The organism is Streptomyces sp. NPDC051576, assembly GCF_040681835.1.
Lineage (GTDB): Bacteria > Actinomycetota > Actinomycetes > Streptomycetales > Streptomycetaceae > Streptomyces.
In genome coordinates this window covers 1-52,414 of the sequence record NZ_JBFAZO010000023.1, presented here as the reverse complement: position 1 = coordinate 52,414, position 52,414 = coordinate 1, and the positions used below count along the sequence as shown (strand labels likewise).

At 69.3% G+C, this 52,414-nt stretch carries 32 protein-coding genes and 1 pseudogene; 16 read left to right on the top strand and 17 right to left on the bottom strand.

The features are described 5' to 3' along the window. Positions 1-1,217: 1,217 nt before the first annotated feature. Positions 1,218-2,240 (top strand): S66 peptidase family protein, encoded by a 1,023-nt coding sequence (locus AB0M63_RS44505; protein ID WP_366023395.1) that lies wholly within the window; start codon positions 1,218-1,220, stop codon positions 2,238-2,240. 475 nt (positions 2,241-2,715) lie between these two features. Here AB0M63_RS44505 and AB0M63_RS44500 read toward each other — a convergent pair whose 3' ends face one another. The 5 genes from AB0M63_RS44500 to AB0M63_RS44480 all read right to left on the bottom strand — a co-directional run bounded on the left by AB0M63_RS44500 (position 2,716) and on the right by AB0M63_RS44480 (position 17,984). After that, positions 2,716-3,285 (bottom strand): transcriptional regulator, encoded by a 570-nt coding sequence (locus tag AB0M63_RS44500; protein WP_366023394.1) that lies wholly within the window; start codon positions 3,283-3,285, stop codon positions 2,716-2,718. 9 nt (positions 3,286-3,294) lie between these two features. Continuing rightward, the gene (locus AB0M63_RS44495; protein ID WP_366023393.1) at positions 3,295-4,869 is read right to left on the bottom strand and encodes a helix-turn-helix transcriptional regulator; all 1,575 of its coding nucleotides are present in this window, start codon (positions 4,867-4,869) and stop codon (positions 3,295-3,297) included. Then, a complete protein-coding gene (locus AB0M63_RS44490) occupies positions 4,866-5,177 on the bottom strand; it encodes a helix-turn-helix transcriptional regulator (protein ID WP_366023392.1) in 312 nt (103 codons plus the stop codon). Before AB0M63_RS44490 ends, AB0M63_RS44495 begins: the two co-directional genes overlap by 4 nt. 89 nt (positions 5,178-5,266) lie before the next feature. Beyond that, positions 5,267-17,647, bottom strand: coding sequence for a hypothetical protein (locus AB0M63_RS44485; RefSeq protein WP_366023391.1), 12,381 nt, complete (start codon positions 17,645-17,647; stop codon positions 5,267-5,269). 1 nt (position 17,648) lies between these two features. After that, positions 17,649-17,984, bottom strand: a complete 336-nt coding sequence (locus AB0M63_RS44480) for a hypothetical protein (RefSeq protein WP_366023390.1) — start codon at positions 17,982-17,984, stop codon at positions 17,649-17,651. A 26-nt stretch (positions 17,985-18,010) separates the two neighbouring features. Between AB0M63_RS44480 and AB0M63_RS44475 the strand changes: the two are divergent. The 4 genes and pseudogenes from AB0M63_RS44475 to AB0M63_RS44460 form a co-directional block, all read left to right on the top strand. Beyond that, positions 18,011-18,844: pseudogene (locus AB0M63_RS44475) on the top strand (3'-5' exonuclease); the annotation flags it as partial. Between the two features lie 345 nt (positions 18,845-19,189). Further along, positions 19,190-26,167, top strand: coding sequence for an RHS repeat-associated core domain-containing protein (locus tag AB0M63_RS44470; RefSeq protein WP_366023389.1), 6,978 nt, complete (start codon positions 19,190-19,192; stop codon positions 26,165-26,167). Continuing rightward, the gene (locus AB0M63_RS44465) at positions 26,155-26,928 is read left to right on the top strand and encodes a hypothetical protein (RefSeq protein ID WP_366023388.1); all 774 of its coding nucleotides are present in this window, start codon (positions 26,155-26,157) and stop codon (positions 26,926-26,928) included. Before AB0M63_RS44470 ends, AB0M63_RS44465 begins: the two co-directional genes overlap by 13 nt. Continuing rightward, the gene (locus AB0M63_RS44460) at positions 26,925-27,998 is read left to right on the top strand and encodes a Dyp-type peroxidase (protein WP_366023387.1); all 1,074 of its coding nucleotides are present in this window, start codon (positions 26,925-26,927) and stop codon (positions 27,996-27,998) included. Before AB0M63_RS44465 ends, AB0M63_RS44460 begins: the two co-directional genes overlap by 4 nt. Before the next feature lie 171 nt (positions 27,999-28,169). Here AB0M63_RS44460 and AB0M63_RS44455 read toward each other — a convergent pair whose 3' ends face one another. The 5 genes from AB0M63_RS44455 to AB0M63_RS44435 form a co-directional block, all read right to left on the bottom strand. Further along, a complete protein-coding gene (locus AB0M63_RS44455) occupies positions 28,170-28,772 on the bottom strand; it encodes an SMI1/KNR4 family protein (RefSeq protein WP_366023386.1) in 603 nt (200 codons plus the stop codon). 77 nt (positions 28,773-28,849) lie between these two features. Next, positions 28,850-29,296, bottom strand: a complete 447-nt coding sequence (locus AB0M63_RS44450) for a hypothetical protein (RefSeq protein WP_366023385.1) — start codon at positions 29,294-29,296, stop codon at positions 28,850-28,852. Positions 29,297-29,394: 98 nt separating this feature from the next. Next, positions 29,395-29,919: an SMI1/KNR4 family protein gene (locus AB0M63_RS44445; RefSeq protein ID WP_366023384.1), complete on the bottom strand. Its 525-nt coding sequence runs from the start codon at positions 29,917-29,919 to the stop codon at positions 29,395-29,397. After that, complete coding sequence (locus tag AB0M63_RS44440) at positions 29,897-30,505, bottom strand: DNA/RNA non-specific endonuclease (RefSeq protein ID WP_366023383.1); 609 nt, start codon at positions 30,503-30,505, stop codon at positions 29,897-29,899. The genes AB0M63_RS44445 and AB0M63_RS44440 overlap by 23 nt, the downstream gene beginning before the upstream one ends. Then, positions 30,471-32,831, bottom strand: a complete 2,361-nt coding sequence (locus AB0M63_RS44435; RefSeq protein ID WP_366023382.1) for an RHS repeat-associated core domain-containing protein — start codon at positions 32,829-32,831, stop codon at positions 30,471-30,473. Before AB0M63_RS44435 ends, AB0M63_RS44440 begins: the two co-directional genes overlap by 35 nt. A gap of 1,629 nt (positions 32,832-34,460) precedes the next feature. Here AB0M63_RS44435 and AB0M63_RS44430 point away from each other — a divergent pair. Next, complete coding sequence (locus AB0M63_RS44430; protein ID WP_366023381.1) at positions 34,461-34,859, top strand: hypothetical protein; 399 nt, start codon at positions 34,461-34,463, stop codon at positions 34,857-34,859. Between the two features lie 612 nt (positions 34,860-35,471). On the opposite strand, the gene AB0M63_RS44425 is transcribed toward AB0M63_RS44430, so the two are convergent. Next, entirely contained in the window at positions 35,472-36,395 is a 924-nt protein-coding gene (locus AB0M63_RS44425; protein WP_366023380.1) for an alpha/beta hydrolase, read from the bottom strand. 69 nt (positions 36,396-36,464) lie between these two features. On the opposite strand from AB0M63_RS44425, the gene AB0M63_RS44420 reads away from it, so the two are divergent. The 4 genes from AB0M63_RS44420 (at position 36,465) to AB0M63_RS44405 (ending at position 42,159) form a co-directional block, all read left to right on the top strand. Beyond that, positions 36,465-36,941 (top strand): MarR family transcriptional regulator, encoded by a 477-nt coding sequence (locus tag AB0M63_RS44420; RefSeq protein WP_366023379.1) that lies wholly within the window; start codon positions 36,465-36,467, stop codon positions 36,939-36,941. Between the two features lie 602 nt (positions 36,942-37,543). After that, positions 37,544-38,581 carry a LacI family DNA-binding transcriptional regulator gene (locus tag AB0M63_RS44415; protein WP_366023378.1) on the top strand — a complete coding sequence of 346 codons (1,038 nt, stop codon included), beginning with the start codon at positions 37,544-37,546 and terminating at the stop codon, positions 38,579-38,581. 160 nt (positions 38,582-38,741) lie between these two features. Beyond that, entirely contained in the window at positions 38,742-39,425 is a 684-nt protein-coding gene (locus tag AB0M63_RS44410; protein ID WP_366023377.1) for a hypothetical protein, read from the top strand. 172 nt (positions 39,426-39,597) lie between these two features. Further along, a complete protein-coding gene (locus tag AB0M63_RS44405; protein WP_366023376.1) occupies positions 39,598-42,159 on the top strand; it encodes a GH32 C-terminal domain-containing protein in 2,562 nt (853 codons plus the stop codon). 55 nt (positions 42,160-42,214) lie between these two features. Here the strand turns inward: AB0M63_RS44405 and AB0M63_RS44400 are convergent, their stop codons facing one another. The 3 genes from AB0M63_RS44400 to AB0M63_RS44390 form a co-directional block, all read right to left on the bottom strand. After that, the gene (locus AB0M63_RS44400) at positions 42,215-42,496 is read right to left on the bottom strand and encodes a hypothetical protein (RefSeq protein WP_366023375.1); all 282 of its coding nucleotides are present in this window, start codon (positions 42,494-42,496) and stop codon (positions 42,215-42,217) included. A gap of 51 nt (positions 42,497-42,547) precedes the next feature. Further along, positions 42,548-42,892: a hypothetical protein gene (locus AB0M63_RS44395; RefSeq protein WP_366023374.1), complete on the bottom strand. Its 345-nt coding sequence runs from the start codon at positions 42,890-42,892 to the stop codon at positions 42,548-42,550. Positions 42,893-43,211: 319 nt separating this feature from the next. After that, positions 43,212-44,270 carry a LacI family DNA-binding transcriptional regulator gene (locus tag AB0M63_RS44390; RefSeq protein ID WP_366023373.1) on the bottom strand — a complete coding sequence of 353 codons (1,059 nt, stop codon included), beginning with the start codon at positions 44,268-44,270 and terminating at the stop codon, positions 43,212-43,214. 150 nt (positions 44,271-44,420) lie between these two features. Here AB0M63_RS44390 and AB0M63_RS44385 point away from each other — a divergent pair, with 150 nt between their 5' ends. From AB0M63_RS44385 to AB0M63_RS44370, 4 genes are all read left to right on the top strand, one after another. Beyond that, entirely contained in the window at positions 44,421-45,545 is a 1,125-nt protein-coding gene (locus AB0M63_RS44385) for a substrate-binding domain-containing protein (RefSeq protein ID WP_355924030.1), read from the top strand. Between the two features lie 105 nt (positions 45,546-45,650). Continuing rightward, positions 45,651-46,685: an ABC transporter permease gene (locus AB0M63_RS44380; RefSeq protein ID WP_366023372.1), complete on the top strand. Its 1,035-nt coding sequence runs from the start codon at positions 45,651-45,653 to the stop codon at positions 46,683-46,685. Then, a complete protein-coding gene (locus tag AB0M63_RS44375; protein WP_366023371.1) occupies positions 46,682-47,464 on the top strand; it encodes an ATP-binding cassette domain-containing protein in 783 nt (260 codons plus the stop codon). Before AB0M63_RS44380 ends, AB0M63_RS44375 begins: the two co-directional genes overlap by 4 nt. Positions 47,465-47,480: 16 nt before the next feature. After that, on the top strand, positions 47,481-48,500 hold the full coding sequence (locus AB0M63_RS44370) for an aldose 1-epimerase (RefSeq protein ID WP_366023370.1): 1,020 nt from the start codon (positions 47,481-47,483) through the stop codon (positions 48,498-48,500). 90 nt (positions 48,501-48,590) lie between these two features. Here AB0M63_RS44370 and AB0M63_RS44365 read toward each other — a convergent pair whose 3' ends face one another. Continuing rightward, positions 48,591-48,932 (bottom strand): hypothetical protein, encoded by a 342-nt coding sequence (locus AB0M63_RS44365; protein ID WP_366023369.1) that lies wholly within the window; start codon positions 48,930-48,932, stop codon positions 48,591-48,593. Between the two features lie 276 nt (positions 48,933-49,208). Between AB0M63_RS44365 and AB0M63_RS44360 the strand changes: the two genes are divergently transcribed. Continuing rightward, entirely contained in the window at positions 49,209-49,526 is a 318-nt protein-coding gene (locus tag AB0M63_RS44360; protein ID WP_366023368.1) for a Smr/MutS family protein, read from the top strand. Between the two features lie 31 nt (positions 49,527-49,557). Here the strand turns inward: AB0M63_RS44360 and AB0M63_RS44355 are convergent, their stop codons facing one another. Together AB0M63_RS44355 and AB0M63_RS44350 are read right to left on the bottom strand one after the other, a co-directional pair. Further along, a complete protein-coding gene (locus AB0M63_RS44355) occupies positions 49,558-50,337 on the bottom strand; it encodes a hypothetical protein (RefSeq protein ID WP_366023367.1) in 780 nt (259 codons plus the stop codon). Between the two features lie 351 nt (positions 50,338-50,688). Continuing rightward, positions 50,689-51,360 (bottom strand): TetR/AcrR family transcriptional regulator, encoded by a 672-nt coding sequence (locus AB0M63_RS44350; protein WP_366023366.1) that lies wholly within the window; start codon positions 51,358-51,360, stop codon positions 50,689-50,691. Between the two features lie 134 nt (positions 51,361-51,494). Between AB0M63_RS44350 and AB0M63_RS44345 the strand changes: the two genes are divergently transcribed. Next, positions 51,495-52,262 carry an SDR family oxidoreductase gene (locus AB0M63_RS44345; RefSeq protein ID WP_366023365.1) on the top strand — a complete coding sequence of 256 codons (768 nt, stop codon included), beginning with the start codon at positions 51,495-51,497 and terminating at the stop codon, positions 52,260-52,262. The last annotated feature ends 152 nt before the right edge of the window (positions 52,263-52,414 follow it).

The following is a 52,414-nucleotide window of genomic DNA, read 5'->3' as shown; positions in this document are numbered from 1 at the left end:
GCGCGCGGCCACGCTCCGCGGGCACGACGCGCCGGCCCTACGGGCCGGAAGACCCCGAGCCGCTACGCGGCTCCAACTTCCTTGCTCCGCAAGGAAGTTGATGCGGCGTCACTCCGTGACGCCGACGGAATTCGCTCCGCGAATTCCTGAAAGCCGCAGCAACAAGGGGTCATCCTTCCGGTCTGACTCTTCATCAGATTCTGAATTGCAGATTCGCTTGTTCTGCTCCATTGGGATTTGACTGTCCGTCATAAAACGGATCTTGTTCGATCCGAAAAATATCTCCAATTCTTGTAACGTGTCTTATGCCGAGTGCGGTGTATAGGAAATATTTCAACTCCCTTGAATCTCCGGCCCGCGGATTACTCCCCCACGGCAAAGCCTCGCCCATCAGTCACTCGGAGCAAACGGACGGGGCGTCACACTGTCCCGAACCTTCCGATGCCGAGCTTCCAACTGGCGGGGCGCGCTCACGCGTCGATCACCCGGAGCTCGTATGCCGGCAGAGGTGTTGCCCTGCCCTGCTACTGCGGTTCCATGGGCAGAGTCCGTCGGCCGGCCGCAAGCAGCCGGGCCACCCTCAGTGGTGAGCAGAGCATGGCGGCGGACGACATCGGCACGGCCCAATAGGAGGCGCACGAGCGGGTGTTGGGTTCCGTCTCGCTCAGATGTGGCATGCCGAGGTAGGTGCTGTCGCTCCGCGGATTCCGAGAAACCGCAGCACCAGTAATGTGCTGCCATCGGCGGTGGAGCGAGGATGCGCCGGCAGTCGTTGAGCTCGTCGTTCATTGCCGTGTTCAGCCGGTGCTCAAGGTCGCTGACTCACTGGTGGGCCCACTGTCGGAGTTCTGAGATCGTGTCTGGAGACAGGCCGTAGGTCTCGAACTCCTCGTCGTCGATTCGCTGAGTGGTGCCAAGGGGGTCTCGCAGGTCGTCGAGGCGGAGCTGGCCACGGCCCCCAGCATTTCGATTATCGGGTGCCGATCGCGAGGACGTCCGTCAGAAGGCGGCGATGTCCGCACGTTGTCCTTCTGGCTAGGGCGGCGCTATTGGGCCCCACCCGGGCGACTCCAACTGGCTCCGGTTTGGGGATGATTCGCAAAGATCAGGCGTCGTGAAGTGGCTCTGGAGGGCGGCTTGCTCTGGGCCCAGGGGCTTCGTGGATAGCCGCCGGTAAATGTGTCGCGTGTTATTGGGGGTGTCGGGATACTGCCTCGGTGACCTTTGCTGCACTGCCTCGACTGCTTCGACCTCGTGCCCTGGGGCTCGGAGATCTCGTCGTGATCGCATCGCTGTCCGGGCCGCTCCATGCCGCTTACGAGCGTGACCTCGAGGAGGCGGTGGTTGTGCTTGAGCGGATGGGATTTCGTGTGCGTCGGGCACCGCTCCTTGAGGCAGGGCGGCGCCGTTGGTGGAGCGCGGCTCGGCCGGCGGAGATCGCCGAAGAGCTCAACGCTCTTCTGCGGGATCCCGAAGTGCGTGCCATCGTCGCGCATGACGGCGGCCAGACGGCGCTGGGCTACCTCGATCTGATCGACGTCGAGGCGATCGTGGCCGACCCCAAGCCGATCCTCGGCTACAGCGACATTTCGCTGCTGCACCTGGTGCTCTACGCGCGCACGGGTCTGGTGGGTTTCCATGCGGACCTGGCCACCTCTGGGCTCGGCGGGCACTGGCAGCGTGTGACCGCAGCACGCAGGGCGGAACTTGAAAAGCTCTACTCGACGCTGCTGACCGGTACGGAGCCGATCGGCGCGCTGCCCGCTACCTCGATGTGGGAGTGCTGGCGTGCCGGTCGCGCCGAAGGCCGCCTGATCGGCGGGGTGATCAACCGCATCGTGCTGGCGCAGGCGACGCCCTTCGCGCTGCCGCTCGACTGGTTCGACGGCGCGGTGCTGTTCTGGGAGGAGGCGGGCGGCCAGGCGTCGTATGTGTGGAGCTATCTCCAGGTGCTGCGGCACGCCGGCATTCTCGATCGGATCTCCGGCATGGTCGTGGGCATTCCGGAGGCGATCGACGGACTCGACTCGCCCGACGTGTCTCCGACCTTGCGCGAGATCGTCCTCGACGTCCTTGGTGACCGTGACATCCCCGTCCTGGGCAACGTCGAGTTCGGACACGCCGGCCCGAATCTGCCGATGCCGGTCGGGATCCGTGTTGCTCTCGACGCGCAGCAGCGGGCGCTGTCGCTGCTGGAACCGGCGGTACGGCCGCGGGCGATGACGAGGCCGGCTGGCTGAGCAACACGGATCAGTGAGCCGACAGCCTCGGAAGAACGCGCCACGAGAGGGCTGATGCGCTGTCAGGGCCGGTCGAGGTCGTAGGTGCGCGGGCCTGACCGGGCGATGTGGAGTGGCAGGTCGACTGTGCTGTGGGCCGGCCTGGCGGGTTTTTCAAGAGTGTCGGGGATTCGTCCTGCAGAGCGCTTGTGCGGTGCCTCGGCGATGGTGGGCGTGGCGCCGGGAGACGGTTGCTGGATCTTGGTCCTGGTATTTCCGTGGGCGAGGGGCGAATGGCAGTCTGGGCCCGTTTTCTGGTCCGCGGGGGGGGGCTTGGCGGGCTGTGGTTTTGCTTCGCGGCGGCGTCGTTCGATGGTCGGCTTCTGTGGTTGAGCTCCTGGCCGTCTCACTACTCGTTCGCCGGCCTCGTTCAGGGTGTTCCTCGTTTTGTGTCTGACAGGTTCGGGCTGGGGTCGGCGGAGGTGCTTCGGTTGTCTCAGGCGGCGAATCCGATGGAGCCGACGTATTCGTATTTGCCCCATTGGGAGCCGAGGTTGACGATTTGGTCGATCCAGGCGTTGTCGAGTGCCTGGGTGTTCTGCTGGGCCCAGGCGTCGATGATGGCGTCCCAGTTGCGGATGTTGAGTCTGCGGTATTCGAGGACGCGTTGGTGTGGGGTGGGTACGTGGGTCTGGTCGAGGGGGTGGATTTCGACGCGGGTGCCGCCGTTGGCGTTGAGTCGTCCGAGGAGGTAGCGGGCGACGTTGTGGCGGCGCAGGGTGCGGTAGGCGGTGTCGATTTTGGTGAGGTTGGCTTTGTTGGGGGTTTGTTTTCCGGTGAGCCAGGCTTTGAGGGTGCGGGGGGTGACGGTGATGCCGGCCTCTGTCATGGCGTTGCGGCCGGTGTCTGAGCGGGTGAGGTAGCGCAGGCGGGCGGCGAGGCCGCGGCGTGAGGTGACCGGGGAGGCGATGCCTGCGGCGAGGGAGTCCAGGATGCGGGCTGCGGCCTGGCTGCCGCGTTCGCCCTGGGCGCCGTAGTGTCCGAAGTCGTGTGTCCTGTCGGGCATGTGGGGTGTTTACCGTTCGCCGGTGTCGGGGGTGTAGACGTCTTTGATTTTCACCTGGGAGACGCCGCGTCCTTCGGTGAATACTTGTCGCCAGTTGCCGGCGAGGTGGAGTTCGTCCGTGCCCATGACGCGCATGACGGTGAGTCCGGCGGTGTGTGCTTTGTGCGCTTTCAGCCACAGGTTGACGAATGCCTGTGAGCGGATGATGTGCATCCAGTCGGGGCGGTAGAGCGCCCTGTTGAAGTTCGATTCTCCCATGGTGGACACGAACTTAGAATACATGGATTTCACGTATTCCAGGGTGACTTCGTCGTTTTCGGTGATGGCTTTTTCGCGGGCATCGCGGAGGATCTGGCGGAATTTTTCGAAGAGTTGTTCCGTCGATCCGGATGTCCATGATTCGTGGATGACCGGGGGGTCGCACAGCGGGCCGTGGTTTTCTCCTGCGAGGCGCTGGAGGAGGCGGAGGGTGGGTTCGGTCACCCATACCGGGCCTGGTTCGTCGCGGTCGCCGAGGGGGTTGGGCAGGTGGGTGTGGTGGTCCCAGTCGGGCGGGGTGATGAGATGGATTCCCGAGCGGCGGCGGGAATGGATATTTCCGGTGGAGTATTCCAGGGCGCCGAGCGGGAGATGGGTTTTCAGTGCGGACAGGTAGGCGCCGTTGATGTCGAGGGCGGTCACCTCGGCCGGGCCGGGGGGTGTGCCGGGGCGGGTCCAGTGCGGGCGGGCTTCCCATACCCCGTCCGCGCCGTGGGCGGACTTCTTGCGCAGGACGTCGGGCAGCGGGGGGTGGCCGACGATGTCGTAGCGCGCGCCGATGCGGCAGGTGTCCAGCAGGGCCATGGCGTCCGGGATCGCGCGCTTCACCAGCGCTGCGGCGGCCGCGTCGACGTCTCCGGCGTGCTCGGCGAGCGCGGCCGTGACGGCGGAGGCGATCAGGTCCGGGGTGCGGGCCGCGGATCCGCCGTTGCGGGGGCGGTTGCGGGTGCCCGGCGGACGGCGGGGGGCGGGGGGCGGGTCCTGTTCCGGTCCGGGAGCGGTGGTGCTGGTGGTGGGGGTGAGGGGGGCGGAGGTCTGGGGGGCCGGCTGTTGGGGGGGGTGGGGCTGGGTGCAGTCGGCGGGGTTCAGGTGCTGGGGGTAGCCCTCCACGTGGTGGGTGGCCGGGGCCCCGCACAGGACGCAGGGTGCGGGTGCGGGCAAGCGGTCGGGATCCTGGTCCTGGTCCTGGTCCTGGTGCGGGCCGGGGTTGCGGCCTGTGGTGTGGTCGGGGGCCGGGGTCTGTGCCTGGGTGTGGCCGGCGGGCTCGGTCCGGGAGGCGGTGGGGGTGGGTGCTGCGGTCTGGGTCCGGAGTTTGTCCTGAGCGCTCTGGAGGAAGTAGGCGTATCTCTCGCGGACCGCCCCGCCGGGGTCGCGTCCCTGTTCCCAGCCGGCCATCGTGGAAGGGCTGACGCCCAGGGCCTGGGCCACCTGGGCGCGTGAGAGGTCCAGTGCCTCGCGCAGGGCGCGCCGCTGCTCGGCGGGGGGCAGGGCGGGCTGGCGGCGGGCGTCGGCCAGGAGCGCGTCGATGGCGTCGAAGTCGGTCATCGCAGGGGTCCCTGGGCGGGGGCGGGAGCGGTGGGCTCGGCGGCGGTACGCGTAGTGCTGCGCCGCTGCGGGGCCAGTGCGTCGCAGGCCCGGGTGGGGCCCGCGAGCAGGTCGAGAACGTCGACACCGTAGTGCGCTGCGAGGGCCTCGCAGTCGTTCAGGCTCCATGCTGCGCTGCCGGACTGGCGGCGGCTGATCTGGGTCTGGCTCACTCCCAGCGCGGCGGCGAGGTCCGTCTGCGACTCCCCCGTGATCCGCATCAGCGCGGCGGCGGCCGCGCGCACACTCTCCCCGAGCGTCATCCTCATGCAGCCACCCTACGCGATCATGCGTTTTGAGCGTGGATATTGCTGATGCCGCATGAGTTTCTTCAGACGGGTGAGTGCTGGGGGCGCCCTCACGGCTCAAAGCGGCGTACCGTCCCGTCGCCGGTGACCAGTGTCAGGACGATTCCGAGGTCGCGGGCCGCGGTGGCCGCGGTGATCTCGGTGAGAAGCTCCTCGCGGTCCGCCCAGCGGCGCAGCAGCCGGTAGCGCTGCGCGAGCGTCAGGGTGAGGTCGCCGAGCGGGAGCGCGCCGGTCAGTGCTGCGAACGCTGCCTGGTCGGGTGTCGGGGTCACGCCCACCGCGGCGAGGTCGTCGAGCGGCACCGTCGTGTGCGCCGGACCCGCCCAGTCGGCGGCGGCCAGGCGGGGCACCCGCGCCGCGGCGTCCGGCGCCGCGAGCCGGAACTCGGTCCAGCCGTGCAGCGCGCCGGAGGGGTCCGGTCCCCCGAGGAGAGCGCCGAGTCCCGGCCGGCCGAGCGGGTCGGACCCCTTCTTCCTCAGGGCGTCGACCAGCCCGGCCGGCAACCAGTCGCCGCCGTGCGCGGGCCGACGCAGCGTCATGGACAAGGGCTCGGACGGGTTCTGGGTGTCTGCGGGCTGCGGGTCAGGGGCCTTCGTGGGGCTCGACTTGACCTGGTCCGGGGCGACTTGGACACCGAGACGGGCGGTGAAGAGTGCGGCGACGTTGTCCAGCCAGCCGGCCGCGACCGCCGGGTCGATGCCCGGCCGTACCGACTTGCTCATGTAGCGGCCGGACTTGTCGTTCACGGTCCACGACCGCAGGCTCTCGTTCCAGCGGAACTCGCCCGACACACGGCTCGCGCCGGGCCGCGTACGACCGCCCTCCTCGAACACGGCGGCGATGCCGGTGTGTCCGAGGCCGTCGATCTCCGCCCGCAGCGACTGCGCCGTCACACCGGGGCGTCGGGTACGGACGCCGGCGAGCAGCGCGTCGAACCGGTCCTGCGCCATCACCTGCGACGGGGCCTCGCTGCCGAGCAGGACCCGGCCGTCGTCGGTCACCGTGTACAGCCACACCGCGTCGTGGTTGCCGGTGATCAGCAGGTCGGGGTCCGTCTCTTCGAGGGGGATCCACAGCGGGTTCGCCCGTACGTCGCCGTCGTCGTCGCGTTCCTCGTCCTTCACCCGCTTCGGCATCACGGGGTCGCCGAAACCGGCGGTGAGGTCAACGCCCGGACCGGGCTGCGGCGCCGTCGGCAGCAACGTCTCGTAGTGGTCGATGCCGTTGTAACCGACGTACACGGTGGGCCCGCCCGCGTCTTCGGAGAGGCGGTGCAGCAAGGATCCGCCGTGGCCGTCGGGCTGGACGACGACGAGGTCGATGCCCAGCGAATGGGCGAGCAGCAGGGGCACCTCGTCGTAGAAGGGTGTGTGCCACAGTTCGGCCGAGCGGATCGCGCGCTCGACCAGCCCACGCTCCCCCAGGGTGACCGTCTGCGCCGGGGTGGCGGGCACGACGGCCGGCAGGTGGCTGCGGATCTCCCGCCACAGCGCCCGCGACGCCGCCGTGGCGGGACCGTGCAGGGTACGCAGGACCAGGTGGCGCACGTTGTCCCCGTGCACCCGGTCGGTCAGCGCGCGCCGTCGGGCATCCGCTCCGGGCCCCGTGACGCCCTCCAGTCCCTCGGCCTTCAACTGGGCCTGGATGCCCGCCTGTTGCCCGGGCGTCAGCGGAGGGTACCTCCGCAGGCCCAGCGCGGCGAGCAGGGGCTGCAGGCTGTGCAGGTCCGGGTACCGGTCGTGGACGATCGTGTCCAACGGGTCCCGCGCGGCGTGCTGGTGGGCGGCAGCGGACGTCCCGTACCAGTCGGCGGTGTCGTTGCGCAGGTCGGCGACGGACATCGTGTGTACGGTCCTGCCGCGCACGGTGTGGCCGGGGTGCTGGGCGCCGAGGCCGCCGAGGACGGCGGAGAACAGGCAGTTGCCGTCGGGGCGCACGTTCTGGAGGGTCATCTGCCGTCCGTCCACGAGGACAGTCCGGGCAGGCGGCGGCTGCTTGTCGCCGACGGTCTTGACCTGTGCGTCGGAGTCGGGCTTGTCCTTGGACTGCGTGGCCTTGGACTTCGTGTCCTTGCCCTGCGTGTCCTTGGCCTTCGTGTCCTTGGACTTCGTGTCCTGGTCGCTCTTGGCTCCCTTGCCCTCGCTGCCCTTGCCCTTCTCCTTGCCCTTGTCCTGCGGCGGTTCGGTGCCCCGAACCGGCGGCGCCGGCACCGGTGTTGTGGAACGGGGACGGGCCGACAGGTAGCTGTCACCGCGCCGGTAGACGGTCACCTGCCGGAGCGGTCCGGCCGCCCGGTCGGTGGAGCCCGGGAAGAACCGGTAGCCGCCGTCCTCCCCCACGACCGTGATGTCCACCCCGAGGGAACGCGCCGTCAGGTCCGCGGCGAGGTCCGCCGTCGCGTCGTCCCAACGACGGGCGCGCCGCACGTGCAGCCGTACGAGACTCTGCCGCTGGGCCGGGGTGAGAGCGGTGAGGAGGGCGTCGGGCAGCCGGCCGCCGTTCTCCTCGATGGTGCCGGACAGGGCGGGATCGCGCCGGAAGTGCTCGCCGAGCCGGCTGGTCAGTTCGGACGTACGGAACACGGCTCGCGGGTCGAGCGCCACGTCCGCGGGCATGTCGACGCTCCGGGCCACGCGGCCGGCCAGTGCGGCACGGCGGACCTCGGACACGGCCGTCGGGCCGCCGCGGTCCGCGACACCGAGGACCGCCGTGAAGAACCCGTTGCCGTCACCGTCGGGTTCGTGCAGGTCGTAGACCCAGCTTTGGCCGTCGGGATCGGTGGCGGTCAGGGTGCGGTGGTCCTGGGCCGCGTCGAAGCGGCGCAGCGACGGGTCCGGGGTGCCGGCCGTCTCCCACGGGGGGCGGCTGAACGCGGGACGCAGCTCGGCGCCGCCCGCCGCCTCGTCCTGCTTCCCACCGTCCTTCCTGTCGCCGTCCTTGTCGCCGTCCCTGTCGCTGGCCTTGTTGCCGTCCTTGTCGCTGGCCTTGTTGCCGTCGTTCTTCTCCGCCTCTTTGTCGGTGCTCTTGTCGGTGGTCTTCTTGTCGGTCGTCTCGATGGCAGCCTTGCTCTCCGTCACCGGTGCCTTCGCGGTGCCCGGTGCCGGTGGTGCCCGGAAGACGACCTCGTCCGGTTCCGGGGTCGTGCCGAGCTGGGCGCGTCCGGCCGGTGTGGCCGCGAGCTGGTGCCAGCGGGTCAGGCGGTCGGCGGTTTCCCGGACGCGTGCGTACTCGTCGGCGAGCGCCTCGGCGAAGGCGCGTCGTTCACCCAACTCCGCTGTGAAGGCGTCCAGTTGGTCGCGGGCCGTGTCGCGGGCCGTGCGGGCCGCGGTGATCTCGTCGTCGGCCGCCCGCAGCAGGGCTCTCACGCGGTCGTGTGCGGCGTCGCGTTCCGCGTCGTGCAGTTCCGCCCAGCCGTCGTGGGCGGGTTCCGCGCCGTCGTTCTCCGCTTCCAGGCGGGCGAGTTCGCCCCGTGCGGCGATCACCTGGGGCAGGGTCTCGGGGTCGCGGGCGGTGAGGGTGGTGAGCAGGGTCTCGGCGTCCGTGAGCGCGCTCTCGCGGCGCGGGCCCTCCTCACGGCGCAGCTCCCAGTACTTCTTGTCGGCACCCGTCCACTCCTTGTCGGCCCTGGTGACCGCGTCCCACGCCTTGCCGGCCACCGGCGGGAACCCGTCGTCCGCCACGAGGCCCAGTTCGCGTGCGACGTCCTCGCGGACCCAGGCCAGGACGGTGGTCTCGGTCTCGCGTGCCTGCGGGGCGCGCTGCGGGTTGCCGAAGGGGCTGCGCATCGCCCGCACCGGCGCGGAGTCCTTGACGTGGTGGTGGACCGCGGCGACGCTCAGCCAGGTCGTGGGGATGGCGAAGAGGAACGTACGGGTGGTGTTCGGTTTGACGTTCACCGAGGCGAGGCGGTCGCCGGCCGAGGCGAGGGTGTCGGACTCGGTCGAGGCGTCGCCCGGTCCCGAGGCGCCCATCTGGTTGGTGCCGGTGGCCGCCGTCGACGTGGCGGGGCCGCCGCCGATGGATGACTCGCTCTGCCCGACGCGCCCTGCGGTGGCGCCGCCGCCCTCGACGTGGCGCTTGGGTGCTTCGTGCTTCATGCCGTCGGTGACGGCGAGCAGCCGGGCCTGGCGGAACTGCGGCCGGGAGTACAGCCGCAGGTCGGCGTCCGTGCCGCCGAAGAAGCCGCGTTCGCTCAGGCCCGCCACCTCGTAGCCGCCGGGGTCGAGGGTGCGTTCGTAGAAGGCGCTGAGGGCGCCGTTGCCGGTGCCGTCCTCCAGGTTCTGGGCGGGCCCGGTGCCGGCGCGGGTGAGCGGGGTGTCCTGGGCGCGGGCGACCAGGTCGTCGTCGACCGGGCCGGTGAGCGGGAAGGAGGTGTCGTAGGCGGAGGCCAGGACAAGGGAGTTGGCGGTGTGGAGGTGGTCGACGCCGACGATCCGGCGGACCTTGAAACCGTCCGGCGGCATGGTGAACGGCTTCATGCTGTCGTCGGGGTGGAGCGTGTCGAGCCAGCCGCCGGGGCCGGTCGTGGCGGGCGGCGCGACACGGCGGGAGGGGCCTGGCGTGTCGAGGGGGGCGGGGGCGAGCGGGTCGTCGCGTTCGGCGGCGGGGTCGACGGGGTCGGGGCGCATGAGGCTGAGCGGGTAGTGCTCGACGAGTTCTCCGACGTCGCCCTCGGAGCTGATGCGCAGCAGGCGCCGGCCCGAGATTCCGCGCCAGGTGCGGTGCGCGGCCCGCTGGACCCAGGCGGAGGCGCCGGTGCCGGGCTTCGCCTCGCGGGTGTCGGTGACCTCCAGGGTGAGCCGCATCCGGTAGCGGGTGACGTACTCGGCGTGGCCCTGGGTCGTCGTCGCGGTGGCGATCCGCACGCTGCCCTCGGACCGGTTCTGGGCGGCGGTCTGCTGGGTGGAGCCGACCTCCGCGTACGTCGGTCCGGCCATCCGTACGGTGTCGTTGCCGGTGTGCGCGCCCTGCGTGACGGTGGTGCCGACGCTGGCGCCGGAGGCTCGGCCGCGGCCCTCCTGCACAATCTCCACGGCGTGCCGGTGCTCCTCGAACTCCACGCTGTGTCCCAGGCCGCCGAAGCCGCTGCCGTCCGGTGCGGGCCTGCCGGCGGGCACCTTGACCGGGATCAGCTCCGCGCGCGCCCGCACCTTGCGGCTGCCGATCCACACATTGGCGGTGGACGAGCCCCAACGGCCCACGCGGGCGGGCACGGAGGAGTTGCCGCCGGTCATCTCCTTGCCGAGGGCGCGCACGACGCGTTCCGACATCAGCCGGTGCACCATGTCCCGGTCGCCGGCCGGCAGTCCGAGCGGCCTCAGCTGCCGGTCGAAGTCGCCCAGTACGGTCGCGGTGTCGAGCGCGGTGAGCGGGAAGCTGCCGAACGGGTGGTCCAGGAGCCAGGGCTGGGGCGACCAGGGGCGGCGGGTGTAGAGGGGGACGTCGCCCCAGCGGTCGTGGAGCAGTCCCATCCGGTAGGCGCTCTTCTCCGGAACGTGGCCGACCCAGCCGTCGTTGACCAGAACCCGCCGCCCGGACGCGCCGGCGAGCCGGCGGGGCAACCGCCGTACGCCTGTGGCGCGTTCACCGACGAGGGTGGAGGTGGCGGCGATCTCGTGGTCGACGTCACCGGTGACGAGGACCTGCCGGCCCTGGTCCTTGCGGTTGATCTCGGCGAGCGCGGTCCGGGAGACGGCCCGGAAGCGGGATTTGTCGAGGCGGTAGGGGCTGGCGACGAGACCGTAGTTGCCGGTGGTGCCGGTGCCGGTGTCGTGCGAGTGGAGGTAGACGAGCTGGCCGCCGAAGAACAGCGTGCTGGTGCTGGTGTGGCGTCCGGAGGCCTGGGTGGCGCCGCCGACGGTCGTCTCCGCCTCGATCGGGATGGCGCCCGTCACGGCGGTCAGGCTCCCGGGGCGCAGGCGGGTGCGGTGGGCGAGGACCGAGGAGCGGTCCAGGTAGGGGGCCTTCGCCCACAGCCCGGAGGCACGCCAGCCGGTCGGGGCGGACGACTGGTCGAAGTTCGCGGTCAGGAACTGGCTCTGGAACACGCGCAGCGCCGCGTCGTGGACGGGCGCGCCCTGGTGGGTCAGCATCCAGGAGTTGCCCGACGACTCCTTGAGGACGTCCTCGGCGGCCCGGGCGAGGGCGGGGTCGGCGACGACCGCGAGGGTCAGGTGGGGGTGGCGCCGGTACTCCTCGCCACCCCGGCGGCCGGCCCGCTCGAACAGGCCGCGGGTGGCGAGCGCCAGGTCCCGTGCGGCCGGCCCGGTGGTCTTAAGGGGCACACCGTGCAGGGGGTGGTGCGGGCGTGCGGTGTCGCGGACGGGCGTGTGCTCGACGGGCACGCCGAGCAGCACGCGTCCGACGGCGGGCCCCTTGGCACCCGGCCCGGAGCGGGCCGGGCCCGGCGCGGGCACGCCGGCCGGGCCGATGAGGTTCTTCTCCCGCTCGGTGAAGACGAACGGCCGCGTGCCCAGCAGGTTGAGGAAGAGGACACCGCGCAGCAGGCCGCGGAAGCGGCGGAAGCCGCCGCGCCGTGCGGTGAGGGTGACCTCGTAGCTGTAGAGGTGGGTGCCCTTGGTGCCGATCGACATGGCCTCGTGCGTGGCGGCGGCCCCGTAGCCGCTCTCCGAGTCGCTGCGGCCGCCCCAGCGCGCGCCGAGGGAACCGGTGCCCGCGTGCAGCGGGCCGCCCGCCTCGTCGGTCGCCGCGTCCCGCAGCGACACCAGCCCCTCCGCGCCGATGTGCGCGCCGCGCGCGCTGTTCTGCCGCCCGCCGAGGTTCTCGCTGCCCGGTGCGCTGAACCGCAGCCGCAGGTCCTTCTGCGTGCCCTCGAAACGCCGGCCGGACAGGGCGGCGTCCACCCACACGTACCGGTGCGCCCGGGTGGTACGGCGGGAGTCGACCAGGGAGATCCGCAGCCCCGTGGTCATCATCGTCTCCAGGTTGCCCGCCATGCTGTGGAAGGCGAGGGTGCCCAGCACCTCCAGGGTGTTGGAGAGGGCCATCTGGAAGTGGTCGGCGCCGCGCCAGCGGGGATTGGCGGGGTCGAGTTCGGACAGCGGCGCGACGAGGTCCGGGTAGGCGCGCGCGACCTCTTGAAGGACCTGGTCGCTGAAGTGGTCGAGGAACGTGCGGTCCTGGCCGTCGATGTCCCGTACGTAGGAGCCGTCGGCGAACGTGAACTCCTCGACCCTGCTCATGCCGAGGGTGGGCGGCGCGTCTGGGGTGAGGTACGGCGGCACCCTGGGCGGGGTACCGGGCGCGGGGCTCGCCTCACCGGCGAGACGGCGGGCCTCGGTGCGGGTGAGCCGTTCCACCGCCCACGTCTGGAACGTACGGGTCCGCGGCGCCTGGCTCCACGTCCGCGGGGGGTTCTTGCGCAGCTTGCCGGGCGTCGCGCTCGTATCGTCGCGCCTGCGGTCGGGCAGCGCTGCCTTGGTGTCGGGCGGTGCGGTGACCGTGACGGTCTTCTGCACCAGATAGAGGCCCGTCGGGTCGCCCTTCGCCTGCCCGGCCGACTTCACCGCGCCGGTTCCGCCGGTGGTGGAGGCGCGGTTGCGGGAGGCGCCGTAGCGGAAGTTGAGACCGGCGAGCAGCCGCAGGTCGAACATGCCCTGGTCGATGCCGAGAAGCTGGAATGCGGGCCCGAGGGCACCACCGACGTCGACGCCCGAGGACCTGCCGGTGGTCCGCTCGTTGCGGACCGTCGTCTGGGAGATGTCCCGCAGTTCGGCGGCGGTGGTCTCGCTGATGAGGACGGCCTCGCCGGGCGTCACCCGGACCGAGAACACACCGAGCGGCTCGCGCCCCGAATCGTCCTTGAACAGCGGCGGCGACGTGACCGTCCCGGCCGCCATGACCCGGCTCATGCGGTGGAACCCGTCCGTGGAGAAGAACGAGCTGATCTGCTTGCCGGCCATGCTGTTCGTGTCCGTGGCGACCTGCTGGAGCGCCCAGTCCCGGATGTGCGCGACCGGGCCGAAACTCTCCGTGTTCATCATGCGGTAGTGGGAGCCCCGGCCGAGCCGCATCCGCGGCGGCAGCCGGTCGGCGGGCGGCTCGGGCCGGGTCAGGCTGTCGGCGATGCGCACGAACAGCCCGTCCCTGACGGCGAATCCGAAGGCGACCTGACCACGCGCGCCGGACCTGGGCCCGATCGCCTTGCCCGTCCCATCCACGGGGCGTCCGGCCGGATCGGTGACCTTGAACTCGTACCAGACGTCGTCGAGATGGGCGTGCGAACCGTCGGTCGTGCGGGTCTCGTTCTGGTTCACCACGAGGTTCTGCAGGTTGTACTCGACCCGCTTGGTCCAGGAGAACTGCGCGAACACCCGCCCCCAGGGCGCGAACAGCGTCTTCACCGGTCCCAGCGGCGCGGTCGGCGCCAGCGACGCCGACGTGCTGTTCACCGCGACCCGGCCGGTGAGAGCGGTGTTGCGCTGCATCGTGTCGATCTTCACAGGATTGGCGTAGCCGAAGGTGAACCTCTCCCACTGCCCGTACGGCCGGGCCGTCACCGTCAGAACCCGCGACCTGCCGTCCACCGTGCGGTAGTTGAACTGCTGCCCGTCGCCGAAGAACCCGTTCGGATGGTGGACGAGGGCATGCCGTACGTCGTCGAGGAGCCCGTCACCGGTGCGGATGCCGCCGGCGCGCGCGGGACGGGGCCGGACGCCGGGCGGCTGCCGGAGGCTGAGACCGAGCCGCTCCACGACGGCGTCGACGCCGCGCAGGACGCGGTCCCCCTGGCCCAGGACATAGGAACGGCGCAGCAGGTTGCGCGGCAACCCGCGCAGCAACGCGCCGATGCCACCCATGTAGAGGGGCAGTCTGGCCCCGTCGGTGAACGACGCGGGCCCGCCGCCGCTGTACGGCGCCGGAGGCAGGTCGAGATCGACACGGGGCGGCCGGCGGGAGTCCAGGTCGTGCACCACCCAGGCCGGCCCCGGCGCGGCGGGCTTCTTCACCGGCACGGCGGTGAACTCGGCCTCGGCATCCTCGTCGATGGGTGCGAGCAAGGGGGTACGACGGTTCGGCGGTGCGCCCTTGCGGGGCGGGCGCTGCCGACGGGGCTTCTCCGGGGGATCGTCCGGGTCGCGGGGAGGGACCGAAGCCGGCTTGTCCTCCCCGGACTTGACCAGTCCGTCGAACGGCACCTCCGTGAAAGTGGTCGCCGAACCGGTCGTCGTGGACGTGATGGACGTGGTGGACGTGGTCGTCGAACCGGTCGTCGTGGACGTGGTGGACGTCGTCTGGACTTGGGGTGTCTGGCCGCTCCAGGTGACCACGGGCTGCGCAACATCCAAGGACTCCTCGGACACCTCGGGCTTGGGGGCACCGCCGCGCAGCCGCTGCGGCAGCCCGAGGCCCCGGCGGAGACCGTCGGCGAGCACGGTCGCCTCCGCACGCGTCCCGCCCGCGGCCAGCAGATCGGCGACCAGGCGTACCGCGCCTCGGTACGACTCGATCGCATGCCGCGAGTCCGCGAGCACGGGGTGCAGTTCCAGCGGCAGCACCAGCGCGGTGCCGGTGTCCCAGAACCCGCGTGCACTGTCCGGAGTCGACTCGGGCAGGCTCAGCGCGAAGTCCGAGAACGCGTCGTCCCACAGGCGCCTGCTGGCCGCGGCGGCCGCGGTGTCGAGGTGTCCGGGCCACGGACCGGGCCGCAGCATCAGCGCCTTGGCCTGCTGCAAGGGCGTGAGTCCGCCCTCCAGCAGGGACAGGAGGCCGCTCCCCAGGATGGCCTGGGTCTGCTGCTCGACGGTGAGGGCCGCTCCGGTGGAGGACAGGGCGGCAACGTCCACCTCGACATCGCCGGTCGGGAGGCCGGCGGCGGAGAAGTCGTGCGGCAGGTCCGCCTCGGTCAACTGCGAGGCGATCCAGTGCCGTTGGGCGTCGGAGCGTTGCACCACGGGGATGATGGCGGAGGCCGGTTCCGACGGGCCGGGGCCAGGGTCCAGGGCGGGGTCGGCGTGGGGACGCGGAACCTCGCCCAGTGCGCGCAGCCGCGTCTGCGTCCGCGAGAGGTCAGTCTGGGCCTGGCGCACCTTGTCGTCCGCGTCGTGCAGCGCGGCGGCGTCGCGGCTCGTCCCCTCGCCGGACCCGACCCGCACGCGGAGCCGTTCCGCGGAGTCCACCGCGTCCCGCAGCGACCGTACGGCCTCGGCATGGGCATCGTGGGCCGCACCGACGACCGAAGCGCGGTCGGCGACGGTGACGGGGCCGGTGACGGTGGCGGGATCGATAGCGGTGGCGGGATCGGTGACGGGGTCGGTGGCGTCCGTTGTCGGCGGAGCCACGGCCTTGCCCTTGCCGGTGCCGGGGTCGATGCCGGTGGCGGGATCGGTGGCGTCCGTTGTCGGCGGAGCCACGGCCTTGCCCTTGCCGGTGCCGGTGGATGTGCCGGTGTCCGTGGCCGGAGTGCGGCTCGGAGTCGGGGCTTGGGCAGGGTGCGGGGTCGTACTGCCGCTGCCCGTACCGTTGCTCGAACTCCCCTGCCCAGACACGTCATTGTGGGTGACCCCGGGTGGAATTGTGGTCCCGACCGTGGCCACCCCGGAGGACGACGTCACCACGGACGGCGGCAACTCCGTGGCAGACGGCTCGACAACAGGGTCCCGGTCCAGGGGCGGATTCATGTCCACGCCCTCCCCCAGCCGGGCCGCAATGGCAGGAGCGGTCGTCCCGGTGACCACCGGGAACAGGGGCGGCTCGGTCCCAGTTGTTCCGGTCGACCCCGCGCCGGGGGTGTTCAAGTCGTGGTTCTGCGCCGGAGGTTCACTGCCGTTACCGGTACTGCCGTGCGTCACGACGGGCGACGCGGACGCCCCACTACCGCCGGCGACGGTCGGGACGACCGGCCGGACCGGCGGGGCAGTCGGCGTGACCGTCACGGGGGCAGTCGGCGGCGCGGACGCCCCAACCACTGGCGGAACCACCGGCGTTGAAGACCCCACCACAGGCGGCGGAGTGACCGGGACGGACGTGCGGGGCGGCGGGTCGAGGACCGTGAGAGGCAGCACACTCGTCGATGAGCCGGCGCCCGTGTCGATGTGGATGCCGGTGTCCGTGCCGATGTCCGTGTCCGTGCCCTGGCTCGGTCCCGGACCCAGGTCCACGGGCGGGTGAGGGCCGCTTCCCGCACCGGACTCGGGGCCGCCGACCACCGTGGCGGCCGGCGGGTACGTCCCGGCGGTCCCCCCTCCCCCGGACGACGTGTCGCCGCTCCGCCCCGAGCCGGGGCCCCGACCGCCGGCGCCGGAGTCTCCGTCGCCGGAATCCCGTGCGGAGACCGGCACGGAGACCGGCGCGGAGACCGGCGCGGAGACCGGCGGCGGGTTCCCGAAGTTCTTGAGCCAGTCGGCGCTGTTGGTGACCGCGTGCTCGGCTCCCGCCTCGAACCGCTCGCTCAGGCCCGATCCGACGAACGTCTGCCAACTCGGCGTGAAGTCGCCGAAGAACGCGCCCATCACGAGCGACTCGGCCAGCGTCTCCGAGGCACCGTCCGCGACGAACTCGCCGCCCTGCTCAAGCCCCTTGCCGAAGAGGCTCTCGTTGCCGTGGGGTGTCGGCGTCACGTGCGGGGTGACAGTGGGAGTCGTCTTCGGGACGTGGGTCGCGGGTCCCGGCGCCGGGCCGGGCTTCGGCCTGTCCGGCAGGTTCAGGTCGCGGCTGTTGGGCTTCGGTGTCTTCAGACCGCCCAGATCGACGTCGTCGAACTTCTTCCCCAGGTCACCGAGGTTCTTGAGGTTGTTCGTGACGTTCTTCATCGTCTTCGTGAAGATCGGCGCGAGGAACCCCGCAACAGCCCCGAACACGGCGCTGAGACCCACATCGCCCCAGTCGACCGACGACGGCCGCTGCCCCTCGGGAGCACCCGCCATCATCGCCAGCCGGACCGCCAGCGTCATGAACGCCTCCTCGGCGGCCTCCAGAAAGCCCGGCAACAGGTGTGTGCGGTGCGCGAGTTCGAGCAGGACCTCCAGGATGAACACCCGGCTGCGGGCACGTGCCACCGCCGCCTCGGTGGCACTGGCGCCACCGGTGAAGAACGACATCACCGCGAGAATCGCGAGCTCGATGAACAGGCGGATGAGTTCGGCGATGATGTTCCACTTCGCCTCGCGGATCTGCATGGCGATGTTGACCTGGTTCTCGGTCACCTTGCTCAGGTCGGCCTCGAACTGGTCGAGATAGGGCAGTACCTGGTCGATCGCCCCGATGAACTGGTCGGCGGTCCCCCTGGGAAGGCCCTCTCCCACCGCCAGTACCGCTTGCTTCGCCCGCGACTTCAGCGCACCGACCTGCTGCTGGAGCAGGCCGAACGACTGGCTGGCGTCGTAGGCACGGTCCTCGTCAGCCTCCAGGAACTCCTCCCCGATAAGGATGAAGAACAGCCAGTTGAGCTTGGGAGAGACGACGATAGCCACGTTACGGTCGGCTCCCGCTCCGCCCGCCCTGTTCATGGATGGCGTCCAGGATCCCGCCCTGGGTACCCCGGATCGAGCGCAGATTACCGAGAGTGCCCTCACCCACGGCCGAGATACCCGCGGCGATGGCATCGATGGTAGCGAGGACGGAGTCACGGGTCCGGACGAACTCCTTCCTCAGCTGCCGGCCATAGCCGTCATCGCCGGTCCAACTCGTGTCCGCCAGGGCAGCACGGGCCGACACACCGACCTCCACGGCATAGCCGCCGAGATCCTCGATGACACGACTGCCGTTGACGATCTCCGCCGGGTCCGACGTGTAGGAAGGACCCGTCATACGGTGCCTCCATCTTCCTCGACATCACCGATCTCGTCCTGGAGGAGGTCTTCGCCGCCCAGCGCGGCCACGCCCAGCTCGTCGTGGTCGGCGACTCCGCCCAGGCCATCTACGGCTGGCGCGGCGCCCGCGACGTGATGACCGGCTTCGACGCCACTCCCCTCACCCTGACCCGCTCCTTCCGCTTCGGCCCCCTGATCGCCGAGGAGGCCAACCGGTGGCTCACACTCGCCGACGCCCCCATCCGCCTGACCGGCACCGACACCATCGCAACCGAAGTCGGCGGCCTGGACCGCCCGGACGCGGTGCTGTGCCGGACCAACATCGACGCCATGACCGAAGTCATGCGCCTGCTCGCCGCCGGCCACCGCGTCGCCCTCACCCGCGGCAGCCAGCAGCTGGCCGCGCTCGCCCTCACAGCCCGCACCCTCAAAGACGGCCAACGCACCACCCACCCCGAACTCGTCCTCTTTTCGTCCTGGGGCGAACTGCAGGACTATGCCGCCCACGATCCCGCCGGACGCGATCTGCAGCCCTTCGTCGACCTCATCGACACCCATGGCCCCGACGCCATCCTCACCGCGGTCAACCAGCTCACCGACGAGAAGGACGCCGACGCCACTGTCTGCACCGCCCACACCGCCAAAGGCCGCGAATGGCCCACCGTCCAGATCGGCGACGACTTCCCGCCCCCCAAGGACACCGACCAGCACGACGACCAGGGCCGCCCCGTCCCCGAACCCGTCAGCGACACCGACGCACGCCTCGCCTACGTCGCCGTCACCCGCGCCCGTCACCACCTCGACCTCGGCGGCCTCTCCTGGATCCACACCCACCCCACCGCACCGGGCAAGGCCTAGAACTCCTGGCGCAACTGCAGCAGGGCCAGCCAACGCGCGCCACAGTCCGACCGCTGAGTGCGGCTTTCGCCCCCTCGCCGGATTCGAGCCATCAGCCGTACCGCTGCCGCGCCTTCCACTTGGTGGCCCTGTTGTCTCGCTCAGGCTGGTCCGCCGCAGCCAGAGGCACAGACGCCGTCCGTGCAGGCACCATTCCGGCGGCGCCGGTGCGGTAAGGCCGGTCTCGGCCACATCCCACGCACATGTCGCGTACATGACCTTCAGTGCCTACGGTGTGACGCATCGCGCGATGAGTGTGGGGGTCATGGGGCGTGCGCGTCCCATGCGGTGCTCTGGGGAGGGCGCATGCGGTCACGGGGCGGGGTCTTTCGTGCCATCAGACAGGGCCGGTACCGGCTGATCACGGCAGGCACGCTCGTGCTCGCGCTGGCCACGGGGACCATGTCTAACCAGGCACTGCCTCCGCAACCGGATTCGGTCAAGTCCGCCCCGTCCACCGGGACGACGACGCCCCGGCCTGATGCCGTCTCCTCCGCGCAGCCGGATGCGGCTGCTGCCGAGCCGACCACCGACAACGCTGTCTACGCCTATGACGCGGTGGGCCGTCTCGTCGGTGTCACGGACCCGGCTGGACAGACGGCCCGCTACCGCTACGACAAGGCCGGCAACCGGCTCGGGGTCGACCGGTTCGCCTCCAGCACACTGTCCGTGCTGTCGGTGGTCCCCGTGCGTGCCGCGCCCGGCGCCAAGGTCACTCTGTCCGGTACCGGCTTCTCCGCCACCGCCGCCGGCAACACGGTGACGCTCGGCGACAAGGCGGCAGCCGTCGCCTCGGCCTCCGCGACCCGTCTCGTCGTGACCGTTCCGGCGGACGCGGTCAGTGGAAAGGCCATTGTCACCGTCGGTGGTTCGAGCGTCGAGGCGACGGAGTCGTTCACGGTCGCCTCAGCCGGTCCCGCCATCTCGAAGATCGACCCGGTATCCGGCGTGTCCGGTACCCAAGTCACCCTCTCCGGCACCGGATTCGCTGCGAGCGCGACGGAGAATGTGGTCCGGTTCAATGGCATCGTCGCCGAGGTCAAGGCGCACACTGCTACCTCGCTGACGGTCGAGGTTCCGCCCAACGCCCGTACCGGAAGCGTGGCGTTGGACACCCCGGACGGGTCAGCGACAGCGCCCGGCGATTTCACCGTCACCCAGGACGCTCAGGAGGCGCTGTTCGACACGACGATGCGCGCCGCGGTCACCGACCCGGATCCGTCACAGGTCTCGGTGGTGACCCCCGGGCACAAGGCGCGGATCCTCTTCGACGCCGAGAAAGGTGATGCGATCGGGTTCGGTCTGCAGGGGGCCTCGTTCACCTCCCGCTCCGACATCACGGTGGTCTCGCCACAGGGTACGACTGTCGCGGCCTCCAACTTCCTGAGCACGCTGGCGGACTGGGAGGTGACCGGTCTGCCGGAGCCGGGGACGTACCAGTTGGTCATCGCCCCGCGCAGCAGCGACGTCGGTTCGGTCGCGGTGCTGCTGTCCGCGCCGGCCGGCGGGACGCTGGCCTTCGGCGGGCCGACGGTGACCACGAATCTGTCGCGGATGGGGCAGGACGGAGCCTGGACGTTCGCCGCGGCCAAGGGCGATTCACTGAGCCTCGGCATCGACGGCACGGCGATGGGCGGATACCTGCGCTGCTACATCTATCTCCCGGACGGCACGCAGTCGACCTATCTGCCTGTGCCCAACGGTGACAGCAACTCGGCGGACGTCGACTCCCTGCCTCAGGACGGGCAGTACACGCTGCGCTGCGATCCCGACTCCGCCGGTACCGGCACCGTGAAGCTGTCTCTCGCCCACTACGCCAAGGGCACGCTCGATCCCACCGCGGCGTCGACCACCCTGGACCTGGCTTCGCCCGGTCAGGACGGCCAGGTCACCTTCACCGCGCAGGCCGGGGACTATCTGAGCCTGGGCGCCACCGGAACCACCGTGCCCTCGTACGTCACGGTCACGGTCACCGGGCCGACCGGCAGCAGCGTAGGCAGTTTCACCGCGGCCCCCGGCCGTGACGCCGACTGGGACAGCGCCGCCCTGGCGGCCGCCGGCACCTACACGGTGCGCGTGGCCGGCTACAAGGTGGGGACCGGCAAGGTGACCCTGACCCTGTCGAAGCCCGCGGACATCGGCACCCTGACCCTCGGCGCAGCTGCCGTCAGAGGGGCAGTGGCCCGGCCCGGGCAAAACATCAACGCCTCGTTCAGCGCGCAGGCGGGCAGCAACCTGTCACTGGGGCTGGCGGCGAACACGTTCGCCAAGACCCTGTCGGTGACCGTGCTCGCGCCGTCCGGCGCCACGGTGATCAGCAACCGCCTGATCGCAGCCGGCGCCTCCGGAACCATCGCGCTGACCAATGTTGCCGAGTCCGGCACCTACACCGTGCGGATCAATCCCAGCAATGCGGCCACCGGCACCGTCGACCTCACGCTCAAAACAGCGACGGCCGCGGCCGCCACCACAGCCCTCACCACCGGCGCACCGCACTATTCACTCAACGCGGTCTGCTTCAGCCTGCGTTTCGCCCTCCCTATCCCGGACTCGGTCCAGGTGCACGCCGACAAGTGCGATGCCCTGCAGAAGCAGGCCGAGGTCAAGGCGGCCAAGGCCAAGAAGGCAGCCGGTATCGTGCCCACGGGCCCGGACGCCTGGCAGCCGGGCGCCGAGAACCTGAAGGGCCGTGACTGGATCACCGGCCGGGGCGCCGCCCCGAAGGCTCCGGCGCGGCTGCGCGCCCCGCCCGGCAGCACCGCGCTGAGCGGGCATGTCCTCAAACTGGACGGCACACCGCTGGCCAAGGTCACCGTCCGCGCCGGCACGAAGACCACGCGCACCGACGCCAAGGGCCGCTTCGTCCTTGCGGGCACCAGCGCCGACGCCACCACGGTGGTCGTGGACGGCGCGAGCGCGAACACCCGGCAGCGCACCCACGGACGCTACGACATCCGCATCCACCCGGTGGCAGGCCACAGCACCGACCTGGGCTTTCCGGTCTGGATGACCCCGCTGGACACCAAGCACACCGTCACCTTCGACGCCCCGGCCAAGCGTGACATCACGCTGACCACCCCGCAGATCCCGGGGCTTGAGGTCCGCATCCCCAAGGGCTCGGTGATCCGCGACGAGCACGGCAAGACGGTCACCGAGCTGGGCATCACCGCGATCCCGGTCGACCGGCCGCCGTTCCCTCTGCCCAAGAACAGCGCCGTACCGGTGTTCTTCACCGTCCAGCCAGGCGGCACCTACGTCTTCCCCGAGGGCGCGCAGGTCGTCTACCCGAACTACACCCACGAAGCCCCCGGCGCCCGCATCGACTTCCTCGCCTACGACCCTGCGGGCAAGGGCTGGCACACCTACGGCCACGGCACCGTCACCCGCGACGGCAAGCAGGTCGTCCCCGACAAGAAGACCCGCATCTGGGCCTTCACCGGCGCGATGCTCAGCGTCTCGGACATCATCCCCTTCGACATCTCCGGCATCGCGGATATCTTCGACTGGCTCTCGGGCGACCCCGTCGACCTTCAGACCGGCCTGCTCACCGACTCCCGCACCGACCTGGGCGTGACGGACCCGCTCGGCCCGGCCGAAGTCACCCGCACCTACTGGCAGGGCGATTCTCGCTCCCGCGCCTTCGGTATCGGACGCGACCTGTCGTACAACATGTATCTGCAGTCCCAGCACCTCTACACCGAGGTGGACCTGTATATACCGGGCGGCAAGAAGGTCCACTTCGTCCGCACGTCGGCAGGCACCAGCTACGGCGACGCGGTCTTCGAACCCCAGGGCACCCCCACCGCCCTGAACGGCTCCAAGATCCAGCAGGAATCGGGCGGTTGGCACCTGCGCCTGCGCGACGGCACCGACTATGTCTTCCCCTGGTACGGGCCGCTCAGGGAGATCCGCGACCGCTTCGGCAACGTCATCCGCCTCACCCGGTCCGACGGAACAAAGGGCGACGTCACCAACATCACCACGCCCGGCGGGCGCTGGATCTCGCTGGCCTACGACAGCCAGCACCGCGTCACGGGGACACGGGACAACACCGGCCGTACGACGTCCTACACGTACGACAGCACCGGGCGGCTCCAGACGGTCACCGACCCGGCGGGCAAGGTGAGTTCGTACACCTACGACGGCACCTCCAACCGCATCGCCACCGCCAAGGACGCCCGCGGCATCGTCTACCTGAGCAACACCTACGACGCCGACGGCCGGGTCAAGCACCAGACACTGCCCGAGGGGCAGGAGTACTCCTTCGCCTACACCCAGACGGGCACCGGCCAGATCACAGCGGCCGAGGTGACCCAGCCGGGAGGGGCGATCCGCCGGGTGGAGTTCGACGACTCCGGCTTCGGCGTCACCGACACCGAGGCGTACGGCACCACGCTGGCCCGCAAGACGGTCTACGAACGGGGCACGAACCACAGGGTCACCGCGGTCGTGGACCCCTACGGGCGGCGCACCGAGCTGTCCTACGACGCCAACGGGCATGTGACCTCGGCTCTGGAGCTGGCCGGCACGGCCGATGCCCGCTCGACGGGCACGACCACGTTCGACGGTCCCTACGACCAGCCCACCAAGTCCACCGACCCCCTGGGCAACGCCACTGTCTTCTCCTACGACGCCACCGGCAACCTGCAGACCGCCACCGACCCGGAAGGCCGCGCCACCGCCTTCACCTTCGGAACGGACGGCCAGGTCAAAACCGTCACCGACAACGCGAACGCCCAAACCCAGTACACCTATAGCCACGGTGACCTGACCGCGGTGAAGGACGCCGAGGGGCGCACGACGAAGCAGTTCACGGATGCCGCCGGCCGCGTCAGCGCCCTGACGGACGAAGCGGGCTCGCTCACCACGGTCACCTACGACCAGCTCAACCAGACACGGGAGATCACCGACCCCCTCGGTGACACCACGACCCTCGGCTACGACGACAACGGCAACCTCACCGCCCTCACCGACCCTCGTGGCAACACCGCCGCCTGGGCCTACGATGACGCCGACCGCCCCAAATCGGCCACCGACCCGCTCGGCGCGCAGGCACTGTTCACCTACGACGCGGCCGGGTTCCTGAAGAAGGCGACCAGCCGGTCGGGACAGGCGGCCACGGCCGACTACGACCTGCTGGGGCGCACCAAGACCGTCCAGTACGGTGTCGACGACCTGGGCCAGGCAGAATCGACCGTCACCTACACCTATGACGGCAAAGACCGGCCCCAGCAGATCACTGACAGCCAGGCCGGCAACCAGTCCTTCACCTACGACGCCCACAACCGCCTGGCCTCCACCACCGGCCCCACCGGCACTGTCGGCTACGTCTACGACGCCGACGACCGCCGCACCCAGATGACGGCAGCCGCAACGACCACGACGTACGGCTACGACAAGTCGAGCATGCTCACGTCCGTCACCTCGGGATCGCAGCAGGTCGCCCTCGGCCTCGACGCGGTGGGCCGAGAGAAGACCGCCACGCTGCCCGGCGGCATCACCCGCACCACCGGCTACGACACCACCGGCCTCATCACCTCCATCTCATACGCCCAAGGCACCAAGTCCATCGGCAACTTGACGTACACGCGGGACGAACGCGCCCTGCAGACCGGTCTGACGGGCTCGCTGGCCAAGGTGGCCCTGCCCGCCGCCGAGACCGGGACACAGTTCGGCAAGGACAACCGGATCACCAGCTACGACGGGCGCACGTTCACCTACGACGCCAACGGCCAACTCACCGGCGACGGCCAGCGCACCTACACCTGGAACACCCGCGGCGAACTCACCAGCCTGAGCAAAGCCGGAACCGCCTCGTCGTTCGGCTACGACCCGCTCGGCGGCCGCATCTCCAAGACCACCGGCACCACCACCAGCCGCTACCTGACCGACGGCACCAACCCACTGGCGGAGCAGGACAGTTCAGGAACCACAAAGGCCACGGTGACCACCTCCGGGCTGGATGAGTTCCTCACCCGCACGGAGAGCGGCAAGACCCAGGTCTACCTGACCGACGCCCTGGGCAGCGTGGTCGGCCTCGCCAACTCCGACGGCACGGTCGCGACCACCTACGCCTACGACCCCAATGGCACGCCCACCGCCTCCGGCGCGGCAACGACGAGCCCGTACACGTTCACCGGCCGCGAGGACGACGGCACCGGCCTGCTGTATTACCGCGACCGCTACTACGACCCCCAGACCGGCCGGTTCATCTCCCAGGACCCCAGCGGCCAAGCCGGCGGCACCAACCTCTACGAGTACGCCCTCTCTTCTCCCACCACCTACACCGACCCCTCCGGCAACAACCCCATGATCGCCGCGTGCGTCGTCGGGGGTCTCATGGACGGCGGCCTTGACTGGCTCACCCAGCGCCTGTCCGGACGCAAAGTCAACTGGGGACAGGTCGGCCAATCCGCCGCCACTGGCTGCCTCGCCGGCATGCTCGGCGAAGGCCTCGGCGCCCTCGCCGAAGGCGGAGCAGGCTCCCGCGTAGCCGGATGCGCAACCCCCAACAGCTTCACCGGTGATACCCCCGTCCTGATGGCCGACGGCACCCGCAAACCCATCAAGGACGTCGCCATCGGCGACATCGTCCTCGCCACCGACCCCGACACCGGAGAAACCGGACCCCGCAAAGTCACCGCCCTGATCAAGGGCGACGGAGACAAACAACTCGTCGACATCACCCTCGACACCGACGGATCCGCCGGGACTAAGACAAACGCCCTCACGGCCACTGAGGGCCACCCCTTCTGGGTCCCGGCACTCCACCAGTGGGTCGAAGCTGGAGACCTCGCGGCCGGACAGTGGCTGCAGACCAGCGCCGGCACCTGGGTCCAGATCACCGCCGTCCACCACCGCGTCCAGACGACCTCGGTCTACAACCTCACGGTCGACGGCTTCCATACCTACTACGCAGCAGCTGGTACCACGGCTGTCCTGGTCCACAACTGCACTACCCCGCTCTACCGTGTCGCACGACACGAGCACGCAGACGAGATCACACACGGACTGGACCTCGACCGGTTCCCGCGGAACGAATTCGATGACGGGTCGGCCTACTTCGGAAATGCGGAACGCGTCCTAGACTTCCTCAGGGGGCACACGGATACACACGGCCCCGGCTACAGAATCGAGGTTCCGACAGAATGGCTGGAACGGCACATCGAGGCGGGCACCATTAATCGCTACCCGGACATCACTCCCGATAACATCGAATACGTGATCCCCCGGGAGCTGTTCGAAGAGCTGAACACATTTGATCGGTACCCATGGAGTCCGTAGTGGAAGAGGAAAACAGCCTCAAAGAGAGATTCCCGCGATACTCAACGATCTGCTGTACCGTGACAGCACATCGCAGTTACGGACTGATTGTAGAAATCGACGAAGAGTTTCGCGGCTACATCGATCTCGGACACATAGCCCCGACTTCGACCAGTGGGGAAAATTGGCCCCGTATGGGCGCAGAGATACGAGCTCTCGTCCTCGGGGTTACACATGATGGCCGCGTGAGACTGGATATCAGGCGGGATGATCTAGAACTCGCCGACCATGCCGTCGATCTTCCTGACGCTATGTCACGGTGGACAGCCGCTCGGCACGCGGAACCGGGCAACACAATGGCGCAGCGCAGGTTTTACGAGTCCCCCGATGCCGCCATACTCTTGAGTTGGCTGGTCGCAGGCGGAGGCCGCGGAACCTCGATCGATTCCGTATGGGGGCTCGTCGATGACGCCCCGGAGGAAATCAGGAGAGAGGTCGCTAAGTCCCTGACCAGAAGTGCTCTCCACGGTGATCCAGGCCTCTATCCCAACATGGCCACCCTGTATACGGCGTGCGGCATGGACCTGTCCCTGGACATTTTGAACCGGCTACTGACCGAAGAGTCCCCTAGCCCGGAGGATCTCACGGCTCTCGCTGCTTCCGTAACAGATCGACGTATCCTCAATGTTTTGAAGAGATGGGCTCTGGATTCTGCAGACGCAGCGCTACAAAAGGTCGGCGAACGCCTGACGACGCGAACCTTGGGTGACGGTGTCACATGACCACAAGTAGGAGAGGATTGCTGCGCGCCTCGGTCGCCGCTGCCGCTGTCGGCACAGGTGGCATCACGGCCGCTGGCATCGTCGCATCTGGCAACAATCCCGCGCATCAGAACCAGATGCCATCTCCTCTGCGGGGCTCAGCCCCGTTGCAGTACGCGCAGATAGCGGCTCTCGACCTCATCAGTAGAAGCCACCGCGGCGATTCGCTGCATGCCGCACACCATGTCATTAAAACAATGGACGGCGGCAAGATAGCCGCCTGGCTGGCCCTAGGAGAAAGTGCTCTTCCCGCGTCGACGTTAAGGCCCCAGCACCTTAGACAAATGCCGGCGTTTCCTGGGGACCTGTTGGATCCTGCGCAGTCGCACGGAGATCTCCTGCTCCAGATCACAGGAACCTCGCCCAAGGCAGTACAGAGCGCAATCGCGCAGGCGCTTCGTGAGTTGCCTCAGTGGCGGATACGCTGGCGAATAGACGGCATGCGCCCAGAAAATCGCACGGAAGACGGCAGAGGGCTGGCCCGCAACCCTTTCCATTTCACCGAGGGCTACGGAAACCCCGCCACGCCAAGTGGCGTTGAGGAGCGTGCGACCGTCACCGCAGCCCAGGGTGAGCCGCCTTGGGCGGTGGGCGGCAGCTACCAGGTCATACGGATCATCCGGCTCGCCACCGACTTCTGGGACCGGGACACCATCCACGAACAGGAGCGCATCATCGGCCGCCGCAGGAACGGCCGTTGGCTGGACGGCACTCCCAGCACCGAGCAACCCGTCTTCGCCGCCGATCCTCACGGCAGGACCACGCCGCTCGACGCGCACGTGCGCAGGGCTGCTCCCGACCGGCGCAACCCACCGCCCCTCGTCCGCCGCGGATACAACTACGACCACGGCAACGGCGACACCGGGCTCATCTTCTCCTGTTTCCAACGCGACCTGGAGAAAGGCTTCGAAGCCGTCCAACGCCGACTGCAGGGCGAAGCCATGGCCAAATACGCTCTCACGGTCGGGGGCGGCTACTTCTTCGTCCCCCCGCCCGGCAACGCATGGATCGACGCAGTGGGCGCAAAGTAGGCATCCTTGCTCGCGACCTGCGGTGCGGTGAGTTACTTCCGACATCACCAGGACCACATCTCAGAGTGTGCGAGTTGCTGCAGCGAGATGTCTCTGTGGCCGAGAGTCTGCTTCAGATCAGCCCCAGGGAGGCCGACGTGTGCCGGTGCCGTTCAACCTGCTGTCCGGCCATCACATCCCACGGGGCGGGCCGTACCGCGTCTCCGGACGATCATCCGCGGCCATCGGCAGGTCCTGGAGGGCAACGGGGCCCGGGTAGAAGGCGGAGCCGCCTGGGCCCGTCATCTCCTCGCCCATCAGCCAGCGGTAGAGCCACTCCGCGAACGAGCACGAAAACTCGAAGAACTCGTAGTCGCCCCCCTCCACGAAGAGCGATCCCTTCCCCGACGCGCCCTTGGGTGCGTAGAAGATCGCCTCGGCCCGGTCGGTTCCCGCGATCGGGATCAGACCCTCAGGAGTGCCGAAGGCCAGTTCGGAGACGCCAAGCGAGATGCGGGGATCTCCCTCAGGCTCCCCTTCGTCCCATTCGATCTCCGCCCAGGACCGGGACGTCGTGCGAATGTTCTCGCCCAGATTCCAGCGTTCGGTGGCTGGATGGCTCAGGTACAGGTGCCCGTTGATCTGGACCGGGGCGTACGCGTCGACGATCTCCTTGTAGTCCGCCGGGAGGCCCGTACCAAGCTCTCTCTCCAGCGTGCGCCACGCCTCGGGATCCCGATACCGCCACGCGGGCTCACCGAGCATCTCCAGGACGCGCTCGACGTAGTTCTCCATCCCCTCCGTCACCGCCCCGGGCAGTCAGCACTGCCCCATCGTTCCCATCTTCGCGTGGAACACAGCCTGGTATGCCTTCAGATCACGGGACTGTCAGGCATGGACTGCCATCGCGGCTCCTTGGCGGGCCAACCCCGGGGGAGTTTCTCCTGCCTCAGGATCTTCTCCAGGAATTCGGTAACGCCTCCGTCGAGCAGGAGGAATTCCGGGCACTGGCGGAATGCCACGGCCACCCTCCACAGCCTCGTCCCAGCGTCGGGGAAGAGCAGACACACGTCGCCGTTCCAGTCGTGGTATGCCCACGGAACGATGTCCTCCCATACTGCCGTCAGGGCCGGCGGAATGTCCCGGAGGCCGCCGTAGGCCGCCCGGAAGCTGTCGCGCTCCTCGCGCATGAACGTGAGGAGGGGGTCGGCCCCTTCGGGATGCGGAACAAACAGGTGGCCGTAGAGCAAGGCATCGCCGTATCCATCCACGAACTCCTTGTAGTCCGCGGGGAGTTCGCGGCCGAGCCACTCCTCCACGGAACGCCACGCCTGAGGAGGCGCGGGGTGCAGGCGTTCAGAAGGGCCCAGGAGGGAGGTCAGGGACGACGAAGGCACCACTGCGGTTCGCCGCCCGTTCAGGGTTCGAGTGCACCCACAGGCTCGAACGACGGCTCGTCCTCGATGATCGGGATCTCCAGGTCGCCCCGGAGCGCCGTCCAGAGGAAGTCCGTGAAGGACAACGGCAATTCGCCCCATTCACCCATGTCGATGACGACGGACCAGTCCTTCCCGCCGGCCTTCGGCGGGGACAGGAAAACGTGGTTTCCGGATGACGAGCGGGCGATCGGCAGGCATCCGTCCGCCGCCGGATAGACAGCGTACGGATACATGTCCGGGGCGTTCCGGGAGAGTTCCGCGTACGCGTATCCCGCCTGCTCCCACAGGGATTCGAGGCGCAACCCGTCGTCCCCCGCCACTCCCCTCGGGTGGAACAGGTAGAGCTGGTCGTTCAGGCAGCCGGAACCGTATGCCGAGACGAACCCCTTGTAGTCGTCAGGGAATTCGATCCCGGCGCGGTCCTCCAGCGCCCGCCAGTCGCGTTCCACGTCACCGTTCACCGAGGGCTCGCCGAGGAGCTCACGGAACCGAGAGAGTTCCACCGGATGACCTTTCGGTACAGGAGTAACCGCCGGACGCCCGATTGTAGACCGTGCAGTTCAGGCCGTATCCGCCGTCTCCGACCGCGTACATCTTGATCTCAGTCGGGATCGCCGGATCGGTGCCGTTGTACACAGGGAGCACACCGAGCGCGACACGCTGGCCCGATCTCACCGTGCTGGTGATCTCGTCCTCCAGTGAGCGCATGTGCGGGGAGTTCGCAGGGGTCTGGTAACCCGCCACGAAGTTCCGCAGGGTGTCGTTGGCACCGCCCATCTGGTTGCCGATCAGGTGCAGGGCGGCCCGGTTGCTGACTGGCAGTCTCTCGTACCCGGCGGGCTTCCACTTCGGGTCGAGACGCCAGGCCCGCAGATCGTAGGAGTCGATGTACGCGACCGCTCCAGTGGCCCGGCAGTCGTCGGGGCCGGCTCCGAACCGGGTCATGGGGGCGTAGTAGAAGGAGGGGTCGGTGGAAGGGAAGTCCCGGGAGCACCGGTTCCTCGTCCGTTGAGCGTTGGGGTCCGCGCCGGACTTGCCGAAGCCGAAGTCCGGGTCAATGTCCTGGTCCGGGAACAGGCTCTGGAGCATCGAGGGTTGCGAGGTCCGCAGGCGTGTACTCGCCGTCGTCCAGGAGACCGCGCATGGTCTCCGGATCGACCGTCGCATCGACGCCCTTCTTGGTGTTCCACGTCTCGTCGGTCCACTCCGCCTTGGGCTTCGTGCGGGTGGGTGCGGGCTCGGGGTTGGGCCCATTGTTGGGGTTCTGGTCGATGGGCGGTGCGGGCGGCGTGATGACGCAGTTGTACGAGCAGCCGCCGGAGCCGGTTCCCGTACCTGTACCGGTTCCTGTCCTGGTTCCGGTGTAGACGAGCGCCGAGGAGCCCGGTGATTGGCTCGGGCCTGTGTAGACGAGTGCCGAGGAGCCCTGCGGCTGGCTGACCGCCGTGTAACCGTCGTTGTAGCTGGGGCTGTTCCAGCCCCATACGTTCAGGAAGATCTCCGCCGCGAGACCGTAGCCGCGCCCGGTGAACATCCTGGCGTACCTGAAGAGGTTGCCGATGTTCCGGTCGAGCCAGTCACTCTTGGGCTGGAACCGCACGGTCCTCCGGTACGGGACGTCGCGGACCTTGGTGTCGTGGCCGGTGGGGTCGGTGCCGTTGAGCGGTCCGCCGTTGGCGTAGGCGTACCGGTTGGACTGGGTCGACGGCGACGGGCTGAGTTGCCAGGTGTCGCGCGAGCCGAAGGAGCCGGTGCCGGGCTGGTACCAGCTGGCTGCCATGTTGACGTCGCCGCTGGTGGGGTCGGTCCAGCCGGACTGGTAGCCGACGGCGGGGGTGGTGCCATTGGTGGCGGTCTCCGTACCGAAGGGGTCGTAGGCCGTCGAGCCGGTGATCTGTTTGCCGTCGGCGGCGAGGCCGGCGACGAGGGCGGTGTGCTGGTCGGTCAGGGCCCACTGCTTGGTGGTGCCGGTGGACATCGAGAGCAGGGCACCGTCAGGAGTGCGGTTGTAGCTGGTGGTGCCGTCGCCCGCGAGGTTGTTGGAGCCACCGTCGTAGGTGAAGGTTGTCGTCCCGCGGGTCTGGACGCGGTCCAGCGAGTCGTAGGTGTATGTCGTGCCGCTGTCGGTGGCCTTGCGTTCGAAAGCGTCGAAGGTCAGCGTGCGGGGGGTGGTGCCGGTGTCGACCGATGTCAGCGTGCCGCGCGCCGAATACGTGAACTTGGTTGTGCCGTCGGTCAGTTGGCGGTTGCGGGCGTCGAAGGTCGATGTGGTCGAACCGGCCTTGGTGCGGTTGCCGGCGGCGTCCCACTCGTACGACGTCGTGGCGGCATCGTTGGTCCAGGACGTCATGCGGTTCGCGTAGTCGTAGCCGTAGGTGTTGGTGCCGGCTGCGGCCGTGCCCGTCGTCTTCTTCGACGTCAGGTTGTCGTCCAGGTCGTAGCCGTAGGTGGACGAGGCGAGGGTGGTCGCGCCGTCGAGGCTGGTGACGGCATCGGTGTTCAGGCGGCCGAGGTCGTCGTAGCCGTAGGTGCGCTTGGCCGTGGCCGTGTACGAGGTGGCGCCGGTGGCCTTGGTGGCGTACTGCTCCAGGCGCGGGCGTCCGGCGGCGTCGAAGTCGTACCAGATCTGACTGCCGGTGGCCGGGTCCTGGACCCAGTCGATGCGTCCGGCGTTGTCGTAGCCGTAGGAGGCTGTCCCGGCCGTGGTCTTGCGCAGTGTCATGGCGCTGTCGGCGTTGTAGGTGTAGCTGGCGGCGCCGCCGGGCCCGGCGGCGGTCAGGAGCTGGCCGCGGTCGTTGTAGGTGTAGGTGTTCTGGGTGAGGCCGTCGGCGGTACCGGTCGCGGTGAGGCGGCCGGCGAGGTCGTAGGCCAGGGTGCGGTCGGTGGTGGTCGCCTGTGCGCCGGTGCCGGTCTCGCGGGTGAGACGGCCGAGGCCGTCGTAGGTGCGCTCGCGCTTGACGCCGCCGGGGAGCAGTTCCGTGACGTCCTGTCCGGCCTTGTCGTAGAGGGTTGTCCAGGTGCGGTCGGCCGCGTTGGGGTGGGCGGTGGTGGACGGTTCGATGGTGGACTCGGGCAGGCCCCAGCTGTTGAAGGTGTAGACGGTCTTGTTACCTCGGCCGTCGGTGAGACGGGTTCGGTTGCCTGCCGCGTCGTGGCCGAAGGACGTCGTGATCGATGCCGTGGCGGAGACGGGTTCGATCTGCGTGGTCAGTTGGCCCAGGGCGTCGTAGGTGTACGTGGTGCGGGCCTTGGTCTGGGCGGAGACGACGGCCGTCCGGTTGCCTTCGGCGTCGTACTCGGCGGTTGCCGTGCGCAGCGCGGTGGTGCCGGTGCCGTAGTCGGTGTTCGCGGTGACGTCGTCGAGAGCGTCGTACGCGGTGGTTGTGCGCCGGTTGGTGGCGTCGGTCGTCTCCATCTGGCGGCCGAGGCCGTCGTAGCGTTGACGGGCTCGGTGTAGAAGCGGGTGGTGTAGGTGCCGTCCGGATTACGGTAGGTGCGCTGCCGCTCGCCGCGCTCGCCCGTGACTTCCTTGCTGCGCTTGGCGTCGAAGCCGTGGGCCGCAGCCGCGCCGGGCACCTCGGCCTTCTGGACACGACCGGGCTTCGGCAGCTTCGCCGTGCCACCGAGGTCAGTGACACCGTCCGCCTGATCGGCGGACAGCTCACCCCGCCCCTTGAGCGCCCCCTTGTTGCCGCCCTTCGCGGAGGCGTCCGTGGCGTCCGCCGACGTGCTGTGCCCACGGCCCGCCGCCGAACCCCACACCTGGTCGGGTGCCTGTCCGCCGGAGCCTGCCGCTGACTGGCCAACTGCCAGCGCGGCCTGCTCGGTTCCCGCCAGCACGGCCAGAACGAAGGCAACAGCAACAACAAGCGGACGCGCCGGACGCACGGGCCCCCCACCTCGGTGAACAAAACGTAAAGGAGGTTCTAAGCGATCTTTAAAGAGATACACAAGTGCTCCATATGGTTTCACCAAGCCGAAGTGGCAATGATCACGGGTCATTTGCGGCAAAACATGCAGTCCGGTCGCACTTCTGCGGCTTGAAGCCTCATGCCCTGGGTCCGGACGTCTCAGGGAGCGTGTTCCCTGTCAGTCCACCGTGACGTGGACGGTGCCGTCCGGATGACCGTAGGTCTCCAGCACACCAGCCGATCACCAGAGACCCGCATGCCCAATCCCAACTCCCCGCAGCTGCAGCGCCGTTCATGGCTCTACGCCATCACCGTCGCCTTAGCCCTGACCCTCCAGCAGGGATCGCCCTCAGCAGGTCATCACTCTCACGGCCTGCCTCCTCGTCCTCATCGCCCTGATCACCTCGACCGGGCACAGCGGTGAATAGTCGTCCGGCCTCCACAACCGAACCCATCCCGGTCTCAGAACGGCCGAGATACGCCCGTTCCATAAGTCACTGCAGTGATCCGGGACCGCGGCGGACGCGAAACTGACCCTTCCTGCTTCACGCACGGGTGGCGCACCCGAGTGCCTGCGGCAGGCCGGCTACGGCGCGCGGCCGCCCATGCCCCTCGCCTTTCTGGTAGAGCCGGGTGCGGGCTCTACCAGAAAGGCGAGGGGCATCGCGTCGATATGGGCAGGCGGGTAAGGGCCGGATCGGGGCGGTGGTGTGGGCGACGGGTGCGGTGTGTGCGGCGGTGGTCTTCGGCCGGGGCGGGGTTCTGTCGCCGAACGTTCAACCCGGTGGCAGATTCCAGCCGAGTGACCGAGGCCGGGATGTGATGCTGCGTCAGACGTGATGTTGCCGGCCAAAGATCAGCTTTCGACACTCGGGGAATGGGGAGCCAGTGCGGTGGAGCGACAAAGAAGCGGAAGGCTTGCCGAAACAGGGTGCGGGAAGCAGGGCTGCGGTGTTGGCGGCATCGCGGGCAGCCGAAGTTCGATGCCTCGGTCCGAAACGCGGCACAAGGCAGACCCCTCCCCCGGGCCACAGTGCCTCGTGACCACCTCCCACCGGAACTCGCCGGTTGGTGCGCCGACCTTCTGGACAAGGCCGCCGCCGAGGTGATCGCCCGCGCGCGCAGCCGAATGCGTGACGGACCGCGTCTGGCAGGATCTGGTGGGGTACCACCGGCGGCCTGGTGGATGCGACGATCTCGCCGCAGCAGCGCAGTCGCTCCTCAAGGCAAGGGAGAGCGTCCGGGACAGCCTGACTGGAATTCACCGGAACAGGTTCATCGACGCTTTCATCGGAGAGATCACGAGCCGCCTCATCATGATGCCGGTCGAGGCCCATCTCGCCGCCGCGGCGCGTGGGTTACAGATCGCCGGCATCTGCGTATGCGTCCTCGGCGGTGACCTCGCCCACTGCGCCTGCCTCCTGGATGTGCTGAAGGCCGAGGGACAGGAGCGGGTCGAAGCATTGGTGAGCGGGGCCATGGAGGACTGGCGGGGGTTGCCTCGCAGGATGCGCGACACCCCCGGACCGTGACATGCGGACGCTGTTCCACGCCCGTGGGAGAAAGCCTGAGCCTGCGTCCCTCAATCCGCCTGCAGCCCCGGCCAGTTGAACAGCAAGGGTCCATTCCTGTACCAGCCGGTTCATCTCCGTCCGGCGGTCAGAGACGCCAAGCGCCTGAGGTCCTGGGTAGCCTCTCGGGCGGCGCGTGCGCCCGATGCCTCGCCCCGTACCGGAGCGAATGTCGAAGTGAAGTAGCCGACCGTCCGCACGCAGATGCGATGGCAGGTGGCCCGGTGGGGCGCTCGATCCAGGATCAGCGGGCTGACCAAACTGCCGTCGGCTGTGCGGGACCTCGAGCATGATGACCCTCATGCCGATGGAGACCGACGACCGGTTCGAGGACAGCGCAGCGGCCTGCGCGGAGGACGGCACGGACGGCTTCGTGACCGGCAGAGCGAAGGCGCCCAGGAGTGGGTCGAGCAATAGTCAAGACTGGCTGTCTCAGGCCCCAGAGGGGCTGTTTCTCGGTGACTCGGGCGGGAGGCCCAAGGGGAGGAACGGGCCCCGGGTCGACCACATGGAAGGGAATGGCGAGCAAGGCCCGGGGTGGAGGTCGCGGCCCGAGTGAGGCCGGGGCTGGCCCTACTCTGCTGACGTGTGCGCTGCGCTCGCGGCGCGGATGCGCTGGCCGAGGAAGAGTGCTGCGCGGTCCAGTGCCTCGTCCGCCTCGTCCAGGACGCCGGCGAAGGACTGGAACACGTGCGGCACGTCGGCGGTGATATCCAGGACGACGTCCACTCCGGCTGCCCTCGCACGCGTGGCCAGGCGCGTGGAGTCGTCCAGCAGGATCTCGTTGGTGCCTACCTGGATCAGCATCGGGGGGAAGGTGGTCAGGTCGGCGAGGACGGCCGGGCTGACCAGGGGCTGATGCGGGTCGGCTCCGGCGAGGTACATGGCTCCGGTGTGTTCAACGGCCTCGCGGGTGAAGATCGGGTCGATGCCCGTTTTGGTGTCCATGCTCTCGCCGGTTCGGGTGGCGTCGAGGCCCGGGGAGAACGCCACGATGGCGGCGGGCAGTGGGAGGCCCGCGTCGCGGGCGGCGAGGCAGGTGGTGACGGTGAGTCCGCCGCCGGCGGAGTCGCCGGCGAACGCGATGGTCGAAGGGTCCTTGCCGCTGTCGAGCAGGGCGCGGTACGCGCTCAGCGTGTCTTCGATTGCGGCCGGGAACGGGTGCTCGGGAGCGAGCCGGTAGTCCAGCGAGTACGCCCCGAGGCCGGTCTTGGCCACGAGGTGTCCCGTCAGTGACAGGGCGGTCTCGGGAGAGCCGAACACCCAGCCGCCGCCATGGAAGTACAGGATCGTCCCGGCGCGCGGCCCGTTGTCCGGCTCGACATACAGTGCGGGTCGGTCGCCGAGCGTGGTCTGCGTGGTGCGGATGCCGTCGGGCACGGTCATCTGGGTCATCAGCGCCTTAAATCCGGCTCGGATCTCCTCGACCGACCGGGGACCCTCTGGTCGGGGCTGCCGCAGCATCGCGTCGACCTTCGCGCGCTGTTCCTTGCTCATAGGTACGCTCCCGCCGTAGGTGACTTCCATGGAACTATATGCCGTGGAATATAAGTTAGACTATATGCCATGGCATCCACATCGAGCGGCGGGACGGTCGAGCTCTCGGGCTTCTTCGCCGACCTGGTCCGATGCGAGACGCGTCTGTACAACGCCCTCAACGATCGCCTCCGCGAGCGGCACGGGATCGTCACCTCGCAGTTCGAGGCCCTGCGCTACCTGCGCGACCACCCAGGGTCCCGGGTGGCGGACCTCGCCGCCGAATTCGCCATCGGTATCGGGGCGACCAGCAAAACCATCGACCGCCTGGAGAGGCAGGGTTGGGCCGCCCGACAGCCGAACCCAGCCGACCGACGCTCCTCGCTGCTGGCCCTGACCGACAACGGCGCCCAACTCGTCGGCGCGGCAGAGAAAACCTTCACCGCCGAAGTGGCCGAGCTGATCGGAGGCACTCTCGACAGCGCCTCAGCGACGGCCGCCGCACAGGCCCTCTCCAAGCTGCGCTCCGTGCTCGAACGCAACCAGATCGGCACACCCACGGGCTGACGAGCACCATCTCGTACCGGGGCTGCGGCACCCGGCCTACGGGGTACGGGCGGCTTCGTGAGAACGTCGGGCAGGGACAAGTGGAGTTCCCGGGCGAGGGCCGAGACCAGGGCGGGCGGGATACCTCGGCCGAGACCCAGATCGCGCCAGGCGCCGAAGATGCCGCAGACCGAGCCGTAAATGTCGTTGACCAGGCGGGCGGCCTGCTGGACTTCGGGGGTGAACCAGACGGAGAAACCGGTGCCGACGCAGGAGGACAGCCGGCGGATCACCAGACAGTCCCGACCGAGGGATGCGCTGCGGTGCAGCCCTTCCGGGATCACTCAACCATCGCGCCCATCACCACCCGCCGCGGACCGATCAGCCGGCATCCGGTCTCGATGACCGGCCTGGCGGGCGTGACAGGCGCCGCAAGCCCCCTGGCACGGGTGCGCCAAGGTACGGCGAGACCAGCCGCGCTTTCGGGCTCGGCACGTCGCAACGGCCGATCGGGATCACCTCGATCCCCTTACCGGACACGGGCTCGTAACACGCCATTGACGCACGTGTCGACGGCGGTGCACTCTGCTCGCTGACCAATCGCCAAAACGTTTGGGCAGGGTATGGGAAAGCGGCGTACCGGAATCAAGGACGTGGCGGCTGCTGCCGGGGTGTCCGTGACGACCGTCTCCCACATCCTCAACGAAGTCGACGGCGCGCGGATCCGTCCCGAGACCCGGGACCGGGTCCTCAGGGCCGCCGACGAACTGGGGTACCGCCCCAACGGGCTCGCCCGGGGCCTGCGGCTGCGGCGTTCGGGGACGGTCGGCTTCGTCAGCGACGAGATCGCCACCACGCCGTTCGCCGGACGGCTGATTCTCGGCGCCCAGGAGGAGGCGGCCCGGCACGGGCTGGTCCTGCTGCTGGTCAACACCGGCGGAAGCCACGACCTGGAGCGTCGCGGCATCGACCTGCTGCTGGAGCGCCAGGTGGAGGGCGTGCTGTACGCGGCGATGTACCACAGGCTGGTGGAGCTGCCGCAGCAACTGAAGCAGGTGCCGACGGTGGTGCTGGACGCGCGCAGCGTCGGAGCCGACGTGCCGTGCGTGGTCCCTGATGAGCGGCAGGGAGGCCACACCGCGGTCCGTGAGCTGATCGCTCACGGACACCGGCGCATCGGGTTCGCCACCAACGTGGACGACATCCCGGCCACGCACGGCCGGCTGGAGGGGTACCGGGCCGCGTTGTCCGAGGCCGGGCTGCCGTTCGACCCGTCGTTGGTGGTGGCCGGCGCGTCCGACGCCCGCGGGGGATACGACGTGGCGCTGGAGCTGCTGGACCGCCCGGAGAGGCCGACCGCGCTGTTCTGCTTCAACGACCGGATGGCGATGGGCGCCTACCGGGCCGCCGACGACCTGGGGCTGTCGATCCCCGACGACGTGTCGGTGGTGGGCTTCGACAACCAGGAGCTGATCTGCGAGGGCCTGTACCCGGCGCTCACCACGGTCGCTCTGCCGCATTACGAGATGGGTGTCCGGGCGGTCCGTCTACTGCTGGGCCTCATCGAGCCGTCGGCCGGGGCCGCGGTCCCGGCGGAGCAGGAAGCGTTGCGCTGTCCGCTGGTGCCCCGGGCATCGGTCGCCTCCCCGCCCGGATCGTGAGTCCGGACGGCAAGGCTCTCACCCTTGCGGCGGCCTTCAACACTGGCCGCAAGGACGGGGTCGCACCCCCATCCAGTGATATGGAGGAACCCGTTCCATGGCCCGTACAACGAGGCGCCGCGCCTGCGCGAGCTTAGCCACCCTCGCCGCCGTCGCACCCGTGGCCGGCTGTGCGTCGGCGACCGTCGGCAGCGGCCCGGGCACCGGCGCCGACACCATCACCCTGTGGACCCACAACGCCAGCGACTTTGCCGAACCCGGCGTGGTCAAGCGCACCTCTGTGATGGCCGCGGCATCCGCCAACAAGCTGCCGTGCGTCCTGGACAGCGACGGACCGAACGTGCCCAACTGGGCCTGGGATAACTGCCTCGCCCCGCTCGACCTGTCCGGCGGCAAGGTCAAGGTGGCCGACCAACTGCCCAGCACCGTGGGCCGGTACAAGGTCAAGGTCCACCCGTTCGGCTTCCACGATGTCGACCTGACGATGTTCACCCGCACGTGGGTCCTGACGACGTACGGCATCCGCGTCCCCGCCCTCGACAAGCCTAGGACGAAGGACGATTTCGACGCGGCGCCGGCCAGGATCAACGCCGGTGGCACGTTCAAGAACGCGCTGGACATGCAGACCGGCGACAGCGGCGAGTGGTGGCCCTACGCCTACTCCCCTCAACTGCACAGTTACGACGGGGACCTCATCGACCGCTCCACCTCCCGGATCGCTGAGCGGCGGGCGGCACTTACCGCATCCCCTGCCCGGCGGCCCACCCCGGGGCTCCGGTCGAACCGCACATGGCGGCCGACCGGTCCGTCCTCGAACTCTCCCTCAGCACCGGAGAAGCCCTGACCCCGCGCTTCTACCCGCTCTCCGACGCCCCCCTGGTCCCCGCGGGCCCGGTCCGCCGACTTCAGCCTCCAGGCGTGGAACCTCGCCGCCCCCCGCGGAGCCCGTCCCCGCCACCGCACCCCAAGACGCCCCTCCCCCACGCGCACCACTCGATTCCCGCACAAGGAGCGCCATGTCCCCAACCACCCGTCCCCGCCGCAGACTTCTCACGGCCCTGACCGTCCTGGCCGGGCTGGGCCTGCTCGCCGCCACGCCGGCCGCCGCCGACACCCTCTACCAGGAGCAGTACCGCCCGCAGTTCCACTTCACCCCGGCCCAGAACTGGATGAACGACCCCAACGGCCTCATCTGGTACAAGGGCCGGTACCACCTGTTCTTCCAGTACAACCCGTCCGGCAACACCTGGGGCAACATGTCCTGGGGCCACGCCGTCAGCACCGACCTCGTCCACTGGGAACAGCTCCCGGTGGCCATCCCCCAGGACGACGACGAGATGGTCTTCTCCGGCAGCGTGGTGCTGGACGAGAACAACACCACCGGCTTCGGGACCACGGCCAACCCGCCGCTGGTCGCCGTCTACACCAGCCTGGTGAAGTCCACCGGCGTCCAGCGGCAGTCCCTGGCGTACAGCACCGACGGCGGCACCACCTGGACCAAGTACTCCGGCAACCCGGTCCTGGACCTGAACTCCGTCAACTTCCGCGACCCGAAGGTCTTCTGGTACGCACCCACCAAGAGCTGGCTGATGACGGTTGCCCTCTCCGACCAGCACAAGATCTCCTTCTACAGCTCGCCCGACCTCAAGAACTGGACCCATCTGAGCGACTTCGGCCCGGCCGGGGCGACCGGCGGGGTGTGGGAGTGCCCGGACCTGTTCCCGCTGCCCGTGGACGGCGACCCGAGCAGGACCAAGTGGGTCCTGGCGGTCAACCTCAACCCCGGTGCCATCGCGGGCGGTTCCGGCGCCCAGTACTTCGTCGGCGACTTCGACGGCACGAAGTTCACCGCCGACGACAGCGGCATATACACCCCGCCGAGCGGCACCGTCACGCAGGACTTCGAGTCCGGCTCCTTCGGCGACTGGACGGCCGCCGGAAGTGCGTTCGGCAGCGCGCCGGCGGCCGGGGCACTGGACGGCCAGAGCACGGTCACCGGCTTCGACGGGACGGGCCTGGCCAACAGCTTCCACGGCGGCGACGCCACCACCGGCACGCTGACCTCGCCCGCGTTCACCGTGACGAGCAACTACATCAACTTCAAGGTCGGCGGCGGCAACCATCCGTACCGGACCGGCTCCGTCCTGGGCGACGAACCGACACCGACCGGCGAGACACTCGCCGACTTCGAGGGCAGCACCTACTCCAGCTCCCTCGGCGACTGGACCACCACCGGCGACGCCTTCGGCACCGGCCCGGCCCAGGGCACCCTCCCCGACCAGCAGCAGGTCACCGGCTACCTCGGCAACGGACTCGTCAACAGCTATCTGAACGGCGACGCCACCACCGGCACCCTCACCTCACCGACCTTCACCATCGACAAGAAGTACCTGGACTTCCTCATCGGCGGCGGCTACCACCCAGCAAGTTCCGACACCCCCACGGCCGTCGAACTCATCGTCGACGGCAAGGTGGTGCGCTCTGCCACCGGCACCAACGCCGAGGCCCTGGACTGGACCTCCTGGGACCTGTCCGACCTACAGGGCAAGCAGGCCCAGATCAAGGTCGTGGACTCCGACACGGGCAGTTGGGGCCACATCAATCTCGACCAGGTCGTCCTCTCCGACACCCAGGCACAGCCCCACTCCACCGAAACCGGCGTCAACCTCCTGGTCGACGGCAAGATCGTGCAGAGCGCCACCGGCACCAACTCCGAAAACCTGGACTGGGCCTCCTTCAACACCACCGCCTACAAGGGCAAGCAGGTCCAGCTCCAGATCGTCGACGCCGACGTCGATGCGAACACCGGCAGCTGGGGACACGTCCTCGCCGACCAGTTCACCGCCGCCGACAAACCCGCCCTGTCCCTCACCCAGCGCGCCCACTGGCTCGACTACGGCCAGGACTTCTACGCCGCCAACAGCTTCACCGACGCCCCCGACGGACGCCGCGTCATGATCGCCTGGATGAACAGCTGGAACTACGGCCAGACCATCCCCACCAGCCCCTGGCGCAGCGCCGACACCTTCCCCCGCCAACTCTCACTGCAAACCGTCAACGGCACGACCCAGCTGATCCAGCAGCCCGTCAGCGAACTGAACACCCTCCGCGGCACGGAAACCGATGTCCCGGCCACCGCCGTCAGCAACGGCACCGTGCCGCTGGGCGTCAATGGCAGCACCCTGGAACTGCAGGCGGAACTCACCCCGGGCACCGCCGACCACTTCGGCCTCGACGTGCGCACCGGAGCCGGACAGCGCACGCGAATCGGCTACGACACCACCACCGGCGAGGTCCACCTCGACCGCACCGCCTCCGGCGACGTCGGCTTCGACCCCACCTTCTCCAGTACCGAACGCGCCCCGCTCGCCCTCGACGGCAAGCCCCTGAGCCTGCACGTCCTCGTCGACGCGTCGTCCGTCGAGGTCTACGCCGAGAACGCGCTCGGCGAACAGGTCGTCCTCACCGACCAGATCTTCCCCGACCCCTCCAGCACCGGCATCGACGTCTTCGCCGACAACGGAACCGCCACACTCACCAGCATGCAGGCATGGCAACTGGCCTCCGTCTGGAAGTGATCGGTCCCTGGGTGTGCCGCCAGGGCACGTCGGTGCCCTGGCGGCACACCTCGTCTCACCGACCGCCCTGCGGGACCTCCAGTGGCCGACTCCCTGAGCCCGCCGGGCCGGGGCCGTCGGGAAAGGCGAGGTCGGTCACTCGCAGGGGTGAGGAGGCGGGCAGGTCGGGACGAGATCGTGCGGTGGGCGGGCCGGCGCCCATGCGCTCGCAGGTGAGCGCCGAAACCAGGACCCCGTCGTCGACGGCGGTCACCAGCACGGCCGCGGTGGCCGCGACGCCCTCCGGAGTGTGCGGCCCATGGCGGAGCAGGGCACCGAACAGCCCGCAGGCTCTCACGGGTGTCCACCACCGTGACCTTCCGGCCAGGGGGAGTCACGCTTCCCGCCGTCACGTGGAAGGTGTGCGCACCGTCCGGCCATCGGTGACGACGATCAGGAGCGCGCCGAGTCCCAGCCAGCGCGCGGCGATCCGCTCGATCGGGGTGCCGGGACAGAGCCACTCGACGTCCTCGCGGCTCACCTTGACGATGTGGGCGACGCCGACGCCGCTTTCGACGGCCTGCCCGCCGCGCACCGGGTCGCCCAGGAGGGCGGGGCGGACGTTGGGGTCGTAGCTGATCAGTGCCGTACCGCCGGCGCGCAGCCGTTGGACGGCGGCGTGGATGTGCTCGCCGGCCGACAATGCCCACGAGACGACCGAGCCGAAGTGCAGGACAGCAGCGACCGCAGCCACCCGGACACTCCCCGCCCCCCACCCTTTACCAACCCGCCCACCAGGGACGGGTCCGCCTCGTAGGCGGCGAGCATCCCCGGGGAATGCCGGGCATGGGCCGACACGACACCGGCCGCCATGTGGACCTGCCCGCCGAGCAGCGTCCACGCCAGCGGCAAACCGGCCAGACAGATCAGCCGTTCGAGCCGACAGCCCAGATGCACCCAACTCACCGCCCAACTACCACAGTTCGGCCGACCCAAGCCTATCGAGCCGGACCAGATCGATGAGCTTCGCCGATCACGCTCCGCCCGGGAACTGACCCGTCGCCCGCGGCGGCTCAGCCCTGGCCGGGGCCTCCGCCCGGGATCTCGCCGGAGCCCCGCTCGATCAGCCGGGTCGGCACGGTGACGGTGCGGGCGGGTGACTCGTCGCCGTCCAGCCGGCGGAAGAGCATCTCGGCGGCGGTCCGGCCCATCTGCTCGACGTCCTGGGCGATGACCGTGATCCCCGGGCTGAGGATGTCGGCCAGCGGGAAGTCGTCAAAGCCCACCTGGGCGACACTGTGCTGCCGGCCCAGGGCACGCAGCGCGCGGACGGCCCCTATGGTGACGAGGTTCTGGCTGGTGAACAGAGCGGTGGGCGGGTTCGGCAGCGCGAGGAGCTGCTCGGTGGCGGCGATGGCGGCCTCCTCGCTGGAACCCGTGTGCCGGACGATCTCGTCGTCGTAGTCGATGTGTGCGACTTCCAGGGCGTGCCGGTAGCCGTCGAAGCGCTGGGCGGCGGTGGGGATGGACGCCCGGTCGCCGAGATAAGCGATACGGCGGTGGCCGGTCTGCAGCAGGTGGTTGACGGCGGTGATGGCGCCCTGCCGGTTGTCGGAGACGACGGCGTCCGCGTCGAGCAGGCCCGCTTCCCGGTCGACGAAGACCATGCAGGTGCCGGAGTACTGCTCACTGATCAGGTAGCTCTGGTCGCGACCCGCGGGGACGATCACGAGCCCGTCGACCCGCCGGTCGATGAGCGCCCGGGCCAACTCCCGCTCCCTGGCGGGGTCTTCGTCGAGACTGCCGACGAGGACCAGGACACCGCGTTCCCGGGCCACGTTCTCGACGGTGCGGGTCAGCGCGGCCGAGAAGGGGTTCGCCGCGTCCTCCACCAGCATGCCGATGGTGGCCGTACGGCCGTCCCCGCGGCGCAGGCTGCTTGCGGTCAGGTTGGGCCGGTACCCCAGTTTGTCGGCGGCCTCGCGGACCCGGGCCACGATCGCCGGATCGACGGTCGGAACGCCGTTGACCACGCGGGAAACCGTCTTGATGGCCACGCCGGCGAGCGCTGCCACCTCGCGCATGGTGGGGCGGCTGCGGGTCGACCGGAGCGGCGGTTCGCCCTGAGTCATCGTTGTCTCCAACCGACTGTGCGTTACCTACTCGTTGCGGACGCATGTCTATCAGCCCCTTGACGCCTCCGTCCATACGGGACCACTATCCCGTCCAGTCAACGTTGTCTCAGCGTCGGCCAAGGGACGGGCTCCGAAAGGGATCACGCTATGAACACCTCCACCAGCCAGGGGTCGGGCCGCAGCAGCCGGCGTACTCGGGCGGCGGCGATCGGCATCACCGTGTGCCTCGGCGTCGCGCTGGCAGCCTGCGGTTCCTCCGACGGAAGCTCCTCCTCCGCCTCGGGCGGCGGTGGCAAGGTGGGTGTCTCGCTGATCCTGAAGACACTCACCAACCCGTACTTCGTGAGCATGGAGAAGGACGCCAAGACCCAGGCGGCCAAGGACAACGTGGGCCTCACGGTCGCGGCGGGCACCACCGACGGCGACACCCAGACCCAGATCACGGCCATCGACAACGCCATATCGCGCGGCGACAAGGGCATCCTGATCACCACCAACGGCGACGCGGTGAACACCGCGCTGACCCGCGCCAAGCAGGCCGGCCTCTTCGTGATCGCACTGGACACCGCGCCGAACCCGGCGAGCATCGCGGACATCACCTACGCCACCGACAACGAGCAGGCGGGCAAGCTCGACGGCCAGTACGCCGCGGCCGCCCTGAACGGCAAGCCGGCCGTCATCGCCATGCTCGACCTGTTCAACAACCAGGTCGTCTCCGTCGACATCGACCGCGACCACGGCTTCCTGGAAGGCATGGGCATCGACCCCGGCAGCAAGACCGAGAACGGCAAGGAAGCCAAGTCGGGCAAGTACACCGGCGGCAAGGGCGGCACGTACACCGTCGCCTGCCACCAGCCCACCCAGGGCGCCATCGACGGCGGACGCACCGCGATGGAGAACTGCCTGTCGGCCAACCCGGACATCAACGTCGTCTACGCGATCAACGAGCCCGCGGGCGAGGGCGCGTACAACGCGCTGAAGGCGGCCGGCAAGGAGAAGAACGCCGCGATCTACGCGATCGACGGCAGCTGCTCCGGCCTGAAGAACGTCACCAGCGGGAAGTTCGCCGCCGACGCCGTGCAGTACCCGGGCAAGATGGCCGCCCTCGGCGTCAGCTCCATCGCCAAGCTGGCCCGCGGCGGCAGCAAGCCCAGCGTGACCAACGGCAAGTCCTTCTACGACACCGGCACCGCCCTCGTCGCCGCCAAGTCTCTGGACGGCCAGACCGTGCAGTCCCCCTCGCAGGCCGCCTCCGCCTGCTGGGGCAGCTGACACCCGGACCGGGTGCGACGCCGGAAGCCGTCACGGCACCGGCGTCGCACCCGCACCGCACGAGCCCATGAGCCCGTACCAGGGAAGACACCGGAAGGACCCCCTGTGACCACTCACGTGGACAGTCAAGCCACATCGGCACCGGCGGAGGATTTCCTCAACCGGCCCGCCACCCCCAGCCAGCGCATCCACGCGGTGCTGCACCGCCAGCCGGCGCTCAGCCCGGCCATCGTCCTCGTGCTCGCCGCCATCGTGTTCTCCCTGGTGAACGAGCGCTTCTACGCGTTGCAGAACCTGTCGCTCGTCGCCCAGCAGGTCGCCGTCATCGGCTCGCTCGCCGTCGGGCAGACGGTCATCATCCTCACCGCGGGCATCGATCTGTCGATCGGCGCGGTGATGGTGCTCTCCTCGCTGCTCATGTCGAAGCTCGTCGCGGACAACGGCTGGCCCGGCGTGTTCGCCCTGCTGGCCGGAGCGGTCGTCGCGATAGCCGCACAGGCCGTCAACGGGTTCCTGGTCACCAAGATCAAACTGCCGCCGTTCATCGTCACCCTCGGCACCCTCAGCGTCTTCACCGCGATCACCCTCATCTACGCCAAGGGCCAGACGGTGGCGCTCCAGCCGGGCAACATCCTGCTGTGGAGCGGCCAGACCGTCTCCCTCGGGCAGTTGAACCTGACCTACGGTGTCCTCCTCATGATCGCCCTGTACGCGGTGATCGGCTACGCCCTGCGCTACACCGCCTGGGGACGCCACCTCTACGCGGTCGGCGACGACGCCGAGGCCGCCCGACTGGCCGGCATCTCCGTCAACCGGGTCCTGCTCAGCGCCTACATGGTGGGCGGCTTCGCCATCGCCGTGGGCGCCTGGATCCTCGTCGGCCGCGTCGGCGGCGGCGACCCCAACAGCGGCCTCAACGCCAACCTCCAGTCCATCACCGCCGTCGTGATCGGCGGCACCAGCCTGTTCGGCGGACGCGGAGTGGTCTTCGGCTCGCTGATCGGCGCGCTGATCGTCCAGGTCTTCGTCAACGGCCTCGCACTGGCCGGCATCGACCCCAACTACCAAGTCCTCGCAGTCGGCGTCCTGGTGATCGCGGCTGTCTCCGTCGACCAGTGGATCCGGAGTGTGAAGTCGTGACGACCGCCACCGCCCCCGTTCTCGAAGCCAAGGGCCTGGTCAAGGTCTTCGGGAGGGTCGTCGGCCTGAACGATGTCGACCTCACCCTCCACCCCGGCGAAATCCTTGCCGTCATCGGCGACAACGGCGCCGGCAAGTCCACCCTGATCAAGTGCCTGTCCGGGGCCCTCGTCCCCGACCAGGGCAGCATCCTCGTCGACGACAAGGAGGTGAACTTCAAGCGCCCGCAGGACGCCCGCGAGGCCGGCATCGAGACGGTGTACCAGACTCTCGCCGTCGCCCCCGCGCTGGACATCGCCAGCAACCTCTTCCTCGCCCGCGAGATCCGCCGCAAGGGAATCCTCGGCTCGGTCTTCCGCATGCTGGACACCGGCGAGATGAAGAAGCAGGCCGCCGACCACATGAAGCGGCTCGGCATCGGCACCCTGCAGAACATCAGCCAAGCCGTGGAGACGCTCTCCGGCGGCCAGCGCCAGTCCGTCGCCGTCGCCCGCACAGCGGCCTTCGGCGGCCGGGTGGTGATCCTCGACGAACCCACCGCCGCCCTCGGCGTCCGCGAGACCGGCCAGGTCCTCAAACTCGTCCGCGACCTCCGCGACCAGGGCCTCGGCATCATCCTCATCAGCCACAACATGCCCAACGTCTTCGAGGTCGCCGACCGCATCCACATCCAGCGACTCGGCGGCTGCGCGGGCGTCATCACCCCGCAGTCGCACTCCATGGAGGACGCGGTGGCCATCATGACGGGCGCGAAGAAGCTCGCCCCCGAAGCGAGCTGAAGGGAACACCAGGGGAATGACCGCCGAGTACCGGATCGCCGAGGACCGCCTCGGCGGCGAACCCACCCTTGTCGTCTCCGCGCCGGACGGCTCCGCGCGCGCCGTCCTCGCCCTGCGCGGTGCGACGCTCCTGAGCTGGCAGGTCAGGTCCGGGACGGCCGGGCACACCGGACTCACGGAGCTGACGGACGGCTACCGCGACGAGAAGGAGCTGCTGGCGCAGGACGGCGTACGGGCCGGTCTGCTGGCCCCCTTCCCCAACCGCGTCGCCGACGGCCGCTACACCTGGGACGGGCAGGACCACGACCTGCTGCCCGACCGCCACACCGACCGCCTCATCTACCACGGCTTCGCCCGCCAGGCACCGTTCGAACTCGCCGACGCCGCCACGGCAGCCGACTCCGCGCGACTGCTGCTGCGCAGCACGAGCATCAGACCGGGCCGGTACCCCGGTTACCCGTTCGCCGTCGACCTGGAGGTGGAGTACACCGTCAGCAGCCGGGAGTTGAGCATCGAGGTCCGCGCGACGAACGTGGGCGACACCACCGCCCCCTACGCGGCGGGCTGGCACCCCTACTTCACCCTGTCCCGCCCCATCGACGACCTGACCCTGCACATCCCCGCACACACCCTGATCCAGACCGACGCGTCCCTCATCCCCCTCCGCGGCGAGGACAGCCTCATCCCCCTCGACCGGTGCCCCGGCATGGACTTCCGTTCACCGAGACAACTGGGCGACGCCGTCATCGACGCCTGCTACGCGGACCTGATCCCCGGCCCCACCGGCCGGACCGAGACCGTACTGAACGACCCGGCGACCGGTGGCGAACTACGGATATGGCAGTACGGCGGGTACATGCACGTCTTCACCGGAGACACTCTGGCACGCGACCGCCGCGCCTCCATCGCGCTGGAACCCGTCGAGGCGACGACCGACGCCTTCAACCGCCCGGAACACGCCGCCGCCCTGTCCCTGGAGCCCGGCCGGCCACGCCACTTCCGCTTCGGCGCCACATACACGCACCCGGAAACCTGACACCCGCGGCCGACAGTCCGACAGCCCGGACACGAGCCGAAGCCCAGGACCCAACCCGGCGGCCTGCACCGGCCGTGCCACCGCGCGAAGTCAAAAACCAAGCTGCGGAGGAACGTCTGATCGCACCAGGCGGACTCGCGCGGCCGGTATGCGGGCGGGCAGGTAGACGAATCCGTTGCCGTTGTCGAGGAGCAACCCCTCATCGATGCCGTCCACGGACCAGAGATCAACCGGCCCATCGGTGTTGTTGATCTGAAGGAAGAACTCTGCTTCCTCCTCGCCCCGGCAGACGAAGATCCCCTCCACCTCAGGGCGGCGGCTGCCGGCGATTCCCGGTGCGGCGCCCATCCGGGTCCAATCCAGGCCGTGCTGTGCGATCGACTGCCGATTGAGCACAGACGAAACATGGAAGCGGTTCGGTGTATCAAACACGCCAGGAGTATAGGAGGCAGGGGGGGCTTCCTCCTCAGGTTGAGACGGTCAACTCCCGGGTGAGGACGGCCTTGACGAGGTCGGTGGCGCGGTGGCGCTGCCCCGGAGGTTCCGCAGCCGGCGCCAGGACTTGAGGATGGCCATGGCCTGTTCGCCCTCTCGGCCCAGCACCGGATGCCGCCTGAGCTGAGGGCGTCGAGCAGGCCGCGTGGGAGCGGGCTGCCCCGATTCGGTCACGGAGGGGACGGGGCCCGGAGGATCACATACGCTGCGACCGTGCGACGAGCACGACGAGCCCCACGGGGACCCGGCGTCGGCCGGGGCCCGAGTTCATCGGAGGCGATGGCCCTGCTGACCCTGGATCTGCACCCTGTCTTCCGCAGCGATCGCGCCATCGACACGGCTCTGCGGCAGACCCTCTTCAAGGCCGCCGCCACCGGGGTCGACACCGTCCAGATCATCCCGGGCAAGGGGACGGGCCAGTTGAAGAAGCGGGTGCTGGCGGTCCTGGCGCAGAAGCACCTCAAGAAGCTCTACACCCGTGTGGAGACGGATCCGACCAACGCCGGCCGGATCCTGGTCCATCTCCGTTGAGTCGTGGACCGCAGCGCGCAGGAGTGCATCGCTACTTGAGGTCGAGGGTGTCCCCGGCCGACGCCTTCAGTGAGGTGGTCGTGGTGCCGGGGAAGTACCAGCGCCAGCTGCCTGCCGAGGTGACGGTCACCTTGGTGGTCAGCTGCCCGGTGTTGCCCGTCGTGACGGTCTTGACCGTGCTGTAGTGGGCGGCGCCCTTCTTCCTGAACTGGAGCTTGACCTGCTGCCCGGGGAACCCGTGGTACTTGCGGTCCTCCCAGTTGGCCCGCGACAGCTTGCCGGTGACGGTCACCTTGGCGTTCTTGGCGACCTTCTCCGGTGCGATCACCGTCGGGAGCTGGGCGGCGCGCTTGATCTTGTACTCGGCGATGTCGTCGGAGATCCAGTAGTCGCCGTCGTTCGCCTTGACGGTCGCGTTGACCTGCCAGACGCCGGCGAGCTTGTTGGAGTCGATGTCGTCGCTGTCCGCGATCCAGGCGGGGTCGATGCTCAGCGTGGCCCGGCACACCGAGGTCGTCGCGCTCTTCTTCGTGCACGACGAGTCGTCGTTCCAGGTCGCGAAGGTGTAGGCGTTCGCCCTGTTGAAGGTGCTGACGTGCGTGAGCCCCTTCACCCCCGAGTTGTCCTTGACGGTGATGTCGACCGGGTAGCGGATCGCCTTCGACGTTCCCACGATGACGTTGGCGCCGCCGTTGACGACGGTCTTCACCACCCGGACGTCGCCCCGCCCCTCCGCATGCGCCCCGGTCGCCGTCACCAGCACCAATGCCGCCGCCCCACCGGCCGCGGCCCAGGCCGTTCTGCCTCTCATGACCCTCCCCTTGTCGTGTGCGTGCCAGGAGAGGGTATGTGATCAAGGCTCTGCCACGGTGATCGGTTTCCCGGCCGCGACCGGCGTCCTCACGAACAGCAGCGACGGCGGACCGGCCCCCGACGAGCGGCAGACTCAGCTGAGCCTGCGGTCGTCGGCCGGCTCCCCGCTCCCCCTCGGCACGGATCTGGCCAGGCTCGGCCCCGCCGACCTCAAGCTGACGGCCGGCCGACGAGCACGGCGAGCCGGCGCCGACCCCACCGGTGCAGGCAGGGCGGGAAGCCTCCCCGGCCGGCAGACGACGATCCCGCCGGTGGACCGCCGCCCCGGATCCGCCCCGGCCCCCGGCGCCTACGCCCTACGGGCGAGGGTGCCGGCGATGAGGGTGGCCACCATCTCCTGCAGCGAGGAGGTGAAGTCCATGCGCAGGGCGGCCAGGGACGGGTCCGCGTCGTAGGCGGCGAGCATGCCTGGGGAGGGCCGGGCATGGGTCCATACGGCGCCGGCCGCCATGTAGACCTGCCCGCCGAGCTGCCCGGCCCCCTCGCCCAGTTCCGGCAGGTACCGGCGCGCCAGATCGGCCAGCGCGGCGGTGTTGGCGAGGGCCGCCTTCTTGTACCGGGCGGCGACCTGCGCGGACACGTTGTGCTCCAGGACACCGGCCTGCGCGCTGAGCAGATCACACAGCACCCGCCGCTCGGCGAGGGAGTGTGCGAACACCGCCGCGAACGCGTCGCCGCGCCGGCCGGCCGGGTGAGCGGGGTCGATGCCGGCGGCGAGCCGGCCGGGCAGGTCGGCCGTCCACTGATTCCAGGCGCTGTCCAGCAGCTCCAGCAGGATCGCCTCGCGGGACTCGAAGTAGCGCAGCACGTTCGACTTGGCCAGCCCGACCCGTCGGCTCAGCTCATTGAGACTGACCTCGGCCACCGGCATCTCGTCGAGCATCGCGGCCGTCGTCTCCAGGATCGCCCGCCGCCGGATCTCCCGCTGCTCATCACTGCGGGCGCGTTGAAAGGTTGCCATCACCCCATCCTACAGACCGCCGGTCTGTTGACATCAGACCGGCGGTACTTTAAGTTCAACACAAGAGACCGCCGGTCCGTTAAAGGACCGGGGCGCGGGACATCCGTCAACGACTCCTCAAGGAGACCCCCATCATGAGCAGCAACAACAGTGACAAGAAGGTCGCGGTCATCACCGGCGGAGCGACGGGCATCGGCAAGGAGACCGCCCGGCTCCTGGTCGCCGACGGTGTACACGTCGTCCTCAGCGGACGGCGCGCGGACGTCGGCGCGCAGGCCGTCGAGGAACTGACCGAGAACGGCGGCAGCGCCTCGTTCACGGTCGCGGACATGGACTCGCCCAAAAGCATCAAGGCCCTGTTCGACTCGGTCCTGGCCGACCACGGCCGCCTCGACCTCGCGGTCAACAACGCCGGCCTCGCCAACGAGACGGCCGTCATCGCCGACGCCGACCCGGTGAAGTTCCAGGAGATGCTCTCCACCAACGTCATGGGCCTGTTCCTGTGCCTGCAGCGCGAGATCCAGGAGATGCTGGCCGGCGGCAACGGCGGCTCCATCGTCAACCTGGCCTCCATCGCCGGCCTCAACGGCATCCCCTGGAGCGGCCCCTACGCGGCCACCAAGCACGCGGTCGTCGGCCTCACCAAGACCGCGGGACTGGAGTACTCCTCCCAGGGCGTACGCGTCAACGCAGTCGCCCCCGGCGCGATCAAGACCGACATCATCGCCAAGGCCATCGCACTCGGGCAGTACGACGAGGACACCATCACCGCCATGCACCCCATCGGCCGCATGGGGCGCCCCCAAGAAATCGCCGCCGGCATCCACTGGCTCCTGTCCGAGGAATCCTCCTTCGTCGCCGGCGCGATCCTCAACATCGACGGCGGCTTCCAGGCCAAGTAGCCCCACCCATGCGCCACTCGTACACCCTCCTCCCCGGGAGTGGGCGCGGCGCCCCGCCCCCCCGCCCCCCCCCCCGCAGGCGCCCCCCCGCCGCCCGCCCCCCCCCCCCCCCCCCACCCCAACACCCCGGGGGAAAAAAGAGGGGCCCGACA

What these genes read in the sequence shown, in the direction of transcription:
- AB0M63_RS44455 (WP_366023386.1), bottom strand. Translation starts at nt 28,772, where the DNA reads ATGGAGAACTACGTCGAGCGCGTCCTGGAGATGCTCGGTGAGCCCGCG.
- AB0M63_RS44390 (WP_366023373.1), bottom strand. Translation starts at nt 44,270, where the DNA reads ATGACTCAGGGCGAACCGCCGCTCCGGTCGACCCGCAGCCGCCCCACC.
- AB0M63_RS44440 (WP_366023383.1), bottom strand. Translation starts at nt 30,505, where the DNA reads ATGCTCCAGAGCCTGTTCCCGGACCAGGACATTGACCCGGACTTCGGC.
- AB0M63_RS44420 (WP_366023379.1), top strand. Translation starts at nt 36,465, where the DNA reads ATGGCATCCACATCGAGCGGCGGGACGGTCGAGCTCTCGGGCTTCTTC.
- AB0M63_RS44405 (WP_366023376.1), top strand. Translation starts at nt 39,598, where the DNA reads ATGTCCCCAACCACCCGTCCCCGCCGCAGACTTCTCACGGCCCTGACC.
- AB0M63_RS44500 (WP_366023394.1), bottom strand. Translation starts at nt 3,285, where the DNA reads ATGCCCGACAGGACACACGACTTCGGACACTACGGCGCCCAGGGCGAA.
- AB0M63_RS44490 (WP_366023392.1), bottom strand. Translation starts at nt 5,177, where the DNA reads ATGAGGATGACGCTCGGGGAGAGTGTGCGCGCGGCCGCCGCCGCGCTG.
- AB0M63_RS44470 (WP_366023389.1), top strand. Translation starts at nt 19,190, where the DNA reads ATGCGGTCACGGGGCGGGGTCTTTCGTGCCATCAGACAGGGCCGGTAC.
- AB0M63_RS44355 (WP_366023367.1), bottom strand. Translation starts at nt 50,337, where the DNA reads ATGAGAGGCAGAACGGCCTGGGCCGCGGCCGGTGGGGCGGCGGCATTG.
- AB0M63_RS44345 (WP_366023365.1), top strand. Translation starts at nt 51,495, where the DNA reads ATGAGCAGCAACAACAGTGACAAGAAGGTCGCGGTCATCACCGGCGGA.
- AB0M63_RS44370 (WP_366023370.1), top strand. Translation starts at nt 47,481, where the DNA reads ATGACCGCCGAGTACCGGATCGCCGAGGACCGCCTCGGCGGCGAACCC.
- AB0M63_RS44480 (WP_366023390.1), bottom strand. Translation starts at nt 17,984, where the DNA reads ATGACGGGTCCTTCCTACACGTCGGACCCGGCGGAGATCGTCAACGGC.
- AB0M63_RS44460 (WP_366023387.1), top strand. Translation starts at nt 26,925, where the DNA reads ATGACCACAAGTAGGAGAGGATTGCTGCGCGCCTCGGTCGCCGCTGCC.
- AB0M63_RS44385 (WP_355924030.1), top strand. Translation starts at nt 44,421, where the DNA reads ATGAACACCTCCACCAGCCAGGGGTCGGGCCGCAGCAGCCGGCGTACT.
- AB0M63_RS44465 (WP_366023388.1), top strand. Translation starts at nt 26,155, where the DNA reads ATGGAGTCCGTAGTGGAAGAGGAAAACAGCCTCAAAGAGAGATTCCCG.
- AB0M63_RS44425 (WP_366023380.1), bottom strand. Translation starts at nt 36,395, where the DNA reads ATGAGCAAGGAACAGCGCGCGAAGGTCGACGCGATGCTGCGGCAGCCC.
- AB0M63_RS44415 (WP_366023378.1), top strand. Translation starts at nt 37,544, where the DNA reads ATGGGAAAGCGGCGTACCGGAATCAAGGACGTGGCGGCTGCTGCCGGG.
- AB0M63_RS44495 (WP_366023393.1), bottom strand. Translation starts at nt 4,869, where the DNA reads ATGACCGACTTCGACGCCATCGACGCGCTCCTGGCCGACGCCCGCCGC.
- AB0M63_RS44435 (WP_366023382.1), bottom strand. Translation starts at nt 32,831, where the DNA reads ATGGAGACGACCGACGCCACCAACCGGCGCACAACCACCGCGTACGAC.
- AB0M63_RS44350 (WP_366023366.1), bottom strand. Translation starts at nt 51,360, where the DNA reads ATGGCAACCTTTCAACGCGCCCGCAGTGATGAGCAGCGGGAGATCCGG.